The following is a 57,671-nucleotide window of genomic DNA, read 5'->3' as shown; positions in this document are numbered from 1 at the left end:
AGGGGGATGACCGTCTGTTTCATGATCATCGTGAATACACCCGGTAACTATGAAACCACCTTTGCCCCCTTGCTGCATGCCAACTGGCATGGGTTTACCCCAACCGATCTTGTTTTCCCTTCCTTCCTCTTTGCTGTAGGGAATGCCCTGAGCTTTGTGATGAACAAATGGTCGGGCATGAGCCAGCGGGAGGTACTAACGAAAATCCTTAAACGAACATTCATCATCTTCCTGCTGGGCTTCCTGATGTATTGGTTCCCCTTCGTAAAATGGGAGAATGGTGAACTGGTAGCGGCTCCCATATCAGACACCCGCATATTTGGTGTCTTGCAACGTATCGGGCTTTGTTATGGCATTGCGGCACTGATGTTCTATTACCTTAAACCCAAATGGACCTATATCCTTTCCGGGTTATTGCTCTTTGCCTATTGGGGCATGCTCTATGCCTGGGGTGATGCGGCCGACCCGCTCAGCCTGCAGGGCAATGCCGTATTGAGTCTTGACCGCGCTTTGATAGGCGAGCGACATATGTACCATGGGGAGGGAATCGCTTTTGATCCCGAAGGCTTGCTGAGCACCATCCCTGCCATTGCCAATGTGACGCTTGGGTTCTGGGCGGGAAGTTTTATCCAGCGCAAGGGAAAGACCTGGGAGACCCTGGGCCTGCTCTTGCTGACAGGCGCTTTCCTGATGTTCCTGGCCTATTGCTGGAACCCTTATTTCCCGATCAACAAGAAATTATGGACCGGCTCCTTTGTGCTGCTGACCGTAGGACTGGATTGTGTCATCCTGGCCACCATCATCTATATCATTGATTTCCGCCACCAGACGCGCTGGACCTATTTCTTTGAAGTGTTTGGCAAGAACCCGCTGTTCATTTACCTGCTGTCGGAGATCATTGCCATGCTGCTCTGGTTCTTCAAGACCAGTGATGGTACAGCCTGGTATACTGCACTCTACCAGAATGTGTTCAGTCATTTTGGTGACTACCTGGGTTCCTTCCTGTTCGCCCTAACGGTGATGCTTACCTGCTGGTTGGTGGGATGGTTCATGGACCGCAAGCGGATCTATGTCAGGGTATAACTATGTAAATCATAAACTGATCGAATATGGCTAACTCAAGGCGTTCTTTCCTGAAAAATTCCGGTGGCCTCCTGCTCGGTGCCGGTATGGTCCCCTTTGTCACCAATGACCTGATGGCGGCCATTCAGCGAAGGGTGGCGGCATCCGACCGCCTGAACTTCGGGGTGATCGGCGTGAACGGCATGGGCTGGAGCAACCTGAATGCCCTGCTGAAGATACCGGGTGCGACCTGTGTGGCGCTCTGTGACGTAGACAGCAAGCGCCTTGCGGAAAGGGCGGATGAATTGGCCAAAAAGAATATGCCGGTGAAGACCTATTCCGATTACCGGCAGTTACTCGATAACAAGGATGTGGACATCGTGATCATCGGCACCCCTGATCACTGGCATTGCCTGATGATGGTGGATGCCTGTGCAGCGGGTAAGCAGGTGTATGTTGAAAAGCCGGTGGGCAATTCCATCGCCGAATGCCGGATCATGGAAGCGGCACAGCAGCGCTACAAAAGTATTGTGCAGGTAGGCCAGTGGCAACGCAGCGCCCCGCATTTCCAGGACGCGGTTGATTTTGTCCGCTCCGGTAAACTGGGTAATATCCGCACCGTAAAATCATGGGCCTATATGGGCTGGATGAAGCCCGTGCCCATCAAGCCCGATGGCACCCCGCCCGAAGGGGTGGATTATGCGCGTTGGCTGGGACCTGCCAGCAAGCGGCCCTTCAACGCCAACCGTTTCCATTTCAATTTCCGCTGGTTCTGGGATTATGCCGGTGGCCTGATGACGGACTGGGGCGTGCATATGGTGGACTATGCCTTGTTGGGCATGAATGTGAGCTATCCCAAGCGCGTTATGTCTGCGGGTGGGAAGATGGCTTACCCGGATGATGCTTCTGAAACCCCTGATACCCTTACGGCCATCTATGAATTTGACAAGTTCAATATGGTATGGGAACATGCCACCGGTATTGACCTTGGACCCTATGGCCTGACCCATGGTACGGCCTTCATTGGCAACAATGGTACGCTGGTGTTGAACCGGGATGGCTGGTACGTGAAGCCGGAGGGCAAGAAGATGGAGGAGGTTCCCATGCAGAAGGACCAGGGCAATGCCCTTGTCAGGCATATGCAGAATTTTGTGGATGCCATCAGGGCCGGCGATCCTTCGATCCTGAAGACACCGGTCCAGCAGGCTTCGCTGACCGCGCAGGTCTGCCAGATGGGAAATATTGCCTTCCGTACCGGGCAGACCCTGGAATGGAACGCGCAAAAGGGTATATTTGGGAATAAAGCGGCCGATGCGCTGATCACCCCGGCCTACCAGAACGGGTATAAACTGCCCCAGGTCCGCTAGGTCATATTATTCCGTAACATAATATTCACGTTTATTTGCTTGCCACCCCGTGGAATTGGCGTACCTTTGCGCCCCGAATGGGAGTCTTATGCCCTGTAGTGAAGGATGGACCGGATCCGCAGGATTTTAAGTAACCATTTAATAATCAAGCAAATGGATATCAGAAACATAGCAATTATTGCACACGTTGACCATGGTAAGACTACACTGGTTGACAGGATCCTGCACACTACCAAGGTGTTCAGGGAAAACCAGGAAACAGGTGAGTTGATCATGGACAACAACGACCTGGAAAGGGAGAGGGGTATCACCATCTTCAGTAAGAACGCTGCGGTTACCTATAACGGAGTGAAGATCAATGTGATCGATACTCCGGGCCACGCCGATTTCGGTGGTGAGGTAGAACGCGTATTGAAAATGGCAGACGGGGTGATCCTGCTGGTGGATGCCTTTGAAGGACCCATGCCCCAGACCCGTTTCGTATTGCAGAAAGCCCTGCAACTGAACCTCAAGCCCATCGTAGTGATCAACAAGGTGGACAAGCCTAACTGTCGCCCTGATGAAGTACATGATGCGGTATTCGAACTTTTCTTCAACCTCGATGCCACTGAAGAGCAGCTGGACTTCCCCACTTTCTATGGAAGTGGTAAGAATGGCTGGTTCAACGATAGCCTGACCCCAAGTGAAGACATCACCCCGCTGATGGATGGTATCATTAAATATGTTCCCCTTCCCAAAGTAGAAGAAGGTCCGCTGCAAATGCAGATCACTTCACTGGATTACTCTTCTTTCCTTGGCCGTATCGCCATTGGTAAGGTAACCCGCGGAAGCATCAAGGAGAACCAGCCGATCGCATTGATGCAGGCTGACGGCACCATCAAGAAGCAGCGCGTAAAGGAATTGTACGTGTTTGAAGGAATGGGCAAGCGTAAGGTAACGGAAGTATTGGCCGGTGACCTTTGTGCAGTGGTTGGCCTGGAAGATTTCAATATCGGTGATACCATTGCCGACCAGGATAACCCTGAAGCACTGCCGGTGATCAGCGTTGACGAGCCGACCATGAACATGCTGTTCAGCATCAACAACTCTCCTTTCTTCGGCCGCGATGGTAAGTTCGTGACCTCACGCCACCTGCGCGACCGCCTGATGAAAGAAACAGAAAAGAACCTTGCACTTCGTGTGTTCGATACCGATAGTGGGGACAGCTTCCAGGTATATGGAAGGGGTATCCTCCACCTGGGTGTATTGATCGAGACCATGCGTCGCGAAGGCTATGAACTGACCGTAGGCCAGCCACAGGTAATTGTGAAGACCATTGACGGGAAGAAATGTGAGCCTTATGAGATCCTGGTAGTGGATGTGCCGCAGGAGTTCGCTTCTAAAGTTATTGACCTTTGTACCCGTCGTAAGGGCGAAATGCTCGTGATGGAAACCAAGGGTGAAATGCAACACCTGGAATTTGAGATCCCTTCACGTGGCCTGATCGGTCTGCGTACCCAGATGCTGACCGCTACTACGGGTGAAGCCGTTATGGCCCACCGTTTCAGCGAGTACAAGCCCTGGAAAGGACCCATCCCCGGTCGTAACAACGGTGTATTGATCTCCAAGAATACGGAAAAGACAACAGGTTATTCCATCGATAAGCTGCAGGACAGGGGAACCTTCTTTGTAGATCCGGGAGAAGATGTGTATGCCGGCCAGATCGTGGCGGAGAACATCAAACCGGGTGACCTGGTGGTGAACGTAACCGAAGGTAAGAAGCTCACCAACCACCGTGCAAGCGGTAGTGATGATGCTACCCGTATAGCTCCCAAGACCCTGATGACTCTGGAAGAGTGCATGGAGTATATCCAGCATGATGAGTGTATCGAGGTTACGCCGAACTTCATCCGCATGCGTAAGATCTATCTCGATGAGAACGATCGTAACCGTTTTGCGAAGATGATGAAGGCGGAGGAAGTAGGATAATTGATCATTAGTCTGTAGTCTATAGTCGAATCAGGGTCGGGTTACCGGCCCTGATTTTTTTTCCATGTTGAGGCCACCAGGCCACCAGGCCACTAGGCCACTAAGACACGAAGACTCGAAGGAGCACTAAGACGCCTTAGTGAAACTTTGAGTCTTTGTGCCTTCGTGGCCCTTCACTCATCGCGGAATAAAAATTTTACTGACAGATCATCGTGTAATAGAGGTCCTGCTTCATGTTCTTATAGCCGCTGTCGAAGAGGCGTTTCCATTCCCCGCAGAAACGGGATAATTCATCCTTACTCATGCGGCTCTTCAGTTCCTTTTCTTCTTTGGTGCCGTGCTTTTCCTGCATGGCGCGGGTAAAGGCCAGTGCCCTCAGTTTGTATACTTCGTTCTTATCCGCAGTGGTCTCCAGTGCCTTGTCGTAGTAGGTAAAGGCACCGTTAAGGTCACCCTGCTTGGCTTTCAGGTCGCCGCGGAGGATATAGAACTCGGGGTTCTGCGGGTCTGTTTCGCTGGCCTTGACCAGGTAATAGTCGGCGCTATCCTTATTGCCCATGCGGTAGGAGAGTTCCCCCAGTTTGGCATAGATGCTGGCCCGCTCGGAGATATTCTTGTTCTTTTCGGAGAGGCTGATGATCTTTTCAAAATCCGCCTTGGCGGCATCGCCGTTGCGGAGGGAGTAATTGGCATCGGCCCTTTCGAAGAAACCGGCAATATTGGTTTGCTTGGAAGCCTTGATCGCGGCATTGGCGGCAACGATCGCATCTTCATGCCTGCCCAGTCCATTCAGGGCATGGGCCATACCCACATTCCCCCTTTCCTTGGCATCGCGGGCGGTGCATTTCTTGAGGGCATCTTCAAAGGTCTTGACGGCATCCTCATACCTTCCTTCGGTATTGGCCAGGTCACCGGCTTTCATCATGTCCATGCATTTGTTCGACATGGTGATGAGGGACTGGGCCTTGGAGAGATAGGCGATGGTTACGCAGAGTAGTAGTAGGGAGATCTTTTTCATAACACTAATTGAATTCGGATAAAGCTCAGAAAGGATTCAGGAGGTGAAGTTAAAACATTTGGCAAATTGGTAATATGAAATTGTTGGCGGGACCTTTTGTTAAGGATTTCCAGATTTTGGGGGAATATTCGGGAACAGCGGGCAAAGGTTTTGGGGGATGCCCTAATTTTGTGGAAAATTCCCCCGATATGAAGCGCTGGATCTCCCTGAGCCTTTTGGTGTTTGCAATGGTTGGTGCTGTTGAGTCGCAGGCCCAGTGTTCCATTTGTACCAAGACCGCCCAGCAACTGGGAGAGAAGCCTGCCAAGGCACTTAATACGGGTATTGTTTACCTGGCAGCGGCTCCGTTGGCCATCTTCACTTTCATTGGTATCCGCTGGTACAAGGCGAATAAGGATAGCTTGTAGTTTTCAGGAAGAAGTAACGCAAAGAGCGCAGAGAATCGCGCAAAGACCGCAAAGCATTGGCTACGCCAATGTACTATCATCCTTTGCGTTCTTCGCGCTTCCTTCGCGCCCTTTGCGTTATTGTTGTTTTTCCACCCTGTTAATATTGTTTCCAATAGCACCCCTCGCTTCCAACTACCTGTTGGTCATAAGACACAACAGGGGCGACGGGAAAATGTTTGCGCCACTATAGTCTCATCTCCACACCTCGTCCGCCGAAGCTTCAGCGCAGGTGGATCACATTTCCACACCTCCACATTTTCACATCTCCACATCCTCCCCTCTTTCCTATCTTTCCAAATAAATACCAAAACATGCTGCGCTATTTATTGCTATTCATCTGTATGCCGGCCATGCTGCATGCCCAGGCTCCGGTGTCCATAGAAGAAAAGACCAAGGGTCTGGCCCGTACCGATGGATTTATCCCCTTCTACAAAGACGAAATCAACGGTAAGCTATACCTGCAGATCGAAAGGCTGAATGAAGAGATCCTCTATGTTCCCTCTTTGCCTGCAGGACTAGGCTCCAATGATATTGGCCTGGACCGTGGACTACTGGGCCAGGAAGCCGTAGTAAAATTCATCCGTTCCGGGAAGAAATTAATGATGGTCCAGCCCAACTATGGCTACCGTGCCCTCAGCAAGGACCCGGCAGAGCGCAGGGCAGTGGAGCAATCCTTTGCCCAGAGCACCCTGTGGGCCTTCACCATTGAAGCCGAAACAGCCGGCAAGGTGCTGGTGGATGCCACCGACTTTCTGCTGCGCGATGCCATGAAAGCTGCACTGCGCATCAAAGGCACCAAACAGGGAAACTTTAGCCTTGACAAGAACAGGTCCTGGATCTATTTCCAGGCATCAAAGAACTTCCCCCTGAACACAGAACTGGAAGCAACCATCACGCTCGTGAACGCTGATGGGGAAGTGGGTAATTATGTACAGGAAGTAGCACCCAGTCCTGACGCCATCAGCCTGCGGATGCACCATTCCTTTGTGCAGCTGCCCGATAACAACTACCAGCCAAGGATATTCGATCCGCGCTCCAGCTTTATCCCGGTTTCCTATTTTGATTACAGCACACCGGTATCGGAGCTGATCGTCAAGTATCTGGTCACCCGCCACCGCCTTGAGAAAAAGGATCCCAAGGCCGCGGTGAGTGAACCGGTAAAGCCGATCGTCTACTACCTCGATAATGGTACCCCCGAGCCCATCCGCAGCGCTTTGCTGGAAGGGGCATCCTGGTGGAACCAGGCCTTTGAAGCGGCCGGTTACCGGAATGCTTTCCAGGTAAGGATCCTTCCCGATAGTGCAGACCCTATGGATATCCGTTATAACATGATCAACTGGGTACACCGCAGCACCAGGGGATGGAGCTATGGCTATTCCGTGGTGGATCCCCGCACCGGTGAGATCATCAAGGGCAATGTAACGCTGGGATCCTTAAGGGTACGGCAGGATTACCTGATCGCACAGGGATTGCTGGCGCCTTTCGAGAAAGGCGTGCCGGCCGATGACAAGATGATGAAAATGGCCCTGGCCAGGTTAAGGCAGCTGTCGGCCCATGAAGTAGGCCATACACTGGGCATGATGCACAACTATGCTTCCAGCGTGAACGACCTGGCGAGCGTGATGGATTATCCCCATCCTGCCGTATCACTCGATGCCAATGGTAATATCAGCATGGAGAATGCCTATGATAATAAGATCGGCGAATGGGATAAGGTGGCGATCACCTGGGGCTACCAGGATTTCCCTGAAGGCACCAATGAACCCGAAGCCCTGAAAGGCATATTGGATGCTGCTTCCCGGAAAGGCTTACAATTCATCAGCGACCGCGATGCCCGTGCGCCAGGTGGCCTGCATCCGCAAGCGCATCTTTGGGATAATGGGGCAGATGCGGTGAAGGAATTGGAGCATGTGATGAAGGTGAGGACAAAGGCATTGCAGCAGTTCGGTGAAAAGAATATCCGGGAGGGCATGCCCATGGCCATGCTGGAAGATGTATTGGTTCCCGTTTACCTCTACCATCGCTACCAACTGGAAGCCGCAACCAAACTGGTGGGTGGTATGTATTATACCTATGCTACTCGCGGTGATGGACAACCGATAACGCGTTTCCTTCCCAAGGCGAAGCAATTGGAAGCCCTGGATGCAGTGATCAAATGCCTCCAGCCTTCTTTCCTCGTCTTGCCAGATGCCATTGTTGATATGATCCCTCCCCGTCCTGCAGGGTATGAATTCACAAGGGAGTTGTTCCGCAAGCGCACCGGGTTAGCATTTGATGCGCTGTCTCCTGCGGAGACGGCTGCTGACCTGCCATTGTCATTCCTTTTCCATCCTGAGCGCGTTAGCCGGATGGAGGAATATGCCCTCAAAGGCGGACTGGGTGCCGCTGAGATGATGGACCGCCTGGTGAAGGCCACCTTCATGGCCCCAAGGGCAAAGGGAATGGAATTGCTCGTGCAATTGCAGAATGAACAGCTCCTGCTTACTTATATACTGGCATTATCGGTGAATGAGCAGGCGAATTTCGCTGCCAGGGGTGTGGCGGTAAAGGTGCTGAACGATCTGAAAACCTATATCACCCAGCAGGATAAATTAGCTACAGACCCGACCATCAAAGCGCATTATGCATTGGCCCTGGAGCGCATGAAAGCTCCCGATAAGGCCAAGCCTTCGCAACATGCGGTCATTCCGCCGGGTGCGCCGATCGGTTGTGAGGAGTAGTGGATGACAGGGCGAAGGTTGTTACTGGAACTGCTGTACAAAACGATAAAGATTGAAAGCATGCTGTTGCTGCAAATGCTCAATGGCTTCTTTCAATCTTTTTTTATTGATATCCTTCATGCGGTTGCGCTCAATCAGGTGGTAAGCGCGTTCCGCCAATAACCAGGCTTTCTTGTCGCTGGTATGGTGAAGGGTGAGGGCCTCGTCGAGTGCCTGCCTGAGAGCATCCACACCCGTTCCATTGGCAGCAATGGTCTTGAGTATGGCCACTTCTTCCTTATGCCTGCTGAAGGTTGGGGCCAGCATGGACCGCAGGTTCCTGACAAATATATCGGCATCGGGTCGGTCGCATTTGTTCACCACAAAGAGGTCGGCGATCTCCATCAGTCCGGCCTTCATGGTCTGCACCTCATCACCCGCCTCGGGCACCAGTACCACTGCTGTTATGTCTGCCAGTCCAATGATCTCTACTTCGCTTTGGCCAACACCCACCGTTTCCACGATGATGACATCAAAAGGTGCAGCCTTGAGCAATTCGGTGATCTCAATGATATGGGGATGCAGTCCTCCCAATGATCCCCTTGTGGCGAGGGACCTGATGAATACATCGGGATGGGTGTACCATTCATTCATCCGGATGCGATCACCCAACACTGCCCCAAGGTTGAAGGGGGAGGAGGGATCCACGCAAAGCACCGCCACCCTTTTACCGGTCCTGATATAGGATCCTATGAGCGCATCTACCAGGGTGCTTTTGCCCGCACCGGGAGGACCGGTGATCCCGATCACCGGCGTATGGGTATGGGGAAGGGCAAGCATCAGCGTTTCATAGCCTGGCGCTTCATTCTCTACCAGGGAAATGGCGCGGGCTATTATCCTTGTATCTCCCTCCTGGATGCCTTTGAGTGATGCTTCCCACATAGTTGGTATCGTGTATCAGATGGTGGTTAATGAAAGGTCAGATCACCTTATAGTTCTTGAAATCGAATGGCCGGATGCCGGTGGTCTTTTCAAACCAGTACAGGATGCGGTCCTTCAGGGAAAATTTCTTCCTGGTGGTGTCCAGTTCAATAGTCCAGCTCTTGTGTTCTAGTCTCTCCTTCATCACGGACGGATGGGTGCCGGTGAACTTCACCAATGAATCGTAATCGTTCACATCAAAAAGATCGACCGGGGAAACGGGCTTGTCCTGGTATTCGGTCCAATAATTGGAAGTGGCATTGCGGATCTTCTCCTTCATCTGCTCGGGGCTTTTCACCCAACCGTAATGATAGATATAGGCATCGATCTGTTTCACCTGTACCTTATTGCCGTTCTTGCGGAAGCCCTGTGCATCGCGGTAGGAGCGGATCGACTTGTCATTACGGATGATCCTTACTTCCTTGTGGTACCATTTACGGCTGTCGCCCACATAGTCGAAAGTGCCATAGAAGTGGAGGTAGTTGAAGAGCAGCCCTTCCACCCTTTTATCATCCTTGTATTTTTTACAGGCTTCGATGATATTGGCATGGTATTGTTCGTGCACACATTCATCGGCCTGGATATAGAAGGCCCAGTCATATTCCGGCCCGACCAGGTCGAAGGCCTTGTCGGTTTCGGCAGCCAGCACCACACCGCCCTTGGAAAGGCCGGGGTCCCAGATGGAATGGTGGATCCGGATCTTGTCGGACCCGATGGACCTGACCAGTTCCTCGGTACCATCATTGCAATCGCCCACCAGCACGATCATGGTGTCCACTACGGGCAGGATGGAGCGAATGGCTTCCACGATCGGGTAGTCATTCTTAACAGCGTTCTTGATAATGGTAAATCCGGCTATCTTCATGTTCATTCGTTAAAGGTATTGCGCCACCCCCAGTGCACAACTGGTTTTCTTTTCCCGGATGGTGGCTTCCAGGATGCTGTCATTCTTGAGCAGGCTGTCGCGGTCGGCCTCTTTATGCCAGATATGGTAAACCACCCCGCGCAACTTGAAATAGGTCCGCCTGAACCCGGCATGGTAGAAGCGGAACACGAGGTCGGTATCTTCCCTTCCCCATCCCCTATAATGTTCATCATAACCATTGACGGCGATGAAATCCTTCTTCCAGTAGCTCATGTTACAGCCACGGATATTGTAGGCATTAGCTGTCCTGATAAGGGTCCCCAGGAGTTTGCCGATCACCCCCGAATGCATCCCGTTCAGTTTATTGCTGACGCCAGTGGTGAAGGGGTTCAGGCTGGTTTGTTTGGTTCGCAGCAGCTCAGCCGATAATTCCGGACTCATGAGGGTCCTGCTGCCACCAATAAAATATCCCGGTCTTGCGGCTTCCACATGGTCTTTCACGAAATCGGGATGAAGGACCAGGTCGCCATCGATCTGGATGATGTACTCAAAAGCAGCAGCGGCATTGGCCTTGTTGCGGATGGCCGCCAGGCGGAAGCCGGTATCTTCATGCCATACATGCCTGATGGGAATGGTGGTGCGGCTTTTGAAAAGTTCTACCAGGTCTTTGGTAGCGTCGGCAGAGCCATCGTCGGCAATGACAATTTCATCCGGTTGCCGCGATTGCTGCAAAACACTGAGCAGGCAGAGCTCAAGGGCTTCGGGCCAGTTATAGGTTGATATGACTAAACTGCATTTGGGTAACATGCCTGCCTGGGTTAGTGATCCGGTAAATTGAACCGATGGAACCATTCCCCCGCGGTTTCCTTAATTTTATCCGGTGGGAATGCTTTCCTTTCGGGAAGCTACAAAACTAGTGTTTTAGCGATATTGAAAGCCAATGACAAATTTCATCCCCATATTTCCTTTGGGCGTAGTAATATACCCCGGTGAGCAGCTTAACCTGCACATTTTTGAGCCCCGGTACAAGCAGATGATTACGGACTGCCATGCACAGCAAAAGCTCTTCGGGATCCCTACTGTCATGGAGAAGAAAGTGAACGAACTGGGCACCCTGATGCGGATCACGGAGATCAGCAAAGTGTACGAGAACGGAGAGATGGATATCAAGACAGAAGGGGTGAAGGTTTTTCGCATACTGGAGGTCGTGAAGTCCATCCCGGATAAATTGTACAGCGGGGCCATTGTCACCTATCCGGATAATGAGGAGGGCCGCGGCCGGCCAGACCTGATGCGGATGGTGATCACGGGGATCAGGGAATTGCACCGCCTGCTGAAACTTTCCAAGGAGTTCAAGAAGCCGGATGAACTGCTCAATGTTTATGATGTGGCCCACCATGCCGGTCTCTCGCTGGAAGAAGAGTATGAATTATTGGGCCTGATGACCGAAATGCAGCGGCAGGAATACCTGAAACGCCATCTCCAGAAGGTGATCCCGGTGATCACGGAAATGGAACAGCTGAAGGACAGGGTCAAACTCAATGGCCATTTTAAAAACCTATCTTCGCTCGACTTAGAACTTTAGGAATGGCCGTTACAACGCTTTGTTTCGACTTTGGCAATACCCGCCAGAAATATGCCCTTTTCAAGGATGATGCTTTACAGGAGGTGATCCTGCTGGAAGATACCGGTGTGGAAGCGATCGATAAAGTGATGGAGCTGCACCGTCCGGACAAGACCATTCTTTCTTCGGTGATCAACCATGACCCGGCCGTAGAAGAGCGGATGTCGGTAGGTAGCCATTTCCACAAGCTTTCGCACCTTACCCGACTGCCCTTTACCACCCCGGTAGGTAAACCCGAGACCATCGGGGCGGACCGGCTGGCACTGATAGCGGCTTCCGTATTGCTTTTCCCGAAAAAGAACAACCTGGCCATTGCCCTGGGGACCTGCATCACCTACAATTTTGTGAACAGCCAGCACGAGTTCCTGGGTGGGGGCATTTCGCCGGGAATGGACATGAGGTTCAGGAGTTTGAAGGATTATACGGCCAAACTGCCCCTGGTAAAGGAGGACTGGAATTTCCCCTTGGTAGGCTATGATACGGTCACCAATATCACCAGTGGGGTCATTTTGGGCATGGCCAAGGAGATAGATGGCTTCATTGATGCCTATAAATCAAGGTATGGGAACTTTAACGTGCTCTTAACCGGGGGTAATTCAGGCTATTTTGTGCCGCACCTAAAAAACAAGATATTTGCGGACCCTAATTTAATTTTTAAAGGACTGTATGCGATCAGTGAGTGCAATTAAACAACCCATCACCCAACTGCTGGTAACGGCATTTTTACTTTCAGGACTGGCTTCCGTTGCCCAGGAAAACTCCCCATATTCCAGGTATGGATGGGGTAACGAGGTGAACAGTACTCCGATTGCGACAAGGGGAATGGGGGGGATTTCTACCGGTTATGTAGACTATGATAAACGATACGACTTCAAGCAGGTCTATCCCCGTTCCCAGACCATCAACTTCCTGAACCCGGCCAGCTATGCCAAAATGCGCATCACTTCCTTTGATGTGGGCATCCAGGTGGCGAACCAGACCCTCAGGTCACAGACTTCTACCGATAAATACAAGGCGTCCTACGCCAATATCTCTTACGTGCAGTTGGGTATCCCTGTCAGCCGTAAGCATAATTTCGGGATGGTGTTGGGCTTGAGGCCAATGAGCCGGATCAATTACAAGGTCCTGGAGTTCGGCCGTGCGCTGAATCCCATTACCGGGGAGAATATTGATTCAACCATCACCACTTACGAAGGAAATGGCGGCTCCTACCAGGCCTATACCGGCTTTGGCAAGGCATTTGGCAACCTGAGCATCGGGGCCAATGTGGGCTATTTCTGGGGTACCAAGGATTTCGGTACCAGGAAGGACTTCATCAATGACTCCGTCCTCTACTATACCGGTAATTTCCAGAACCGCGTGAACTTTGGCGGCCTTTACCTGCAGGGAGGTATCCAGTATACCGCAAAGTTGACCAAGGACGTGTCGCTGGTATTGGGTGCTTCAGCTTCGCTCAAGCAGTCCTACAATGCCAAGGCCGATGTGATCCGCAGGACCATTGCGGATGATGGTAATGGTGGCTTCAACCCCATTGACAGTGTTTATGTAGAAGATGATATCAAGGGGAAGATCGATTACCCGGGATCCTACTCCGTTGGCTTCACCCTCCAGAAGAACGATAAATGGCTTTTCGGTGCCGATTATACCGCTACCAGTTGGGATGATTACCGTTTCTATGGTTCAAAGGATTCCGTTGCCAGTACCTGGCGCCTCAGGGCAGGAGGACAATTCGTGCCCAATGCGTTTGGTACCAATTACTGGGGAAGGATCACCTACCGCCTGGGTTTCAACTACGGAAAAGACAATATCAAGTATGATGGTACGCAGTTAGACCTTTATGGCCTTTCTGCTGGTTTTGCCTTCCCGGTGAGACCCAACAGGTTCAGTAACCAGTACACCAATATCAACCTTGCCTTTGAGTATATGAAACGCGGTAATAGTAGTACCCTGCTGAGGGAGAACTTCTTCGTGGTTTCAGTGGGCTTCACCCTGAGCGACCTTTGGTTCATCAAGCGGAAGTATGATTAAGGAATTGAACAAGTATATTCGATCCATAAAAGTGGCAGCTACCGGAATGGTATGCTGCCTTTTTTTCCTTGCTTGCGAGAATACCGAGGAGGAGATCAAGGAACTATCGAAGAACAGGGTTGCAGTGGAAGAAGGAAAGATGATCGAAAGCTACCTGAGCCAGGGCGGAAAGATGCGTGCCAGGCTGACCGCACCCGTGATGAATCGTTACCAGACCGATTCGCCTTATGTAGAATTTCCCAGGAACCTGCATGTTGATTTCTTCAATGACTCCCTGAAAGTGGAGAGCCAGCTCAATGCCAAATATGGCCGCTACAGGGAGACCGAGAACAAGGTTTACCTCCGTGACAGTGTGGTGGTCTTCAATATCAAGAAGGATACCCTGAAGTGCAAGGAGCTTTGGTGGGACCAGGCAACAGCGAAATTTTACACCGATAAACCGGTGGAGATCCACCAACCCGATAAGATCATTTTTGGCAATGGACTTGAAGCCGGCCAGGATTTCAGCTGGTGGGTCATCAAGAGTGTAACGGGGGAAGTGCTGGTGCCCAGGAATGGAATGGACAGCGGACCGGTGATCGATTCCACCAGGCCGGCACCGCCTGCAGGGGATACTAGCATTAAGCGATAAGGCAGCATATTCTTCATACCTAAATAGCAGCAAGATGGAATACCGTCGTATGGGCCGCTCAGGCCTCCAGTTAAGCGTATTGAGCTTTGGCAGCTGGGTAAGTTTCCACAAGCAGATCGATGATAGCATTGCCGATGAACTGATGGGCATTGCCTATGACAATGGGATCAATTTCTTTGATAACGCGGAAGGCTATGCGCTGGGGGAAAGCGAGAAGATGATGGGCCGTGTATTGAAGGCAAAGCATTGGGACCGGACTTCCTACACCGTTTCTTCCAAGGTTTTCTTTGGCTGGAGGGGCAAGGACAATAAGCCCAACCAGACGGGACTTAGCCGCAAGCATATTTTCGAGGCCTGCCATGAGGCTTTGGGCCGTTTGCAACTGGATTACCTCGATATCTTTTTCTGTCATCGCCCCGACCCCAATGTTCCCATTGAGGAAGTGGTATGGACCATGCATAACCTGATCCAGCAGGGCAAGGTGCTGTACTGGGGTACCAGCATGTGGAGCGGTGCGGAGATCATGGAAGCCCATCGTGTGGCCCAGCAGTATAACCTGATCGGGCCCGTGGTGGAGCAGCCGCAATACAATATGTTCGAAAGGTATAAGATGGAGATGGATTATGTGCCGGTCTACCAGAATGTAGGACTGGGTACCACCATCTGGAGCCCATTGGCAGCGGGCTTCCTGACCGGCAAATACCTGGATGGTTTCCCTGAAGGATCAAGGTTGGGATTGGAGGGTTTCGAATGGTTGAAGGAGCGCTGGATGCAGGAGGAGAAGATCGCGAAACTGAAGCAGATCGACCAGGTAGCCAAGGACCTTGGTGTGAGCCTGGCCGCACTGGCCATCGCCTGGTGCATCAGGAATCCCAATGTGACCACTGCTATCCTGGGCGCGACCCGCAGGGAACAATTGCTGGAGAACTTCAAGGCATTGGAAGTCCTGCCCTTGTTGACGGATGAAGTGATGAACAGGATCGATGGGATCCTGGGTAATAAGCCGGTCCTGAACCTGGCATAAGAACTTAATAAACCGGGTGTCCGGCAGCCTAACGGTGCCGGACACTTGCTTTTAGAGCAGGTCCTCCAGGTTGCAGCAGCTAGGGGCCGTCAGGATATTTGCTTCCGATTGCTTGAGGTAGTTCACAATAATGGCTTCCTCGGTATCGGAATTGTATTTTTTGGAGAAGGGGATCTCCGTTTCCTGGATATTATCGAAAGCCGGGTCGAGTGTCTTCTGCTTGACCAATATATTCTTCAGTGCAACCGCCTGCCTGGTCTTAACACTAACGGTGGTGGATACCCCAAAAAGCACCTGGGGTTTGGTCTCCAGCCCGATATTGAAAACATATTGCTCCATCTCCTCAAAATCGAGGTTCTGGCAATTGATATAGAGGCAGCCATCGCGGATGCCGATCACTTTCCCGCTATAGCGATGCCCTTCGGAAACCGATTTCACGATCACTTGTCCGCTCTCGTGTTCTTTCAGGATGAAAGGGGTCTTGATGATGTTCTTGCTGCCGTCCGTTTTTTGGTAATAAAGAAAATAATTGCCGAGGTAATAGCTCTTCACGATCTGGAGGGAGGACTTGCTGAAGCCCGTGCCGGTGGAGGGCAGTTTCTCCATGGCAGAGGTATAGCGGTCGCTCGTTCGCCCCGTATCCTTCAACCATAAATCCCAATCCTTGAAAGGGACCTTCAGGAAGACCAGCAAGGCGTTCACTTTAATATCCTTGGCCTCGCCTGCATTCCAATAGCTTTGAAGCGTCTTACCGCTTACCCAGCTGAAACCCCTGAATTCACTGACGTTGGCCAGCCATTTCAGGAAGTCGAAGATACTATGGCACCTCAGCCGGTACATTTCCTTCTCCAGCTTTTGTTTACCGATCAGCAGGTTCATTTCCACCAGGTCGGGATTGGCCAGTACCTCACGGGAGATCTCGCGGTTGATCACCCTGGCCACCAGGTTGAATTGCGTGCGGGTAAAGACCTTCCAGTTGTCGCGACCCTTGGTCTTAAGGGCTGCGATCACCATGGGGTGTTGCTCTACCGCCTTCTTTATTTTCTCAGAAAGATGCATGGTTATACAAAAGGGATGTTGGTTTCCCCTTCAGCGTTTTGGTTTGGGTCAAATTAGGAAAAGCTGGTCAAATTATTTGACCAAATGTTCCCCCAATATTTTACCAATCTCAAATCATTGATAATTAACGTTTTAATATTTTTTCAAAAAAACATTTGACCAAGATCTGGACTGGTTTGACTTAATCAAATTTAGTTTCCCAACGATTGATGCATTTGTGGAGCGAAAAGTTCACAAACAACCTAAACAATGCTTATGACCAAACAATTGAGAAAATTGGTTAAGCTGCTTTCACTGGCAGCGCTGATCATTTGTTGCCCCCTTATCCTTTGGGCGCAAACCACGGTCCTGAAAGGAGTAATCAAAGACCAGGACGGAAAGCCCGTATCGGGAGCCTCCATAGTGGTGAAAGGCCTGCAAACAGGTGTATCCACTGCGGAGGACGGTAGTTTCACCATCACCCTTCCTTCACCGGATGCCACTATTGAAGTGTCTTCGGTTGGGTATAAGAGTAAGAGTGTGAAGGTAGAAGGTGTTACCACTATCAGCATCACAATGGAAGAAAGCAAAAGCCAGCTGGGCGATGTAGTGGTGATTGGTTATGGTACCCAGAAAAAATCCAACCTGACTGGCGCCATCAGTTCTGTCAACAACAAGGACTTCAAGGACCAACCGGTGGTGAACCTGGCACAGAGCATCCAGGGAAAGGTTTCCGGTATGAACGTGACCACTCCATCGGGTACGCCCGGTGCCGGTTTGCTGGTTAGCATCCGTGGGGCACAGAACCCGCTCTATGTTGTGGATGGAATTCCCATGTTAAGTGAGAGCAATTCATCTTTGTCCACTTCTTTCGATACCAATGGCGACCAGGTAGGTAATGGACAGAACCTCAGTTCCATCGCGGATATCAATCCAGATGATATCGAGTCGATCGAGATCCTGAAGGATGCTGCTTCGGCTGCCATCTATGGTGCCCGTGCCGCTAACGGCGTGGTGCTGATCACCACCAAGAAGGGCAAGTCGGGCAAGACCCAGGTGAACTTCAATACCTATATGGGTTTCCAGAAAGTGGCCCGCAAGATCGATTTCATGAACTCCGACCAGTTCGTTGAGTTGGTGGAAGAAGCAAGGGCGAATGACCTTGCCCGTTACCAGGCCGACCCTACTATTTTCGGACCCGATTTTGATCCATCCGTGTTGACCGAACCGCTGAATTATGCAGCAGGTCCGGGTGCACAAAATACCGTTTGGCTGGATGAGGTGATGCGTACGGCACCTATGTCCAATTATGAACTAAGCCTTAAGGGAGGTAATGAGAAGACCCGTTTCTATTTGAGTGGTGGTTATTTCAACCAGGAAGGTATCGTGATCGAGAACTATTATAAGCGGATGAATGCGCGCCTGAACCTGGACCATTCCATCACCGATAAGTTCCTGGTGGGAACCAATATCGCTGTTTCCCGCACCAATAACAGGAGAAGCTTTAACGACAATACCTATACCGGTATCATCACCAACGCGATCGGTGCATCACCCCTGATGCCCGTGTATGATGAGAATGGTAACTATGCCAGGTTTGAAGACTACCAGGCCAACTGGTTAAGCGATAACCCGGTAAAATCTGCCAAGGAGATCCGTGGTTTCACTACCACCAACCGATTCCTTGGAACCATCTATGGTGAATACAAGATCAATCCTTACCTGCGCTTCAAGACCTCATGGAGTGCAGACTTCACCGACCTGGGTGATGAATTGTTCTTGTCGGCCCTTACCACCGATGCGGAAGCAGTGGGCGGAAAGGCCTTCAATGCCAACTTCAGGAACATGACCTGGTTGAATGAGAACACCTTCAACTACCAGCGCGCATTTGGTGACCATAACCTGGGAGCACTGGTGGGTTTCACGCAACAGGAATCCAATTCAGAACGCGCCAGTATTGCAGGCCAGGGTTTCCCGCTGGGTAGTGGACTGACCAATATTTCCAGTGCAGCCGTTATTACAGGTGCCGCACAAACGAAGAGCAGCTGGAGGTTGATGTCCTACCTGGGAAGGGTCAATTATGATTTTGATGGTCGTTTCCTTGCCAGTTTCACCTTCCGCGCAGATGGTTCCTCGCGTTTCGCTGAGGGTAACCGTTACGGATTCTTCCCTTCAGGAAGTGTAGGCTGGAACCTGGACCGTGAAGGATTCATGGCCAACAGCAAAGTATTCACAGCCTTGAAACTGCGCGCCAGCTATGGTTATACCGGTGACCAGGAGATCGGTGACTTCCAGAACATTTCATTCTGGCAGCCCGGACGCTATGATGGTACGTCCGGATTGAGGCCAAGGAACATTGCCGATCCCAACCTTACCTGGCAGAAGAACAGGTCCTTCAATATCGGTACCGATTTTGAAATGTGGGGCGGTGTGATCAGTGGTTCACTCGAATACTTCGTGGCCGACCGTACAGACCTGCTCAGCAATATCCCCATAGCCGGCACCACCGGTTTCGCCACCCTTACCACCAATGGTGGGGAAGTGCAGGACAAGGGTTGGGAATTCAATGTTACCAGCAAGAATATCTGGAAGAAGAATTTCCGCTGGACAACCAATTTCAACATCTCCTACCAGAAGAATACGATCAAGAAGCTTCCGGTTGACGGGGAACTCCTGAGTGCCTATAACGACCTCGCCCCCACGCATATCATGAAAATTGGCGAAGCCGTAGGAACCTTCTGGGGTGTGAAATACCTGGGTGTGGATGAGCAGACCGGTGACGCACAGTTCGAGGACATCAATAAGGATGGCGTGATCGATTTCAATGATGCGCAGATCATTGGTAAGGCAAGGCCTGATTTTTACGGTGGCCTCACCAACAACCTGAGGTTTGGTAACTGGGATTTCATGCTGGCCTGTACGTTCAGTATCGGTAACGATGTGTACAACCTGATCCGTCCGGTATACGAAAACCTGGGTTACAGCAACGATGGCGGATTGGACCAGGTGTTTGCCAATAACAGCACCAATGTGCTGAAGCGTTGGCGCCAGCCCGGTGACCGCACCGATGTTCCAAGGGCTTCCTTTGTGGAAAAGAACTATTTCGAAAATTCATCCATGTACCTCGAAGATGCTTCCTTCTTCCGCTTCAGGACCCTGAACCTTGGTTATACATTCAACCGCAGCAATAAAAAGTTCATCAGCAGCCTTCGCCTGTATGGACAGGTGCAAAACCTTGCTGTGATCACGAACTACAAAGGATTTGATCCTGAGGTGAGTTCTACTGGTGGTAACAATGACCGTACCGCGGGTGTGGACTATGCTGCCTATCCCCAGCCAAGGGTCATCACGTTTGGATTGAATGTAGGTTTCTAACCAAAAAAAGCTGAAAAATGAAACGATCAATAAAACATATAAGTGTATTACTGCTGGCCATCATGGGCCTGTTCTCCTGCCAGAAGCTGGATGTGGTTTCGCCCAACGATGTGGCCAGTGAGGATGTATTCAAGAATGGTGATGGATTAAGGTCGGGCCTGATCGGTCTGTACAATACCCTGCAGCAACGGGATTATTACGGCGGTTATTATCCACTGATGGCCGACCTCAACAGCGATGTGGCCAAGGCTGGTGGTTATGACAACCCGGCCCTGAATGAGATCGGTGACCATGCCATCACTCCTTCCAATGTGTTTGGCGAGCAGATGTATATCGCCATGTACAAGTGTATCAATACCGCCAACTCCATCCTGGCTGCTGTAGATGAAGTGGAAGATCCCAACCTGGACGATGTGGAAAGGGGAAGGATCAAGGGCGAGGCACTGGCCATCAGGGCGATGGTGCATTTCGACCTGCTGCGGATGTTTGGCTACCATTGGGACAAGAATTCCGAATATGGTATACCGGTAGTGACAACTGTACAGGGACCCTATGATGTGGTGGAAAGAAGTACAGTGGGTGAAACCTATACGGCTATCATCCAGGACCTGAAGGAAGCCGAGACCCTGCTAGATGGCATTGAAGTTAACCAGAAGTACATGAACGTACTGGCGGTAAAAGGCCTGCTGGCAAGGGTTTACCTCTACAGCAAGGACAATACTAACGCATTTGCCTATGCGAAGGAAGTGATCGATGAAGGCAGTTTCAGCCTGCTGGATGCGGATAATTTCACTACTATCTATTCCGGCCGCCTGAGCAGCGAAAGCATTTTCGAACTGGCCTTCGATGCGCAGAACCCAAGCTCTTTCAATGGAACAACCTATGCGCGTGAAGATGCGATCCGTTCAGAACTGCTCTTTATTGCCAGTGAAGGATTGAAGACATTCTTTGAGGACAGGGCAGGGGATAAGCGTGCCGCGTTGCTGGATTTTGAGAACAATGACGTGAGTATCCTTCCTGATGGGCGCACCCAGAAATACCGCGGTGAAGAAGCCAAGGACAACCCGGCGTATATCCTCAGGATTGCAGAACTGTACCTGATCGCTGCGGAGGCAAGGGGACGTGCGGGTGGTGGACTCGATTATATCAACGAATTAAGGGCCAATAGGGGACTCGAAGACCTGACCCTTGCAGATGTGCCCAATGCCACTGTGTTCCTGCAGGTATTGGCCGATGAGCGCCTGGCAGAACTGAATTTTGAAGGCCATCGATTCTTCGACCTGGCAAGATGGGGAAAGATCGATGAAGTGTTGGGCGTTTCTGACCAGAAAGGGGTGTTCCCCATTCCCCAGCGGGAGCTGATCGCTACTCAGGGTAAGGTGGTTCAGAATCCCGGATTTTAATTGAGTGACCTAATCAGGAAGATATGCCAAGGCATCCACTAACCATTATCCTTCAACGCGCTTTTGAATCAGCCCTGAGAAATAGCAAAGGCAGGAAACAAGGGCGTGTTAATAACGAAAGCAGGAGGAAGTTTATCCGTAATACAGCACTTGCCGCAGCAGGTACTGTACTGGTACCTCCTTTCATCCAGGCGATGCCGCTGGCAACTGCCAATAAGATCGCCATCATCGGCGGTGGCATTGCCGGCCTGAATGCCGCCTGGCAGTTGAAGAAACTAGGTATTGAAGCGACCATTTATGAGGCTTCTGACAGGACAGGGGGAAGGATGTTTACCATGACCGGCTATTTCGGGGAGGGACTGACCACTGATATTGGAGGGGAGTTTGTTGACCTGACCCATAAGGATATCATCGGATTGGTAGAAGAACTGGGACTTGACTTCTGGGACCTGCGTAAGGATACATTGGAGCCGATGGTATTCCACTTCAGTGGCCAAAGGTTGACGGAAGCTGATCTCAGCAAAGCCCTGGAGCCTTATGTGCTGCAAATGGTAAAGGATATTGAATCCCTTCCGGAGGAGCGGTCCTACGCAACAGCAGAGGCCTTTCGCCACCTCGATAACCAGTCGATCCTCACCTATATCCGTTCCATTGGAATGAGTGGTTGGATCTATGATTTTATCAATGTGGTATTGACCGGTGAGTATGGCATGGAAGCATCAGAGCAATCTGCTATCAATTTCCTGATCATGTTCACCGCGCCGGAGAATGGGGATGGGAAATACAGGATGTTTGGCGATGACCATGAAGTATTGAAGATAAAGGGGGGAAGCCAGGCACTGACCCATGCCCTGACCGCAAAGCTGTCGAAGCAGGTAAGCTATTCCCATAAGTTGGTGAAGCTGGAAGAAGGACCGAATGGACAGTACCGCCTGCATTTTGAAGGAAAGGGTAAACAGCAGCAGGTGTTGGCAGATCATGTGATACTGGCATTGCCCTTCTCCATACTTCGCAACATAGAGATGAAGGTGGAAATGCCGGAAGGCAAACGCAAATGCATCCATGAGCAAGGGTATGGCACCAGCTGCAAGTTCATCATGGGTATGAAGGCCAAACCATGGCGGGACCAGCATTTCCAGGGCTATACCTTTACAGATGGCTTCTTTGGATCAGGATGGGATAGTACCCACTTGCAAAGTCTGGATAAAGGAAGTTTCTCTGTGTTTGGCGGGGGAGCATTTGCGGAGAAAGTAAATGCGACCAGGGTAGGTCCGTTGGCAGAATCGGTATTGCAAACAGCCGACAAGGTGTTCCCGGGAATCGCAGCTGCTTACTCAGGGAATCCCATCAAGTATTGCTGGGGCAAGAACCCATTCAGTTTGGCAGGCTATAGCTCTTTTAAGGTGGGGCAGTGGAGTACACTCGCCGGATGGGAAGCGCAGCCGGTTGGAAACATCCTGTTTGCGGGTGAACATGTGAGCAGTGAATTCCAGGGCTACATGAATGGTGCCGCGCAAACCGGAAGGTTGGCAGCCTGGGCCATCGCGGAAAAAATAGGTGTGGAAAAAGCGACTATAAAAGACTAAAAAATAATGGCAGTATTTAATTCTATCAATCCTTTTGACCAGCAGCTGATCGGCACTTATGAACTCATGGGTGAGCAACAGCTGAATAAAGCGTTGGAGCTTTCCACTATGGCCTTTAAGGATTGGAAGCGAAGGACCTTTGGTGAGAGGGCATCTGTATTGATCAATGCTGCGGCCATCTTACGCAATAAAAAGTCGGAGTTGGCAACCCTGATCGTAAAGGAAATGGGTAAGGTATTGCCGGAAGCCATTGGTGAAGTGGAGAAGTGTGCGTGGGTATGCGAATATTATGCAGCACATGCGGAAGGCTTTCTTGCAGATGAATTGCTGGAGGCCGGTTACGTGAGAAGCTTTGTGAGCCATGAACCTATCGGGGCGGTACTGGCCATCATGCCCTGGAACTTCCCCTTCTGGCAGGTGTTCCGCTATGCCGCGCCAACATTGATGGCAGGCAATGTAACCCTGCTAAAGCATGCACCCAATGTATGCGGTTGCTCCCTGGCCATCGAGGGGATATTCAGGGAAGCAGGTGCACCCGAAGGTGTTTTCCAGTCCCTGATCATCGACACCCCTGAGGTAGAAAGGATCATTACTGCTGATATCGTACAGGCCGTTACCCTGACTGGCAGTGAAAGGGCCGGTAGTTCGGTGGCTGCCCTGGCAGGTAAGCATATTAAGACATCGGTCCTTGAATTGGGTGGTTCGGACGCATTGATCGTATTGCCCGATGCCAACATGCAGAAGGCGGCGGCTACCGCTTTGCAATCGCGTTTGCTGAATGCGGGACAGTCCTGCATCGGCTCCAAGCGATTCATCGTACTGAAGGATGCCCTGAATGATTTCATCCATGAATTGGAGTCAGGTATCAACGCCTATAAGTATGGTGACCCATTTGACCCAACTGTCAAGGTAGGACCAATGGCCCGGCTCGACCTGGCACAGAGCCTTGAAAAGCAACTGCAGGGTTCGGTTGCGAAGGGGGCAGGACTGGTGCACGGAGGGCAGGTCAGTGGATGCCAGTTCAGTCCTTCCTTATTGCTGAATGTGCAAAAAGGCATGCCAGCCTTCGATGAAGAAACATTTGGCCCGTTGGCCGCAGTTATCGTGGCACAGGATGAGGCAGAAGCCATCGCCCTCGCCAATGATTCCCGTTACGGATTGGGAGGCAGCATCTGGACCGGCGACCTGGAAAAGGGTGTGGCCCTTGCCAGGCAGATCGAAACAGGAGCTGTGTTCATCAACTCCCTCGTGAAAAGTGACCCTCGCCTGCCATTTGGTGGCATCAAGAAATCGGGCTATGGCAGGGAGCTGAGCAGGCAGGGTATCCTTGAATTCGTTAACCAGAAGACCATCGCCGTAGAGGCTTGATTTCGGTTATAGATAACCGGTATTAATAAAAGAATTGAAAAGCAGAAAATCATGGAAGCTACAATGAGCAAATCGCAACAAATACTGGATCGCAGAAGGCAATTCGTTCCCAATGCGATCGGGATCTTTAATCCATCAACGGCAGTGAGTGCCAAGGGCGCGGTCATTTATGATGCCGATGGCAGGGAGATGATCGACTTTGCAGGGGGTATCGGTGTGGTGAATGCAGGGCATTGCCCGGCACCGGTGGTGGACGCCATTGCTAAACAGGCGGCCAACCTGATCCATTGCAGTTTCAATGTGGCGACCTATGAACTTTATATGCAACTGGCCGAGAAACTGGCGACGCTTTTCCCGCATGGTGACCACACCAAGGTAATGCTGACCAATTCAGGTGCGGAGAGTGTGGAGAATGCCATCAAGATCGCGCGGCAGGCTACCGGCAGGCAAGCCATCGTCTGCTTTGGCGGGGCCTTCCATGGCCGTACCATGATGGCCATGACCCTGACCTCAAAGGTCGGTTATAAACTTGGATGCGGTCCCTTTGCCCCGGAAGTATACCGCATTCCATTCCCTGATTATTACCGGAATGGCAGCGGACTGAACCTGGATGAGTTTTCGGATATCCATTTGCGTGAGCTGGAAGAGTTCTTCCATACCAATGTGCCGGCTGAACAGGTGGCGGCCATCATCATCGAACCGGTGCAAGGGGAGGGTGGTTTCAATGTGGCCCCGAGGAAATACCTGCAGGGCTTGCGGGAGATCTGTGATAAGTATGGCATCCTGCTCATCCTTGATGAGGTGCAGAGTGGTTTCGGTCGTACCGGTAAATGGGCTGCCTACCAGCATTACGATATCGTTCCTGATCTATCCACCTGGGCAAAAAGCATGGGTAGCGGAATGCCTATCGGTTGCGTGATCGGTAAAGCTTCGATCATGGATGCCTGTAAGCCTTCCACCATTGGCGGCACCTATCCCGGAAACCCCGTTTGTTGTGCGGCAGCTATCGCCACCATTAAGTATATGGAGGAGATCGATATCAATGCCCTGGGAGAAAGGGTTGGGGAGATCGTACGCGACCGCTTCAATGCCATGAAACAGCGTTTCCCGGCTATTGGCGACGTGCGGGGACTGGGTGCGATGATGGCCTTCGAACTCGTTAAGAATGGCGATCCCTTCGCCCCGGATGCTGATCTCTGCAAGAAGCTGATCTCCTATTGTGCAGACCATGGACTGATCGTGATCAGCGCTGGTGTGAACGGTAATATCATCAGGGTATTGAGTCCACTGATCATCAGTGATGAATTGTTGCATAAGGGCCTTGATATCATTGAGGCCGGACTGGAATCATTGACCAAATAATGCAAGCCAATTACTAACATGAATAAGCAATACATAAATGGCCAGTGGGTAGATGCCATTGACGGCGGTACCCACGAGCTGATCAACCCCGCAACCGAAGAGCTGATCACAGTGCTGAGTTATGGTAATGGTAAGGATTGCCATGCCGCCATTGATGTCGCAGAACAGGCCTTCCACAGCTGGAGCAAGACCACACCCTATACCAGGGCTGAGATCCTGAAGAAGGCCGCCAACTATATCCGGGAGCATATCGAAACACTTGCCCGCGATATGGTGATGGAAAGCGGTAAGCCCTTGTTGGAAGCAAAGGGAGAATGGACTGTTGCTGCCAACCTGTTTGAATGGTATGCGGAAGAAGGCAAGCGAGCCTATGGAAAAGTGATCCCGACCAACCGGCTTGACAAGCGCAGTTCGGTGATCTGGCAACCAATGGGTGTCATTGGCGTGATCACGGCATGGAATTTCCCGGCCTATAATCCGGCACGTGCATGGGCTGCTGCCCTGGCAGCCGGTTGTACCGTTGTGGCCAAGCCTTCCGAAAGTACCCCACTCAGTGGTTACCATATGGTGAAGGCATTGGAGCAGGCAGGTTTGCCGGCTGGCGTACTGAATGTGCTGACCGGTGAGTCCTCCTCCATTGGGCAGGCCATGCTTGACCATCCGAAATTGAAGAAGATCAGTTTTACTGGCAGCACCAGGGTGGGTAAGATCCTGATGGATGGGGCATCACGCACCCATACCAAGCTAGCACTCGAACTGGGGGGAAATGCACCTGTGCTCATATTTGATGATGTGGATGTTGATGCGGTAGCAAAAGTTGCGGCCATTGCCCGCTTCAGGAACAATGGCCAGGTCTGCATTGCTCCGCAAAGGTTCTACGTACACGAAAGGATCTTCGACCTGTTCGCAGGGAAAGTGGCGGCTTATGTGTCCAACCTGAAAGTTGGCGGTGGCCTGGAAGAAGGCGTAAATGTTGGTCCCCTGATCACCCGGAAGCAAAGGGATAGTGTAATGGAATTGCTGGAGAAAGCTAAATCTGAAAATGCGAAGATCCTGACCGGAGGTCATGTCCCGGTGCATAAGGATAAGGGTTATTTCATCCAGCCGGCTGTTGTCGCTGGTTTGGACCAGTCCTCCTCACTCGCCCGCAATGAGATCTTCGGTCCCATCTTACCGTTATTCTCCTTCTCCGACCTGGATGATGCCATCGCGAAGGCTAATGATACTGAATATGGCCTGGCGGCTTATGTCTTCACCAACAACCTGCGTACAGCCATCCATGCATCGGAAAGGCTGGAGTTTGGAATGGTGGGCATCAATGAGTGGGCGCCGCATGGAACGGAGTCGCCGTTTGGCGGATGGAAGAGCAGTGGCCAGGGCCATGAGAGTGGAAGCGAAGGATTGTTCGAGTACATGGAAAAGAAACTGGTCAGCATCGGTGGTCTTTGATCCTGTTCTATCCAGTCAAACAAATGAATAATTACCAATCAACTGGTCAATGACCGATTACGGAATCATATCACTGGTGCCACCCCTGGTGGTGGTAGCCATCGCGCTGAAGACAAGGCTTTCTTTAGAGCCCCTGGTCATTGGATGCCTGGTGGGATTTATTATCGTGGGCAAATGGAATTTCTTCAATGCCATCATCGATGGTTTCACCAAGGTGATGAAGAATGACCTGATGGTCTGGGTGATCATGGTGTGCAGTTTATACGGCGCGCTCATCCAGTTGATGATCAGGAGCGGCGGGGTGAAGGCATTTGGCGAATACATGCTGCGCTTTGTGGGGAGCAGGAAGAAGTCATTGCTCACCACCTGGGGATTCGGGACCTTCCTGTTTGTGGATGATTACCTGAATGCACTGACTACCGGAACTACCATGAAGAAACTCACCGATCATTACCGCGTGTCGAGGGAGATGCTGGCATTTGTGGTGAGTTCAACAGCCGTTCCCATCTGCGTGATCGTACCCATCTCTACCTGGGTGATCTTTATTGCCAAACTGCTGGAAGAGAACCAACTGGTGCCGGCAGGAAAGGGGATCGCTTCCTACCTTGGCATCATACCATATATTTCCTATGGCTGGATCCAGTACCTGATGGTGCCGTTGGTCGTGATGGGAATCGTCCCGATGATCGGCAAGATGAAACAGGCCAATCATCGCGCAGCAACAACCGGCCAGCTGATCCCTGATAATTCAGAAGAATTTGCGGTAGATGTAGCTGCCTATGATGAATCGAAGCCCGGCAGCATTTGGTACCTCATCCTGCCCGTGGTGGTATTGATCGCTTCCACCGTTTACTTCGACCTGGATGCACTGAAAGGGATCATTGTTACGCTGGTGGTAACACTTATCTATTTCAGCATTAAGAAAGTGGCTTCATTCAAGATGCTTTCTGAAAGTACCATTGAAGGGATGAAGAGCATGTTGTTTGCACTGGTGCTGCTACTTTTCTCTTACTTACTGAAAGAACTCGGTGACCAGATGGGCATGACCCAGTATGTGATCCGTTCTGTTGAGCCCTTGGTCAGCAAACAATGGCTGCCGCTGGTCATTTTCCTGACACTCGGACTGATATCCTTTACAACCGGTAACAGCTGGGGCTTGTATGCCATCGCCATCCCTTTGGTGATCCCATTGGCGCATGAACTGGATTGTAATGTATGGTTATGTATTGGTGCGATCGTAAGTGCCGGTGCATTCGGGGCCCATGCCTGTTTTTATAGTGATGCTACCATCCTTGCTGCGCAGGGGGCGGAATGCAACAATTTCCAGCATGGCATCACCCAGTTACCCTTTGCCCTGATCTCATTTACCCTTACCTGCCTCGTCTATATCCTCCTGGGGTATACGATTGCTTAAACTATGATATGATGACAGTGAAGACAACTTATTACAAAGAACTCGATAATGGCCTGGTGGTGCAAAGCATGCAGCCTGAGGATGTGGTGCAATTGGAGGAATTGCAGAAGATCGTGTTCCCTACACTGGCCGATGACGAGTTGATCAAGGCGAAGCATTACCTGCGTCACCTTGAACTGTTCCCTGAAGGGCAACTGGTAGTGAAGGATGGGGATAAAGTAGTGGGCATGACCACCACCATGCGCAGCAATTTTGATTTTTCCCATTACCACCATACGTTCAAGGAAACCATTGCGGGTGGCTGGCTCACGAACCATGACCCTAATGGCGAATGGTTATATGGGTTGGATATCGGCGTACATCCCGATTACCGCGGCAAGGGCCTGGCCCGTATCCTTTACCGTGCGAGGCATGAAGTGGCCAGGTCATTGGGATTGAAAGGACAGATCACTGTGGGTATGATGAATGGTTATGGTGCCGTTGCCCACCAGATCAGTGGTGAACAATATTTCAAGGAGTTGGTGGAAGGAAAGCGGACAGATCCCACCATCACCCCGCAGATGAAGATCGGGTTTGAACCCATCGCCCTCATACCTGAATACCTGAGCGATCCTGCTTGTGGTAATTATGGGGTATTGATCAAAATAGACATCGACAAAATAATTTAACAGCAGTAAAATTTCATGCTATGGCACATATTCAGTTGAAGACAGCTATCCCGGGACCTAAAGGACAAGCCATCCTGGAAAGGAGGAAGAATGCCCTGCCATCAGGACTCGCCAAATCCACCGAAGTAGCGGTGGAGCGCGCAGAAGGCGCCCTGGTATGGGATGTGGATGGCAACCAGTTGATCGATTTCGCCGGTGGTATCGGTATGATCAATGTTGGTCATTGCAATGCGCAAGTTGTTAATGCCATCAAGGAGCAGGTTGACAAGTATATCCATACCTGTTCACTGGTAACGACCATAGAACCCTATATCGAACTCGCGGAATTATTGAATAGTGTTACCCCCGGTGATTTCCCCAAGAAGACCTTGCTGGCCAATTCCGGTTCGGAAGCAGTGGAGAATGCCGTGAATATTGCCAAGTATTACACCAAGCGCAATGCGGTATTGTGTTTCGAAGGTGCTTACCATGGCCGTACGTTGCTTACATTAAGCCTTACCAGTAAGTATGCCTTGTTCAAGAAAGGTTTTGGATCCTACGTTTCGGATATCTACCGTATTCCTGCACCCAATATGTACCGGAAGGAAGAAGGGATGAGCGAGGAGCAATACATCCAGTTCTGTATCCGTAACCTGGAGCGTGCCATGATCGCGCAGGTTGATCCTGAATCATTGGCGGCCATTATCATTGAACCCATCCAGGGTGAAGGTGGGTTCCTTCCTATCCCCACACCATTCCTGCAGAAGCTGCGTGAGCTCTGCGATAAGTATGGTATCGTTTTCATTGCCGATGAGATCCAGTGTGGTGCGGGCAGGACCGGTAAATTATTTGCCATTGAACACACAGGGGTTGTTCCGGATATTGTGGTGAGTGCGAAATCGATTGGCGCAGGAATGCCCATCAGTGCCGTAACAGGTAGGGCCGAGATGATGGATGCGCCTCACCTGGGCGGTGTAGGTGGAACCTATGGTGGCAGCCCGGTTGCTTGCGTGGCAGCGATCGAGGCCATCAAACAATTGAAGAGTGAGGCCTTCCTGAACAGGGCAATTGAAGTAGGCCAGATCATTAGCTCCACCATGAATGGGTGGAAGTCGAAGTACCGCGCCATCGGTGATGTTCGTGGGGCTGGTTCCATGCAGCTGGTAGAGTTTGTAAAGGATCGTGATACACGCGAACCGGATATGGAATTTGCCATGGAAGTGATCAAGGATGCCACCTCAAAAGGATTGATCCTTATCCGCGCCGGTCTCTATAGTAACTGTATCCGGCTGCTGCCACCTGTAGTGATCACGGATGAGCAGTTGAAAGAAGGCCTGGAAGTATTGGAAGGCGCTATCGCCAGAGCCCAGGAGAGGAGAGGGGGATGATACCCGCCTGCGCTGAAGCTACGGCGGACGAGGTGAGAGGATGAGAAGATGTGGAAATGTGGAAATGTGAAAATGTGGACATGTGGTCCTATAACCTCAGCGGGGTCTCCCGAAGGGGACCCCGATGTATAAAAGGTGAAAAATTTATGCATCCAACAGCTAAGCTCATCTTCTAACTACCTGTTCTTCATAAGACACAACGGGGGCGACAAAGGGCTATTACATATTATCACACCATAGGAGTTCTCTTCGAGGGTCCCCGATGGAACACCATCCTGCCATTCATCAGGGTCCCCTGCGGGAGACCCTGCTGAGGTGAGAATGTGGGTACACGGCAACTCCCAAAGGGGACCCCGATGTTAACTTTGGATCTGCTAACGATAAAAGTATTATTCGCTAATAATCATGTCAATTACAGTTTTCCATAATGCCAATATGCTTTCCTTCCATGAAGGATTCCAGCCGGGTGCCGATACGCTGGTCGTGGAGGGCAACAGGATCAGTGCTATTGGCAGGTTTGATGCATTGCAATCATTTGTGCAGGATGGTGCCAACCTTATTGACCTGTCGGGCAAGACCCTGATGCCGGGCATGAATGATTCGCATATCCATGTATGGAAGGTAGGTAACCTGAAGACCTTCATGCTCGATGTTCGTGCTGCGCGGAGTTTGGAGGAGATGTTGTCCATGATCAGTGACTACCATCGGGCTTTCCCTGATGTGGCCTGGATCGTAGCGAGGGGCTTCAATGAGGCCGGTTGGGCGAATGGCAGGATGCCGGAGCGGACTGACCTGGATAAGGTAGTGAAGGACAAGCCGGTTTATGTGATCCGCACCTGTGCCCATATTGCCGTGGCCAATACCAGCGCCATTGAACGTTGTGGGATATCAGCGGACACTGTTGTTCCTGAAGGTGGTGTGATGTACAAGGGCAGTGATGGCCGTCCGAATGGTATCTTTTCTGAAACTGCATTGGGATTAGTGGCGAACCAGATCCCTCCCTATACCATTGCCGAATTACAGACCATGGTGAAGGCGGCCAGGGAAGAGTTATACAGCTACGGCGTTACTGCAGTGACGGATCCGGCTGTTGATCCGTTATTGCTTGAAGCCTATTATGACCTGCATCGAAGGAATGAATTGGGCATCAGGCTGAATGCCATTCCCATCTTGTTACCGGATGGTGGGGAACAACCCTATCCCGTACCTGATTATTTCGATTCCGGTTTTTTCAAGGTCAATACCGTGAAGTTTTTCAGTGATGGTGGACTGAGTGGCAAGACCGCTGCATTGAAGGGGCATTATAAGGATTCACAGGAGCAGGGTGTGTTGCGGCTGAAGCGCGAACAGTATATCGGACTTTGTACAGCAGCCATGGAAAAGGGACTGGGACTGGCCACCCATGCCATTGGTGATGCTGCGATTGATTTCGTGGTGGACATTTACAGGCAACTGCACCAATCCTTCCCCCAATTGATCAAACGGATCGAGCACCTGGGTTTACCGGAACAGCGACACCTTGACCTGATGGCCGCTAATAATATAGCTACTTCCATGCAAACTGTTTTCCTGAGTGAATTGGGAAAGAATTTTATCAGGTACCTTGACCAACACTATCTCGATCATTGTTACCCGGTTCGGTCTGTCCTGGACAGCGGTGTATTGGTGGCACTTTCCTCGGACGCACCGGTGGTGAAGGACTTCAACCCCATGAAGGGGGTAGAGGCGGCTGTTACCCGGAAGAATAATGAAGGGGATTCGATTGCGCCGCAGGAAAGCATCAGTATTGCAGAAGCACTGAAAGCCTATACGGCTGATGCGGCCAGGATAAGTGTGGCCCCTGATTTTGGGTCACTGAAAGAAGGTCATCTCGCTGACCTGGTGGTATTGGACCGTGATCCCCTGCAACAGCAACCGGGGCAGATCACCGCGGTCAAGGTCCTCGAGACCTGGGTAGACGGCCAGAAGGTCTGGTCCAGGTAAAATAGCATCTTTGTTTGCTTGCCCATAGCGCAGCCTGACAGGGAATTTTCCCTTTGTCGGCTGCGTTTTTTATTGCTTACCCTTAGCGTTTGACAGGCCCGACACTAAGCAGTTTTTTCCGTTTCTAAATAATTATTTGATAAACAAGCACTTAATTTCTTTAACTAATCGGTAACAAAAAAATCCAATCTTAAACAATCGTTTAATTTAAACAACTGTTTAATTTTGTCCCCGGTTGCATAAAAAGCATGTTTATGGAAGGGAAAATCGAAAAGGTTGAAAAGCGTGACCAGATCCTGGAAGCGGCCGAGCAATTGTTCTTTAATAAGGGATTTGAAGGTACTTCTGTAAGGGAGGTTTGCCAACTGGCCAATGTGAACGTGGCCATGGTCAATTATTATTTCGGCAGCAAGGAGGGATTGTTTGAGAAAATGATTGAGCGCAGGGCTTCCTTCCTGAAAGGAAAGCTGCAACAATTGATGGATGACCAGTCCCTTAGTGCTGCTGAAAAAATCAACCGGATCATCGACAGCTATGTGGAAAGGCTGTTCTCACACAGGGGCTTCACGTTGACCATTATGCGTGAAATGACAGTACAGCAACGGTCCCATTTCCATGAAACCATGGCCAATATTTTCATTGGCAACATGCGCATCATCAAGCATATCGTCCAAAAAGGCATCGATGATGGCGAATTCAGGAAGGTAGATATTGAAATGACCCTCTCATCCCTCATCGGCACCATTTACCAGGTATTGATCAACGATTGCATGGTGATCAAAATGACCGATGCCCCGGCGGATTTTAAACCTTATGAAGATGATTCTTTCATGGAGCGCGTGAAGCTGCACCTGAAAGACATGATGCATGCCCATTTGCAAAACAAGAACTAAGACCTATTCAAATGTGATATATGGAACAAGAAGTAAAAAAGAAATCACCTGTCCGACTGATCATTCTAAGTGTTGTATTACTGACTGTAGGTTTCTTCGCCTACAGGAAGATCAACTTTGCCCTGACGCATGAGTCAACCGACAATGCCCAGATCGAAACGCAACTGGTGCCTGTTCTACCGAGGGTGGCAGGCTATGTAAAGACCATTGCCATCAAGGATTTTGATTCGGTAAAGGCCAACCAGTTGGTGGTAGAACTGGACGATGCAGAATTACAAACGCAGCTCCTGCAGATGCAAGCCGATTATAATGCAGCATTGGCAGATCTGGAGAATGCGAAAGCTGCCCTGAACAATGCCTTCGTTTCCCTCAGGGTAAACAAAGGCAATATAGATATCAACAGGGTAAAGCTGGAGAAAGCGCAAAAGGACTTCAGCCGCGATAAGAACCTTTATGCAGAGAATGCCATCACCCAGCGCCAGCTGGAAGACAGTCGCTTCAACTATGAGACACTGGTAAAGCAGCTGGACAATAGCAACAACGACCTGGCATCCGCAGAGAGCAGGATAGCTGTATTGCAGGCTGCAGTGAAGAAAGCCGAAGCAGGAATTGCAGTGAGAAAGGCACAGATCGAACAGCAGGAACTCAAGATCTCTTACACCAAGGTATATGCGCCGCAGGCAGGTAAGATCGGTAAGAAGAATGTTGCCGTTGGCCAGTATGTACAGGCTGGTATGCCCTTGTTCACCATCGTGAACGATACCACCTACTGGATCGTGGCGAACTTTAAGGAGAACCAGATCAGGAAACTTCATCCCGGCCAGCAGGTGGATATTACCCTGGATGCCTATGATGAACTCAAACTGAAGGGAACCATTGAAAGCCTGAGTGAGGCTACCGGGGCGCGTTTCGCCCTTCTCCCCCCTGATAATGCCAGCGGCAATTTCGTAAAGGTGACACAGCGTGTGCCGGTAAAGATCGCCATCAATGATGCGGATCAATACAAGCAGGTCCTGCGTGCCGGTTTGAGTGCTGAAGTGAGTGTTCCCTTAAAGTAAACCTATGTCAAGTCCAAAAGGATTCGCCAAGTTCATCATAGTGCTGACCACGGTGACAGCAGCTGTGATGGAGTTGATCGATACATCTATCGTTAACGTTGGCCTGAATGAAATGGCCGGCAGCCTTGGGGTGAACATTGAAGATGTGAGCTGGGTGATAACGGCCTATGCCATTGCCAACGTGATCATCATCCCCATGACCGGCTTTCTTGCCGAGTACTTTGGCAGGAAGAATTATTATATCGCCTCCATGATCATATTTACCGCAGCATCGTATATGTGTGCGGAATCAACAGGGCTCATGGAGATCACAGCATGGCGCTTTGTGCAGGGTATCGGTGGTGGCGCATTGTTGTCCACCAGCCAGGCCATCCTGTTCGATGCTTTTGCTCCTGAAGACCGCCCGATGGCCTCCGGCCTGTTCGGGATGGGATTGGTGTTGGGTCCGACCCTTGGTCCAACAGTGGGTGGTTACCTGATCGATAATTTTTCCTGGCCCATGATCTTCATGATCAATATCCCCATCGGTATCATCGCCACCTTGCTCTCCATCACCTTCATTGATAAAAAGGAAGGCGAGGGCGAGAAGAAGGAAAGCATCAAGATCGACTATATGGGGATCGCCTTGCTGATGGCGGGTATCGGATGCCTGCAGTATGTGCTGGAACGTGGTGAGTCAGAAGACTGGTTTGCCAGTGACACCATCAGGATAAGTGCCATCATTGCCATAGTAGGAGTAGTGGGTTTTATCTGGCGGGAATTGACCACACCACATCCTGTTGTCAACCTAAAGGTGATGAACAACCGAAGCTATGCCTTCACCACCCTCTTCACCTTCGTGGCCGGTCTGGGATTGTTTACATCGGTATTTGTGTACCCGGTATTGGCCCAAAGGGTATTAGGTTATACTCCCCTGGAAACAGGTCTATCCCTGCTCTTCCCCACCCTGATCGGGGTATTCATGATGCCGGTCATCGGGAAGGCCATGAGCAAGGGGGTTTCACCGATCCCATTTACGATCGTAGGATTTATCCTCTTTTCGCTTTACTCCTGGATGAGCGCTTCGGTCAGTCCGGACGCAGGCAGGTGGGATTTCTTCCCGGCCCTGATGGTACGGGCCTTTGGTATCTCCATGGCACAGCTGCCATTGATCAACCAGGCAGTAGCCGGATTGCATCCCAGCGAGTATGCGGCAGGGATATCCCTTAACAATATGATCCGCCAGATCGGTGGTGCTTTCGGGATAGCCATGGCCAATAACTATATCGCCCATAGCCATGCCCAGCACCGTTCAGACCTGGTGTCCAATTTCTATGAAGGCGCACCGGCCTACACAGAAAGGTTGAATGCGCTTACCCAGGGCATTGCAGCCAAAACAGGCGATATAAGTGGTGCCAGCCTGAAAGCGCAAAAGGTTATTGACCTGGCCGTGGATAAGCAGGCCTATTACCTCGCTTACCTCGATACGTTCCACCTGATCGGCCTGTTCTTCCTTGCTGTCTTGCCTTTGGCCTTCTTTATGAAAGTGAAGAAGAAGCAGCCGGTTGATGCCAAGGCAGTGAAGGAAGCCATGGAGGCCGCACATTAAAGACATGAATTGAAATGAATGCAATAATGAAAAGAATAGTTGTAACCATTACTGCGATCCTGTTGGTAACTGTTACCATAGCGCAGGATTCGCTGGTATTGAAGGACCAGCAATTGGCCACCCTGATCCAGCAGGCCGTAAACAATTACCCGAAGATCAGGGAAATGGAGATCCAGTTGCAATCGAATGATGTGAAGCAGGAACTGATCCGTAGCAACTGGCTGCCTACCGTGCAGGGAGATGCCATGGTGAGTTATGTGGCTCCTGTGCCCAAGGTGAATTTTGATGGGAAGAACCTGCAGTTCGCACCCAATGACAATTACAATCTGGCTGTTGGTGTAAACCAGTTGCTCTATGATTTTGGGAAGACCAGGATCCAATTGGAGCGCAGCCAGTCTGAAAAGAAATGGCAGAAGGGCGGGATCGACCTCAGCAAGAATGCGGTTGCCTACCAGGTCAGCCAGGCCTATTTTACTGTTCTCTTCCTGAATAAGGCCATTGCTGTACAGGAAGGGCAGATCAAGGCCCTGCAGGAAAATGAGAAGTTGATCCAGGCCAAGATCAGGAACGGGGATGCCCTGGAATACGACCTGCTGACCACGCAGGTGAGGATCGCCAATGCCAGGAACAGGTTGAAGGACCTGCAATCCCAGCAGGAACAACAGTATATAGCGCTGAAGTTATTGACCGGCGAGGACCAGCATGGCAAGATCAGGGATATTGTGACTACAGATTTTACCCAGATGGCCAATTCGGCAACCTGGCGCAATTACAGCCTGGAATTGAAGCAGATCAACAACCAGTTGGAACTGCTGAACATCAATAACCAGGTGATCAGGAAAGACTTTAGCCCGACAGTTTTCGGTACGGCTGCAGGTGGGGTGAAGAATGGTTTCGTTCCCGATATCAGGCAGATGCGCCTGAACGGAATGGTAGGGGTGGGGATCAGTATTCCCATCTTCAGCGCCAATAGGCCAAAGCTGGAACAGAAAATGAACCAGGTGAGTATTGATGCCACAAGGCAGTCGATCACCACGTTGGAACAGCAGGTGGAAAGGGACCTGGCAAGGGTGAATGAGGATTACCGCAACCTGGAAGAGAAACTGAGGAACCAGGAGGTTTTGGTAAGGCAGGCAGAGAAAGCCTTCCAATTGGCCCAGGTGAGGTTCAAGGAGGGGTTGATCACCAGCGTGGAATTACTCACCACCCAGGTGGCAGTAGAAGATGCACAATTAAGCATGGTGCAGTTGCAATACCAGATGCAGCTGGATAAGATAGAAAGTCATAAGATCGTTGGGATGAAGATTTGGTAAGCAGGCAGGCTTTGGAAAATAAACAACCCGGTGGATCACACCGGGTTGTTTAATGTTTTTGTACGATTCAGAACCATCAAGGTCTCGGTCATCAATAGGTACAAATTTTCTCGTCGTTCAAAGGATTTTGGATTACTACAGATACTGGATTTTAAACTCGGCGTCAGTTCGATAGATGCTGATCTTCGTGGTTTTTCGTAAGATCTGGATCTGGACTTGGTTTTTCCGCTTTCGCGGTTGGATTTTGGATTTCTGGTTGTTCTTCCCGTCTTACCGGGTCTGGACTTGGATTTCTTGGTTTCGGTTCTTCTTGCCCGTTGCCGGGTCTCAGGATATTGGATCTCTTTTGGTTTTTCTTCCCTTTCGGGATTTGGATTTAGGATTGTCCGATTTACATCGGTCTGGTCTTTCTTAGGATTTGTTCTTGGTCTTTCTTAGGATTTTTTGATCGCTATCAATCAACTGACAATACAAAAGTAGAAGGAATGCATGCCCGGAACAAGAGCACTATTGCTGAATTTTCCGTCTTCATTTTTTACTGACAGAATCGTAAGTTTACGATAGGCCTATTGGTAGAACTCACGTATCTTTCTTAAAACTTTCTTTTTACATTGGTTCTTAAACCTTTAGCAAAGAATAAACCAAGAGAAAATGATGCTATTCCAGAACAAGAATGTATTGGTAACCGGCGCCAGCAGGGGCATTGGTAAGGCCATAGCCCTGCGTTTAGCGCAGGATGGTGCCAATATTGCGATTGCTGCCAAAACGGTTGAGCCCCATCCCAAGTTGGAGGGCACCATTTATAGTGCTGCCGAAGAGATCGATAAGGCCGGTCCGGGAAAAGTACTTCCCCTCCAGGTGGATATCAGGTACGAGGACAGTATCCAGAATGCGGTAGAGGAGACCGTGAAAGCTTTTGGGGGTATTGATATCCTGATCAATAATGCCAGCGCCATCAGCCTGACGCCCACCGAGCAAACAGAGCCCAAGCGCTGGGACCTGATGCACGGTATCAATGTCAGGGGTACCTTTTTCATGTCCAGGGCCTGCATTCCCTACCTCAAACAATCGCATAACCCGCATATCCTGAATCTTTCCCCGCCCCTGAATATGGATCCACGCTGGTTTGCGCCGCACCTGGCCTATACCATGAGCAAGTATGGCATGAGCATGGTGATCCTGGGACTGGCCGAAGAATTGAAGCCCCACCGGATCGCTGCGAATGCCCTTTGGCCCAAAACGACCATTGCCACTGCCGCGGTGGAGAACCTGTTGGGAGGTGATTTCCTGATGCAACGCAGTCGTACTCCGGAGATCGTTGCGGATGCGGCCTACCATATCCTGAAGCGGCCTTCCTATGATTGTACCGGTAACTTTTTCATTGATGAGGAAGTACTGGCTGCAGAAGGGATCACGGACCTTAGCAAATATGCAGTGAATCCTTCCATGAAGCTGATGAATGATCTTTTCGTTTGATCATTTTCATTATAAAAAGAAAAAGTGATGCTGTTGGGCATCACTTTTTTTATGGAGTAAGATCAGATTCTTGATCAGCTATCAAATCGTTCCGGGCGCATTTGCGGGAAGAGCAATACATCCTGGATCGAAGGCTGGTTGGTCATCAGCATGCAGAGCCTGTCGATACCGATACCAATACCTGCGGTCGGCGGCATGCCATATTCAAGTGCGCGAAGGAAATCGTAGTCGATATACATCGCTTCGTCATCACCTCTTTCCATCAGTTTCACCTGCTCTTCGAAACGTTCACGCTGGTCAATGGGATCGTTCAATTCGGAGTAGGCATTTGCGATCTCCTTACCATTCACCATCAGTTCGAAACGCTCTACCAGTCCGGGTTTGCTGCGGTGCTTCTTGGTCAGCGGGCTCATCTCCACGGGGTAGTCGGTGATGAAGGTCGGCATGATATAGGTGTGTTCGCTGGTAGCGCCAAAGATCTCATCAATGAGTTTGCCCTTACCGATATTGGGGGCTACATCGATCTTCAGTTGCTTGCAAACATCGCGCAGGCTGGCTTCATCCATACCATTGATGTCGATGCCGGTATTTTCCTTGATGGCATCAATGATGGAGATGCGCTTGAAAGGAGCCTTGAAGCTGATGGTCTTATCACCAACAGTCACATCTGTCGTACCATGCAGGGCGATGGCTACTTTTTCGAGCAGCTGTTCCGTGGTTTCCATCATCCAGAAGTAATCCTTGTAAGCAGTGTACCATTCCAGGATGGTGAATTCCGGGTTATGGGTCCTGTCCATTCCTTCATTACGGAAATTGCGGCTGAATTCATACACCCAGTCGAACCCGCCCACGATACAGCGTTTCAGGTACAATTCGTTGGCGATGCGCAGGTAGAAGGGGACATCCAGGGCATTATGGTGGGTAATGAACGGCCTGGCCGCAGCACCACCGGGAATCGCCTGCAGTACTGGGGTATCCACTTCCAGGGCGCCCCTTTCGTTCAGGAACTCCCGGATGGTATTGATCATTTTGGTGCGCTTCACAAATGTGTCCTTCACCTGGGGGTTGATCACCAGGTCGGCATAGCGCTGGCGGTACTTGAACTCGGGGTCAGTAACCGCATCGAAGGTCTGTCCTTCAGCCTCCTTCACCACAGGCAGTGGTTTCAGGGACTTGGTGAGGAAGGTCAGCTCTTGTACATGTATGGAGATCTCGCCGGTCTTGGTGGTGAACACAAAACCCTTGATCCCGATGATATCACCGATATCAGAAAGGTGTTTCCACACTTTATCATACAGGCTCTTGTCCTCACCCGGGCAGATATCGTCCCTTCGCACATATACCTGGATCCGGCCGGTGCTGTCCTGCAGTACCGCGAAACTGGCCTTTCCCATGTCCCTGATGCTCATGATCCTTCCGGCCAGGCAAACCGCTTCGAAATCAGCCTTGTTCTCTTCCCCTTTATAATTTTCCTTAATATATGCGGCGTTGGTATTTACCGGGAACAGCGGCGCCGGATAGGGGTCGATCCCCAGTTCCTGGAGCTGTTGGAGCTTCTCCCTTCTGATAATCTCTTGCTCTGATAATTGCATGATCCAAATTTTGAAGCGCAAAAATAACGCATTTCCACCTTCACGGGTCGGACGCACGTCCGACCCGTCTCCGACCCGTCTCCGACCCGTCTCCGACCCGTCTCCGACCCGTCTCCGACCCGTCTCCGACCCGTCTCCGACCCGTCTCCGACGTGCCCCCGTCGAAACACCCGCCATTTTACGGTTGAAATAACCCCTTTTTACAATTCATTAATGGCAGGGTAATCCTGGGGTAATACTGTTGGCTGAATTTTGGCAAACCTTCTTACATGGAAAAACGCCTGATCGACGTTGCCGTGCTTTCGGACCTCCACCTTGGTACCTACGGTTGTAAGGCAAAGGAAGTGCTTCAGTATTTGAGGGGGATCCAGCCCCAGATGCTGGTGTTGAACGGCGATATCATCGATGGCTGGCAGTTCAGCAAGCATTATTTCCCGGCTGCTCACATGGCGGTGCTCAAAGAGGTGCTCAATATGATGGCCAATGGCACCAGGGTGATCTATATCACCGGTAACCATGACGAGATCCTGAGAAAATATTGTGATATCCAATTGGGGAATTTCCAGTTGACCGACAAGATGGTCATTGAGATCAACAATAAGATGACCTGGATCTTTCATGGCGATGTGTTCGATAATACCACAAAAGGCGCAGCGAAGTTCTGGGCTAAAATGGGGAGCAGTGGGTATGGTTTCCTGATCCTGCTGAACAGGTGTATCAATGCTTTGCTCAAACTCACAGGAAGGGACAGGGTTTCCCTATCGAAGCGGGTGATGGCTGGTGTGAACAGGGCAGTAACCCGGATCAACGATTTCGAGATGACGGCGGCCGAGATAGCGATCGAAAGGCAATATGATTATGTGATCTGCGGCCATATCCACCAGCCCCAGAAAAGATGGGTGGAAACCGGGAAGGGTAGGGTCATGTACCTCAATTCCGGGGATTGGGTGGAACACATGACCGCATTGGAGTACTATAAGAACGACTGGCATATCTATCAATACGATGAAAAGCAGTATTCAACGGTAAGAGAGGAGAATGAACATCCGGCGCTTACTGTAGTGACGGACCAGGTGAACTTCTATGTGAAATCATTGGCGATCTAAACAGCTCCAACATGAAAATATTCTATGCGGTACAGGCTACAGGAAATGGACATATCAGCAGGGCAGGACAACTCTTGCCTTACCTGAGGCGGTTTGGGAAAGTGGATGTGTTCCTCAGTGGGTCTAACAGCCAGTTGAACAGTGACCTGCCGGTAAAGTACCGCAGTAAGGGCCTTAGCCTTTTCTACAACAGGGCTGGCGGACTGCGGTATGGCAAGATCGCATCGCAGCTGAACCTTCCCAAATTGTATAAGGAGATCCGGGAGTTGCCGGTGGAAGCCTATGATGTGGTCATCAATGATTTTGAAGCGATCACCTCCCTCGCCTGTGCGGTAAAGAATGTGCCTTCGGTTGGTTTCGGCCACCAGGCTTCCTTTCAATCATCACGGGTACCCCGGCCTGCCAGGAAGGAATGGATCGGAGAAGGCCTGCTGAAGCATTACGCCAGGTCAAGCCAGTATGTGGGCCTGCATTTCCAGCCCTATGACGATTTCATCTTTACCCCGGTAATCAAAAAGGAAATATTAATGGCCAAGCCACAGAACAAGGGACATATCACGGTTTACCTTTCTGCTTATAGTGATGATGTTGTCCTGAAAGAACTTTCCAAACTGAAGGCTTTCCGTTTCCAGGTTTTTTCGAAGGAAAGAAAGCAGGTGGAAACCATTGGTAATGTATGCTTCATACCCATCAACCAAAGGCTTTTCAATGAAAGTATCATCAACAGTTACGGGGTGGTCACGGGTGCTGGTTTTGAAACCCCTGCTGAAGTACTGCAGCTTGGAAAGAAACTCATGGCCATCCCGATCAAAGGTCAATATGAACAGTATTGTAATGCCGCGGCCCTGGAGCCAATGGGGGTAAAGGTCCTGGCTTCAATGGACGGCCAGTTTGCAGATCACTTCTTTGAATGGATCAATAGGGAGAAGCCCAACATGATCAATTACCCAAACATCATCCCGGAAGCGCTGACCTATCTTTTTGATAATTATCCATCCAAAGGCGTTCCCCTTGATTTGCTTTACTCGGAACTGATGATCGCCTAGCGTAACCTCAGGCGGTAGGCTGTACTGATGCGGAAATAGAAATTGTCTTGTTGGGAAAGGGTTTGCCTGGTATCGCCCTTGTCTGCGGTGATGCCATACCTCAGTTTCCTCAGGACGGAATGCCCGATCTCACCGTTCAGTACCAGTTTTTTGGTTAGGTAGACATCTGCATAGAAACCGACCTGGTTCTCATCGATCCTCAGGTAGGCCCGCTGGCTGCAATCTCCACTTGCACAGGGGTCTTCCAGCCTCAGTCGGTAGGAGTTGGTAATGGCGCGGAAGTTCATACCATAATAGAATTTTCCTGTGACTTTTCTCTCCCAGGTGATGGCACCGGGCAGTGTCCCAAAAATATTATTGCGATCATTCAGTTTCCAGTCGAGGCCAAGGAGTGGTACCACAAAATGCCCAAAGAACTCTTTGTTGTAATACACGCCAAAGCGAAAGACAAGAGAAGGGTTTCGCCTGAGGTTCGCGATCAATACGCCTCCCCATTGGTCACTGATATCGGGGTCATCCTTAATAGGGGTTTGCCTGTTGTAGCGATAGAACAACAAGGCTGTCATGCCCCATTTTTCATTCAGCTTTTTCTGGATGCCAACCGGCAGCCCAAAGCCCTGTACCGTTGTTTTTTCTTTTTCTACCCCAACATCCCATTGCTCGAAGTAGGGGCTGATGACCAATACATCTGAACGATCCAGCTTTAGGGGAATAGGGAGGTTGATGTTGCCGAAGAAGTGATTCAGCTTGAGGTCCGGCTCGTCCTGGTTGATCAATCCTGTATGGGCAGGACTATTCGTATACCGCACATTGAGCAGGTCGATGTAAGGTTGTGCTTTTGTTATGATGGGACAACATCCTGCCAAAAGCAAAAGATAACTTATAGTAATCCTGGTAATGGACCTTGAATACTATAAGTTACAAATATTTTCGCATCAATTAAGGGCCAGTAAGACCTGCCAGCCTTCTGTCACCTTGCCCTGGTCCAGCAATTCCTTCGCATAGGTATGCAGTTCTTTCTCCATCTCTTCCGGGTTAATGGAATAATACTGGAAGATCTGCTTCAGGCGATCATCGTGGTAAGTAGGATCAACTGCAGGAAAATCATGTACGTTGCCCAGTTGGCCAAGGTTATTCCCGGTCAGGATGCGGCTGTTGCGGATATGTGCAGGAAGGGCATCTACACCGATCCCCAGCTTCACACTGGGTTTTTCTACCTGGAACAAACTGTGTTCATCCACCCTGCAGTACCAATCCCCTCCCAGCCTGGCGACATGATGCAGCTTCCTCTGGTCGATCATGGTGCCCTCTGCATTGAGGATACTATCGTCAACGTGCATGCGCAATACTTCACAGATCACCAGGTTGCCCGCGCCGCCTTCAGTACCCAGGGGTTTTACTTCAATAACCTTACATTCCATTTTCACCTTGCTCTCTTTCACCATCGGGGGTTGCACCATGCTGGCCTTTTCCATGGTGAACCCTGATTTATAAAACTCATTCACCTCCTTCGGAAATTCGCAACTGGAAAGGCTCATCTGTTGGACCATGCTTTCGTCCACAATGCTGATCACCACTTCCGGAACCTCCAATACATTGTCCAGCGTGTGCTTGGTGGAATTGTCCCTAACCCTTCTTGCAGGAGAGAAGACCACAATAGGCGGGGTGGAAGAGAACATATTGAAAAAGGAGAAGGGGCTAAGGTTGATGTTTCCGTCCTTGTCAACGCTAGAGGCAAAGCAGATCGGCCTTGGGGCGACTGCGTGCTGCAACCAGTTCTGTCTTTGCGGTGATGTTAAGGTGGACAGGTCTATGATCATCGGTTATACTTGAATGTTATGTGTTATTGGGCTGTTTTTTTCCTGGCGAGAATGGAGAAGTCGGTAGGTTCTGCTACAATGGTATTCTTCAGCCTTCCCAGGCCGGTGATCTCCATTTCCACTGTATCACCATCCTGCAGCCATTGTTCCTGGTAGTTAGGGTCGTTTAGCTTACCGGTTCCATTGAGTTCCAGGAAACATCCTGTTCCTACTGTTCCGCTACCGATCACATCACCGGGGTGGATGGTTACGCCATAGGAGCAGCGTTCAACGATCTCGGCAAATGTCCAGTCCATGTCCCCCACATTGCCATCACTCACCTGGACGCCGTTCACCCAGCACTGCATGCGCAGGTTCCAGTTCTTACCGGTATGTCCCTCCTTCGCGGGGATCTCATATTCTTCCAGTTCATCCAATGTCACCAGCCAGGGCCCGATCACAGTGGAGAAATCCTTGCCCTTCGCAGGTCCGAGGTTCAGCAACATCTCTTCCATCTGGAGCCTGCGGGCACTCATGTCATTCATGATCATGAGTCCGGCAATATATTCATCCGCCTCTTCTGCCGGGATATTCCTTCCTGCCTTGCTGATCACGATGGCAGCTTCCAGTTCAAAATCGAGTTTTTCAAAATGGTCCGGCATGCAGATGATATCGCCGGGACCCTGGATGGAAGTATGGTTGGTGAAATAGAAGATGGGGTATTGGTCGAACTCCGGGATCATGGGTACTCCCCTGTTCCTGCGGGCCGAAGCCACGTGCTGGCGGAAGGCATAGCCATCACGGCAGGAGGTAGGGAAGGGAACCGGTGCCAGCACATAGGCCTGGTCCATCGGGAATCCTTTATCCTTGCTGATCCTGCCTTCTTTGATCATGCGTTCACCAACCTGCGCCACCGGGAAAGAATCCTCCCAATATTGCAGGAACATATTCATATTGTTGGGAAGGTCGGGGTGCAGCACTTCCATATCATACAGGTAACCATCCACGAAAACGGCCAGTTGGTCATGCCCTTCCTTCAGGTAAGAAACGAGTTTCATATCACAAGCTTTAAGGGGGCAAAATTAACAGGAATAATTATCTTACCTGCATTAATCCCCTTTCACCATCATGAAGTCCAGGACAGTATTGGTTTTCCTCTTTAGCCTTTCCGCCTTTATTGGTGGCAGGGCACAGCCAGTGGATACGGTAAAACTGGAGCAGTTGCTGAGGGCCCATGCCTCACCCTTTCTGAAGCAGGTCCTCGACCATCCTGAGGTCTATCATTACCAGCTGATCTATACCCAGATCGACCGCGACCGGAAGAACAGGCCGGTCTTGAGGAACTATTCCTTCCGGTTAGATACATGCGATTATTTCAACCCCGCTTCCATGGCCAAATTGCCAACGGCGATTATGGCACTGGAGAAACTGAATACCCTGAGGCCTAAAGGCATTGGCCTGGATACCCCTATGCTGACCGACAGCGCATATGGTGGACAGACAAGGGTGGAAAAGGATACCAGCGCCGCCAATGGATGGCCAACTGTTGGGCATTATGTGAAGAAGATCTTCCTGGTAAGCGATAACGACGCTTACAATCGTTTATACGAGTTTGTTGGGCAGGAAATGCTCAATACCCGGTTGCGGGAAATGGGGTATAGTGGTTCGCGTATCACCAGGCGATTCGTTACCATGACGGAGGACCAGAACCGCCATACCAACCCGATCCGGTTTACGGGGGAAGATGGAAGACTGTTGTATGAACAGCCTGCAGCCTTTAACCGGCAGGCTTTTGATTTCAGCAAGCGGATACTCGTAGGTAAGGCCCATTACAACCGGAATGATTCCCTGCTCAACCAGCCGATGGATTTCACCACCCATAATTGCCTTCCCCTGCCTGATCTGCAGCGGATGATGCAGGCGGTGATCTTCCCGAATTCGGTACCGGGTAACCAGCGTTTCCAATTGGATGAGAACGACAGGAAATTCTTACTGAAGTATATGTCGAAGCTCCCTTCCGAAAGCCGCTTCCCCAATTATGATACCAGTGCCTTTTTCGATAGTTATACCAAGTTCTTCTTTTTTAAAGATGGGCGAAGGAAGCTTCCCCCTTCCATCAGGAGCTTCAATAAGACCGGCTGGTCCTATGGTTACCTGATCGATGTTTGTTATATAGTTGACTTTGCCCATAAAGTGGAGTACATGCTGAGTGGCGTGATCTATGTGAATAGCGATGAGGTGTTGAATGATGATAAGTATGAGTACGAAAGTATCGGTTATCCTTTCTTCAGGGAGGTAGGGGAGATCATCCATGCGCATGAATTGCAGCGGAAACGCAAACGCCAGCCAGACCTGTCTTCCTTTCAATTCAATTATGCAGATTGACCATGAAGTACATCATTTATTTCGCGCTCTTCCTGTTGATGGGGAATTCCCCTCAGGCCCAAAACACCCCGCAGCAATGGATCAGGATCAACCAGCTGGGTTACTTACCCAAAGGGATCAAAATTGCTGTTTGGGGAGCTAAGGAGAATGCTTCACTCAACGGATTTGAACTGGTGGATGCTGCCAGTGGGAAAGTGGTGTTCAAAGGACCGGCAGGCAAGGCCTTCGGAGCCTATGGCCCCTTCCTCCAAACCTACCGGCTTAATTTCAGCAGCTTCACTGGTACCGGTAATTACAAGCTTAGGGCAGGCAAGGCGGAATCACCGGTATTCAGGATAGATGGCAATGTATATACAGGTACCGCAGATTTCTGCCTGCGCTACATGCGCCAGCAAAGAAGCGGATTCAATCCTTTCCTGAAAGATTCCTGTCATAACTATGATGGTTACACGATGTATGGCCCCATGCCCGACAGCTCCCATATTGATGTGTCAGGGGGCTGGCATGATGCCAGTGACTACCTGCAATACGTGACCACCTCGGCCAATGCGACCTATCACCTGTTGATGGCCTACCGCGACTTCCCGACTGTTTTTGGGGATGGCCACCAGGCCAATGGACTGGCAGGTAGTAACGGGATACCGGACATCGCCGATGAAGCCAAATGGGGACTGCAGTGGCTGCGCAAGATGCATCCCAATAAGGATTGGATGTTCAACCAGCTGGCGGATGACCGGGACCATATCAGCATGCGGATTCCCGGATTGGACAGTCAATATGGTAAAGGATATGAGCGCCCTGTTTATTTTGTAACCGGGAGTCCCCAGGGGCTTGGGAAGTACAAGAACCGCAGTACCGGAAAAGCTTCCACTGCGGCTAAGTTTGCCAGTGCTTTTGCCCTGGGGGCCATGGTCTTTGACCCATTGGATGAGGCTTTTGCCCTTGACCTGGCATCGGGTGCTTCCACCGCAATGGCCATAGCCCGCAGTGCACCCGGCGTTTGCCAGACCGCCCCCAATAGGGCGCCCTATTTTTATGAAGAAGATAACTGGGTAGATGATATGGAGTTGGGCTATTCCGCAGTGGCCAGTTACATGATGTATTATGCCGGGAAATTGAGTGGTGGAATGGCTGACCAGCGCAGGATCGGCAAACCTTTCCTTGACTCTGCTGCTTTTTATGCCCGGAAGGAAACGATTACCCCCTGGCTGGGAAAGGATATGGCCAGGCATTACCAGTGGTACCCATTCATTAACCTCGGTCATCGTGAACTGGCCCTGGCAGACCCCAATGGATTAGGGAAGGAATTGATGGGCTATTATAAGCAGGGAATCGAATCGGTTTGGCAAAAGGCCAGCCAGAACGCATTCTACCGTGGGATACCCTTTATATGGTGCAGCAATAACCTGACCACCAGTTTCGCCATCCAGTGCAGTTGGTATGCTTCCCAGAGCGGTGACCAGGGCTATGCTGAATTGGCACAGGCCAATATCGATTGGTTGTTTGGATGCAATCCCTGGGGTACCAGTATGGTCTATGGCCTTCCTTACAACGGTGATACGCCCGTTGACCCGCACTCTGCCTTCACCCACCTGAAGCAATACCCGATCGACGGTGGATTGGTGGATGGGCCTGTCTATACCAGTATTTTCAAGGGACTGATCGGGCTTACCCTTTATGAGGCGGATGAATATGCCCCCTTCCAGAGTGATCTGGCGGTATATCATGATGATTACGGCGATTATAGCACCAATGAGCCTACCATGGATGGAACAGCATCATTGGTCTACCTGATGGCCCTGATGGAAGCACAGGCGCTCCGGCAGTCTGCAAAGTGAGGAGACGGGGGAAGCAGGTTGATTTCTGACAAGTTCTTTTGAAAGGCTGTTTAGGAAGATGAAGATCTGTTTATTTAACAGCTAAACACCCCTAGGCCAGCAGGGGAAATCCTTATTTTTGCCGATAATCTGTAGGAAGTATGAAGTTTGAGAAAATTCATAATAAAGGCCAGGCCCAACTTTTCAAGAACCAGTATCTCGAAATGCTGACCAAGACACATCCCCTGGTGATCTGGGGTATGTACCTGCCGGTGATCATTGGCTTGCCTTATTATGCTGCAACCCGCTTTGATGCATCTGGTATGAAAGTGGCAGGACTTTTTATTTTCGGGATGTTCTTCTGGACCTTTTTTGAATACATCATGCACCGCTGGGTATTCCATATGATTGCTGAAAGTCCGCGTGCCCAGAAGGTCGTTTATGTGATGCATGGCAACCACCACCATTACCCTAGGGATAAGGAGCGCCTGTTCATGCCTCCTGTACCGAGCCTGATCCTTGCCTCCATCATCTTCTCCATACAATACCTCATCCTGGGCAGGAACGCATTCATTTTCTTCCCCGGATTCATGTTAGGATACCTGTTGTATGGTTCCATGCACTACGCCATCCATGCCTGGAACCCTCCATTCAAATGGATGAAGCCCTTGTGGAGAAACCATCACCTGCACCACTACAAGAACGAACACCAGGGATTTGGGGTGAGCACCACCATCTGGGATCGTGTTTTTGGTACCATGTTCGACCTTACCAAGGAAAAAGAAGATAAAGAGAAGGTGAAGGAACTGATGTTCAAGTAAAGAATCGATTTCAAAGAGATAGCCGGGGTAATCCCGGAAATAAAAATGGAGATCCAGAAGATCTCCATTTTTTATGGTGGTTACCTGATCCAACCTGGCTCAAATAGTTGTCTTAATGGCAAACATTCTTACCCGTCTGCAGGAACCAAACAGCTTAAGCTGGTGCATCAGATGTTCAATCCGCCACAAGCACTGATCACCTGTCCGGTAACATAAGAACTCATGTCACTGGCAAGGAAAAGGGTAGTGTTCGCGATCTCCTCGGTGGTTCCAAAACGGCCCAGGGGGATCTTTTTCAGGAACTCTTCTGCGGCGGCTCCTTCTTTCAGGTAGTGGGTCATATCCGTTTCGATGAATCCCGGTGCAATGGCGTTGCAGCGGATATTGCGGCTTCCCAGTTCATGGGCCATGGATTTGGTGAAACCAATGATACCGGCCTTGGAAGCGGCATAACTGCTCTGACCGGCATTACCACGCACCCCAATGATGGAGCTCATGTTGATGATGCTTCCCTTGCGGGCCTTCATCATCGGGCGGATCACCTGCTTGGTCATGTTGAAGACACTTTTCAGGTTGGTGATCATCACTTCATCCCATTGCTCGGGGCTCATACGGAGGAGCAGGTTGTCCTTGGAAATACCCGCATTGTTCACACAAACATCAACTGTACCGAATTCCTTCACCACATCATTCACGAAGGCTTCGCATTCCTCGAATACGCCGGCATTACTGCGATAGGCCTTGGCCTTTACCCCAAAGGCGGCAAGTTTTTCTTCCAGTGCCTGGGCCTTGGGAGCGCTTCCCTCACTAACATAGGTAAAAGCAATGTTGGCACCCTGTTCTGCAAGTTTAAGGGCAATGCCTTCGCCGATGCCACGGGCGGCACCGGTAACAATAACTACTTTGTTTTCCAGTAATTTCATGTTGATTCAATTCTGGGGCGAATGTAGGAAGAATTGCCCATTAGGAAGAAGTCCCTCATTAATAAGGAGATAGGATGGCAGACCCGTCCCTTGCCTGTAAGTCTAGATCCATCCATTCGGGTGTTCATGTCAATATTAAACTAACGACCGTTCTTTAGGAAAGAAATTGAACGGTAAAGCCTTGTTTGTTTCACAACCATAAGCTATTTTGGCAGCCTCTATCCCATCACTAATAGTTTTAAAAGGACTGGAACCCTGCTGGTGATGATGGGAGGGGAACTGGACAAAATCATTAAACCTAAGATTTGTATGGTGACGTTGAGGCGGAAGTTTTTTGTTTTTCCGATTTATGATAATTGGTTTGGTGCGAAGAAGGGTATATGGAACAGCCTTTATTTCAATTCCTATCTACATGTCCCGGATGACCTGAAAAATCCTTTGCTGATCAGGAAGGACAACCATACAGTTGAGCTTGACCTTAGCAGGAACAACGAAGAGATTTTTGAAGGTTTTGCCAGGACAGTTAAAGCGCAGGTAAAGCAGTGTGAACGGGATGGCCTTCAATCCTATTTTGACCAGGACATTGATAAGTTCATTGCCTTCTTTAACCCCTTTGCTGAACAGAAAGGGATACCCAAGGTAACCCGCAAGATGATGGAGGAATTCGGGCCAATGCTCAGGATCAGTTATGCTGAGCAGGATGGCACTATCCTTGCCGCCCATACCCATTTGTTTGATGCGGAAGAAAAGATTGTCCGCCAAATGCATTCGGCCTCGCTGCGTTTCGACCAGGGATTTGACAAGAACAAGATCGGCAGGGCCAATAAGTTCCTCCATTACCGCGATATGCTGGCCTTTAAGGAGCAGGGTATACTATACTATGATTTCGGTGGCTATTTCAAGCAGGATACCACTGAAGAGATCACCAGCCTGCTGAACTTCAAGCTTGATTTTGGTGCTTACAAAAAACTATCCTACAACTACTTTACCTTGAGTTATCACCTGACCAGGAAAATGATGAAGTCCTTTGGTTTGATCGGTGCGAAGTACTAGTTATCCGGGGAAGTTTAAGAGTTGATCAGGGCAACTGCTCGTTGAGCTCCAGCAATTCATCCATGTATTTGCGGTCATTGCTTAGCCTGGGTACTTTGTGTTGCCCACCCAGCTTGCCTTTCCTTCGCAGCCATTCCTGGAACAGGCCTTTTTTTGCTGCATGTAGTTTAGGCATGCGAAGTGCAATGTCCTTATGCCTTTTGGCTTCGTAGTCACTGTTGATATTCTTTAGGGCGTTATCCAGTTCATAGGTGAACTGGTTGATGTCTGCAGGAGGGGTATCGAACTCCACCAGCCATTCATGTGCGCCATTGCTTTGCTGACTGAAATACACAGGCGCTGCGGTGTAATCATTGACACTGCTTCCGGTTTTCTCACAGGCCGCCGCAAGAGCCTTGTCTGCATTATCAACGATCACCTCTTCCCCAAAGGCATTGATATAATGTTTTAACCTGCCGCTGACCTTGATGCGGTAGGGACTAAGCGATGTGAACTGGACCGTGTCGCCAATGATATAGCGCCATAAGCCTCCTGTAGTACTGATGACCAGCGCATACTGCTTGCCGAGTTCTACCTTGTTCAGGCCAACGGTCTGGGGGAAGCGCTTGCCATATTCTTCCAGTGGCATGAACTCATAGAATATGCCATGCCGTGTGAAAAGCAGCATGCCATCTGCTTCCGGGCTATCCTGTGCAGCAAAGAAACCTTCGCTGGCATTGTACATCTCCAGGTAATTGATGTCCTTGCCGATCAATTGGCTGAACTGCTCCCTGTAAGGGACAAACGAAACCCCGCCATGGATATACAGTTCCAGTTGTGGCCATATTTCACTGATGCTGGATTTCCCCGTCATTTCCAGTATCCGCTTCATCAATACCATGGTCCAGGTGGGCACACCTGATATTGAGGTTACATTTTCCGGTATGGTGGAGAGGGCGAGTTGTTCGATCTTGTTCTCCCATTCATCCATCAGGGCAATGGATAATTCGGGTGTCCTGATCCAATGACCCCAGAAAGGCGAGTTTTGGAGGAGAACGGCGCTAAGGTCGCCAAAGCTGATCTCTTCACTGGCCTTGCTCACCTGGTGGCTGCCGCCGATCACCAGCCCCTTACCGGTCAGGAGCTCCGAGTCCGGATTATAGCGGTAATACAAGGTGAGGACATCCTTGGCGCCCTGGTAATGGTTCTCTTCCAGGCTTTCCTCGCTAACCGGTATGAACTTGCTTTTATCACTGGTGGTCCCGCTGCTCTTGGCAAACCAGCGTACAGGCGTGTTCCAGAGGATATTATCTTCTCCCGCCATCATCCTGTCGATATAGGGTTTGATGTCGTTGTATTCGTGTACCGGAACGGTTTGCTTGAAACTGCGGACGTTGAAGAGTTTGTTGAAGCCGTATTGCCTGCCAAATTCAGTGTATTGGGCGGAAGTCACCAATTCCTGCAGCACTTCCCTTTGGGCTGCTACCGGGTTGTTGACCCATTCATCGATTTGCCAGAGCCTGAGCCTGGCTAATCGTGATATGGCAGGCGAGATGATCTTCATACTTCGCCGGCAAAATACAGAAAATCGTTAAAATGTAGGTTGGTGCATAATTAAAAGCATCAAACATCATCCACGCTTTCATCAATGGTGGGATATTCGTCAATGCCTTTCATCACTTCATCGTAGAGGTAGTCCTTGCGTTTCAGTTCAAAATTACGGCCCAGGTAAAGCCTTCTAACCTGCTCATCTGCGGCCAATTCCTCGGCTGTACCGTGCTTGAAGATCTTGCCTTCGATCAGGAGGTAGGCCCTGTCGCAGATGGAAAGGGTTTCATTTACGTTATGGTCGGTGATCAGGATGCCGATATTCTTGTACTTAAGTCGGGCTACTACCGTTTGGATATCTTCCACCGCAATGGGGTCAACACCTGCGAACGGTTCATCGAGCAGGATGAATTTGGGGTCCACTGCCAGGGCCCTGGCGATCTCGGTACGCCTTCTCTCGCCTCCGCTGAGACTGTCGCCATTGTTCTTCCGGACATGGTGCAGGCGGAATTCATCCAGCAGGTCCTCCAGCTTTTGCTTTTGTTGCTGCCTGGTGAGGGTGGTCATTTCCAGCACCGACTTGATATTGTCTTCAACAGTCAGGGAACGGAATACAGAGGCTTCCTGCGGGAGGTAGCCGATCCCCAGCTGTGCCCTTTTGTACATCGGCAGGGCGGTAATGTCCTGTTCATTCAGGAAGACCTTTCCCTCGTCCGGCTTGATCAGGCCTACCACCATGTAGAAAGTAGTGGTCTTACCGGCACCATTGGGACCAAGCAGGCCCACGATCTCCCCTTGCTTTACATTCACCGAAACATGGTTCACCACCGTACGGTTGCGATAGGTTTTAACCAGCTCATTCGTTTGGATCACTAAACTCAATGTAGTAGGCTTTTGCGCAAAAATACCGGAATGGCCCGAATTATATTCCCGCCTCCTGCTTTTAACATCCCTTTGTTTATTGGGTGGTGGGAGCTAAGTTTGCACATAGTTCACCAATTTATAGCAAGCAAGCGATCAATATGAAGGTTATTGAACATATCAAACAGGCCAAGGGTACGCTGGTATCCTTCGAAATACTGCCACCATTGAAAGGGAAGGGCATCAATGCGATCTATGACCACCTGGATCCCTTGATGGAATTCAAGCCCTCTTTCATCAATGTGACCTATCACCGCAGTGAGACGATGTTCAAGAAACAGGCTGATGGATCCTTCGCTAAGATTGAAGTGCGCAAGCGTCCCGGTACCGTAGGGATATGTGCGGCCATTATGCAGCATTATAATGTTGACCCCGTTCCCCACCTGATCTGTGGCGGTTTCACCAAGGAAGAAACCGAGAACGCCCTGATCGACCTGGCCTTCCTGGGTATCGATAATGTGCTGGTGTTGAGGGGCGACGCTGCCAAGAATGAAACCTTCTTTGAGCCTGAGCCGGGAGGCCACCGCTACGCTATTGACCTGCTGAAACAGGTGATGGATATGAACAACGGTATTTACCTGGAAGAAGAGGTAAAGGATACGGGAAGGGCCAAGTTTTGCATTGGCGTTGCCGGTTACCCCGAGAAGCATTTTGAAGCCCCCAACAAGTCTACCGATATTGCCTACCTGAAGGCCAAGGTGGATGCAGGTGCAGAATATGTGGTGACACAAATGTTCTTCGATAACCAGAAGTATTTTGAATTCGTTGACCAATGCAGGGCAGCTGGCATCAATGTTCCGATCATCCCCGGACTGAAACCCATTACCAATAAGAAGCAGATGACCATCCTGCCCAGGATATTCCATGTTGACCTGCCAACCGATCTTTCTAACGAAATCGTGAAATGCAAGTCTGATGCGGATGTTGAGCTGGTAGGCACAGAATGGTTATTGCAGCAGAGCCGTGAGTTGAAGCAGGCTGGCGTGCCTGTGCTGCATTACTACACACTCGGAAAACCAAAGGTGATCTGGAACGTAGTAAAGGAAATCGTTTAAGACAAACCATAAAAAACGGCGGTGCCCTTCAATAGCACCGCCGCTTTGTTTTCAAGGGAATTTATTACAGGCTGATGCCGAGCGAAAGGCTCCACACCCTGTGCTTGTTGTTATCGTTGGAGGAATTGGCCGTTCCTGAATTCAGTTTTGCCAATCCATGGCCATAATTAACGGAAACGAGGAAATTGTTGAATGCAAAGCCTGCAGTGCCATTCAGGCCATAGTCCCATCTTTTCATCATGCCAAGTCCGGCCCCTTCTTCTTCGCTGGTAGTGGGATCATCATTAGTGAATTCGATCTTATCAGAACCACTGATAGAGGCACCAAAGATCTTTCCTTCGTAACTGTATTTCCCGGCAATGCCCATTGCGCCGTAAACACCACCACCGATAAAGAACTTTGACTCCTTATCCGAAAGCGGAAGGTTCACTACCAGGTTAAGGGGCATTTCGATGTAATAAGGACGGGTTGTCGATTGCAGGTAGCTGGGATCATTACTGTTCCCTATCTCGATCTTGGATCCCTTACCACTGAAGAGTAATCCCGGCTGGAAGGATAATGCGCCGGCGCCAAGGGGAAGGTCGGCCATCAATCCTGCATGGAAACTGGGCAACATATTGGCATTATCGATGCTCCCATCGCTGGACGTGGAAACATTTGCCAGGTTCAATCCGCCTTTCAGGTAGAGCTTGGAATCCTGTGCATTGGCAGTATAGCCCAATGCTGCAATGGATAGGATCATCAGGTACTTCTTCATAGTAGTTGATTTCATTGTAATGGAAATGGTTTTGTCTGGTTTTCCGGTGAGGCGATTACGGGTATAGCTTACCGATAGCCTTCACCGATTGGGCTATAGACTAAAATCAGGCCAGTTGGATGTGCAAGCTGTTAAGGCTTTGCTTAAGATAAAAGGAGAGTCAGGAGCGCCTCATTGCTTATTTTTTCGTCAATATGGATTGCAGTACAGGTTCGTTTACCTTGACGGGATAGGTCTTTTTAAGTGAACGGATCCATTCTTCTTCGAGGAAGGACTGGTAATCGTTCATTGCCAATCCTATTGCATCTACATATGTCCGGGGTTGACGGGAAGGATATACTTCCTTCGCGATGATAAAGGAGTAGTTGCCATCTGCTTCGTTCACCTTCATAGGGGATACCATTCCTCTGGCAAGGCTGCCCGCTGGTACTCCGGGTAGTTGCTGGTATTCATACCTGCCGGAATCGGCCTGGATGGTATTCTGGAATGGCGTCAATAGTTCCCTCCAGGCTTTGGGAGCCTGCTTCACCTGTTGATGATACAAAGCCAGCGCAACCGAATCAGTGGTGGAGAACAGGATACCGTCAATGCCCGGCTCCCACAGGTACTTGCCCTTGTTTTGTTCGTAATACTTCCTGAGCCCATTTGTATCGTTGGAAGCTTTATCCCAAACCTTGCGCTGCATGGCCTCGAAAAGCAGGTTGCCGTCCCTGAATTCCTTCACTTGCGCGGCAAAGGCAGGATCATATTTTTCAAGGTTGTTGGAATATTCTTCCATGACCAGCTTTCTGAGGAAGGCTTGTTTATGGTCTTCAAAATTACGGTTAGCCCTTGCCGTTGGATCCTGCTTTTGTTCAGCCAGGTAATTGATGAAGGAAACGAACTTCACCGGCGTCTTGCCGATGGTGGCCATAACGGAATTAGGGGACAGGTCACTGAAACTGGGGATGACCTTATCATCCCAAACGGCTGCAGCATAGGCATCTACATGCTGGCGCGGAAGGGGGAGTTCCTTAAAGCCCACTACCCTTGATGCCTTTCGTTCAATAGCATCCTGGGCAATGGCATAGCGGTCGGTCCCCATGAGCTTGTTGCGCATGTTCGCCATGGCCTCTTCACTTTCGTCAAGGACCGGCCGATCGCGGCGGAGTAATTTGAGGATATGGTAGCCCTGGCTGGTCTGGAAAGGCTGGCTGAGGCCATTGACCTCCTTCAGGGCAAATGCCACTTCTTCAAAACCAGCCTCATAAGTGCCCGGAATAAAGGGCTGGAGTATCCCTTCGTTATTGTAGGTGAAGTTGTCTGTACTGAACTCGCGTGCCATGACCGCAAAATCCGCCCCGTTCCTGAGGGCGGTATAAATGGAATCTGCCTTCCCCTTCAGGTAGGCCTTTTCAGCGGGACTCGCATCACCCGGTACACCCAGAAGGATCTGCGCCACCCATACTGATCCTTTCGCCGGCCGCTCTTCCAGTTTATGGAAGATATGCCATGCCCTGGGGCTTTGGAAAGGCTTGCTATAGCCCTTCAGTGGGGTGGTATAGGCCAAGGTCTCCAGTGAATAGGGCAGGGTAAAGGCGGCTATCCATCCCAGTTCCCCCTTATTTGTTTTCACAGCAGGGTCAGCTGAATATTTCAGGGCAACCTGTTCAAAGGGAATCCCTTTGCCCAGTTCATCAGCGGCTGCCAAGGCCTTTGCCCTGGCCTGTTCTGCATCCTTTTCACCGCTGTAAGGAATATAGATATGTGCCAACCTGATATCTGTCGCTGACCTTTGCAGGGCTTCCTTTGATAATGCCCTCAAAGTACTGT

At 50.4% G+C, this 57,671-nt stretch carries 46 protein-coding genes (2 of these 46 cut by a window edge); 32 read left to right on the top strand and 14 right to left on the bottom strand.

Going from position 1 to position 57,671, the window contains the following annotated elements; all coding sequences use genetic code 11:
• The 3 genes from KJS94_RS12170 to typA form a co-directional block, all read left to right on the top strand.
• Positions 1 to 1,083: the 3' portion of an acyltransferase family protein gene (locus tag KJS94_RS12170; protein ID WP_214448938.1), read on the top strand. The gene continues 45 nt to the left of window position 1, outside the view; the window shows 1,083 of its 1,128 coding nt (coding positions 46-1,128); the start codon falls outside the window, past its left edge; the stop codon is at positions 1,081 to 1,083.
• 26 nt (positions 1,084 to 1,109) lie between these two features.
• A complete protein-coding gene (locus tag KJS94_RS12165; protein ID WP_214448937.1) occupies positions 1,110 to 2,429 on the top strand; it encodes a Gfo/Idh/MocA family protein in 1,320 nt (439 codons plus the stop codon).
• A gap of 153 nt (positions 2,430 to 2,582) precedes the next feature.
• Entirely contained in the window at positions 2,583 to 4,397 is a 1,815-nt protein-coding gene (typA, locus tag KJS94_RS12160; RefSeq protein ID WP_214448936.1) for a translational GTPase TypA, read from the top strand.
• A 196-nt stretch (positions 4,398 to 4,593) separates the two neighbouring features.
• Here the strand turns inward: typA and KJS94_RS12155 are convergent, their stop codons facing one another.
• Positions 4,594 to 5,415, bottom strand: a complete 822-nt coding sequence (locus tag KJS94_RS12155) for a tetratricopeptide repeat protein (RefSeq protein WP_214448935.1) — start codon at positions 5,413 to 5,415, stop codon at positions 4,594 to 4,596.
• A 188-nt stretch (positions 5,416 to 5,603) separates the two neighbouring features.
• Here KJS94_RS12155 and KJS94_RS12150 point away from each other — a divergent pair, with 188 nt between their 5' ends.
• Both KJS94_RS12150 and KJS94_RS12145 read left to right on the top strand, forming a co-directional pair.
• Complete coding sequence (locus tag KJS94_RS12150) at positions 5,604 to 5,822, top strand: hypothetical protein (RefSeq protein WP_214448934.1); 219 nt, start codon at positions 5,604 to 5,606, stop codon at positions 5,820 to 5,822.
• A gap of 353 nt (positions 5,823 to 6,175) precedes the next feature.
• On the top strand, positions 6,176 to 8,584 hold the full coding sequence (locus KJS94_RS12145) for a zinc-dependent metalloprotease (RefSeq protein ID WP_214448933.1): 2,409 nt from the start codon (positions 6,176 to 6,178) through the stop codon (positions 8,582 to 8,584).
• A gap of 21 nt (positions 8,585 to 8,605) precedes the next feature.
• Here the strand turns inward: KJS94_RS12145 and meaB are convergent, their stop codons facing one another.
• From meaB to KJS94_RS12130, 3 genes are read right to left on the bottom strand one after another with little or no spacing between them, the layout of a single operon-like run.
• Positions 8,606 to 9,505: a methylmalonyl Co-A mutase-associated GTPase MeaB gene (gene meaB / locus KJS94_RS12140; RefSeq protein ID WP_214448932.1), complete on the bottom strand. Its 900-nt coding sequence runs from the start codon at positions 9,503 to 9,505 to the stop codon at positions 8,606 to 8,608.
• A gap of 37 nt (positions 9,506 to 9,542) precedes the next feature.
• On the bottom strand, positions 9,543 to 10,415 hold the full coding sequence (locus KJS94_RS12135; protein WP_239804154.1) for a glycosyltransferase family protein: 873 nt from the start codon (positions 10,413 to 10,415) through the stop codon (positions 9,543 to 9,545).
• Positions 10,416 to 10,418: 3 nt separating this feature from the next.
• Positions 10,419 to 11,216, bottom strand: coding sequence for a glycosyltransferase family 2 protein (locus KJS94_RS12130; RefSeq protein ID WP_214448930.1), 798 nt, complete (start codon positions 11,214 to 11,216; stop codon positions 10,419 to 10,421).
• Between the two features lie 133 nt (positions 11,217 to 11,349).
• Here KJS94_RS12130 and KJS94_RS12125 point away from each other — a divergent pair, with 133 nt between their 5' ends.
• The 5 genes from KJS94_RS12125 to KJS94_RS12105 are packed head-to-tail and all read left to right on the top strand — an operon-like array spanning position 11,350 to position 15,716.
• Entirely contained in the window at positions 11,350 to 11,994 is a 645-nt protein-coding gene (locus tag KJS94_RS12125; protein ID WP_214448929.1) for an LON peptidase substrate-binding domain-containing protein, read from the top strand.
• 2 nt (positions 11,995 to 11,996) lie between these two features.
• Complete coding sequence (locus KJS94_RS12120; RefSeq protein WP_214448928.1) at positions 11,997 to 12,722, top strand: type III pantothenate kinase; 726 nt, start codon at positions 11,997 to 11,999, stop codon at positions 12,720 to 12,722.
• Positions 12,700 to 14,061 carry a BamG family beta-barrel-assembly machinery protein gene (bamG, locus tag KJS94_RS12115; protein ID WP_214448927.1) on the top strand — a complete coding sequence of 454 codons (1,362 nt, stop codon included), beginning with the start codon at positions 12,700 to 12,702 and terminating at the stop codon, positions 14,059 to 14,061. The genes KJS94_RS12120 and bamG overlap by 23 nt, the downstream gene beginning before the upstream one ends.
• Positions 14,054 to 14,692 (top strand): LPS export ABC transporter periplasmic protein LptC, encoded by a 639-nt coding sequence (gene lptC, locus KJS94_RS12110; protein ID WP_214448926.1) that lies wholly within the window; start codon positions 14,054 to 14,056, stop codon positions 14,690 to 14,692. The genes bamG and lptC overlap by 8 nt, the downstream gene beginning before the upstream one ends.
• A 34-nt stretch (positions 14,693 to 14,726) precedes the next feature.
• On the top strand, positions 14,727 to 15,716 hold the full coding sequence (locus KJS94_RS12105; protein ID WP_214448925.1) for a potassium channel beta subunit family protein: 990 nt from the start codon (positions 14,727 to 14,729) through the stop codon (positions 15,714 to 15,716).
• 51 nt (positions 15,717 to 15,767) lie between these two features.
• Here KJS94_RS12105 and KJS94_RS12100 read toward each other — a convergent pair whose 3' ends face one another.
• Positions 15,768 to 16,775 carry a hypothetical protein gene (locus tag KJS94_RS12100; RefSeq protein WP_214448924.1) on the bottom strand — a complete coding sequence of 336 codons (1,008 nt, stop codon included), beginning with the start codon at positions 16,773 to 16,775 and terminating at the stop codon, positions 15,768 to 15,770.
• A gap of 255 nt (positions 16,776 to 17,030) precedes the next feature.
• Between KJS94_RS12100 and KJS94_RS12095 the strand changes: the two genes are divergently transcribed.
• The 15 genes from KJS94_RS12095 to KJS94_RS12025 all read left to right on the top strand — a co-directional run bounded on the left by KJS94_RS12095 (position 17,031) and on the right by KJS94_RS12025 (position 39,057).
• A complete protein-coding gene (locus KJS94_RS12095; RefSeq protein ID WP_214448923.1) occupies positions 17,031 to 20,129 on the top strand; it encodes a SusC/RagA family TonB-linked outer membrane protein in 3,099 nt (1,032 codons plus the stop codon).
• A 17-nt stretch (positions 20,130 to 20,146) separates the two neighbouring features.
• The gene (locus KJS94_RS12090) at positions 20,147 to 21,532 is read left to right on the top strand and encodes a RagB/SusD family nutrient uptake outer membrane protein (RefSeq protein WP_214448922.1); all 1,386 of its coding nucleotides are present in this window, start codon (positions 20,147 to 20,149) and stop codon (positions 21,530 to 21,532) included.
• Positions 21,533 to 21,555: 23 nt separating this feature from the next.
• Complete coding sequence (locus KJS94_RS12085) at positions 21,556 to 23,118, top strand: flavin monoamine oxidase family protein (RefSeq protein WP_214448921.1); 1,563 nt, start codon at positions 21,556 to 21,558, stop codon at positions 23,116 to 23,118.
• 6 nt (positions 23,119 to 23,124) lie between these two features.
• A complete protein-coding gene (locus tag KJS94_RS12080) occupies positions 23,125 to 24,486 on the top strand; it encodes an NAD-dependent succinate-semialdehyde dehydrogenase (protein ID WP_214448920.1) in 1,362 nt (453 codons plus the stop codon).
• A gap of 51 nt (positions 24,487 to 24,537) precedes the next feature.
• Complete coding sequence (gene gabT / locus KJS94_RS12075; RefSeq protein WP_239804153.1) at positions 24,538 to 25,848, top strand: 4-aminobutyrate--2-oxoglutarate transaminase; 1,311 nt, start codon at positions 24,538 to 24,540, stop codon at positions 25,846 to 25,848.
• An 18-nt stretch (positions 25,849 to 25,866) separates the two neighbouring features.
• Positions 25,867 to 27,297: an NAD-dependent succinate-semialdehyde dehydrogenase gene (locus KJS94_RS12070; protein WP_214448918.1), complete on the top strand. Its 1,431-nt coding sequence runs from the start codon at positions 25,867 to 25,869 to the stop codon at positions 27,295 to 27,297.
• A 49-nt stretch (positions 27,298 to 27,346) separates the two neighbouring features.
• Positions 27,347 to 28,711: a Na+/H+ antiporter NhaC family protein gene (locus KJS94_RS12065; protein ID WP_214448917.1), complete on the top strand. Its 1,365-nt coding sequence runs from the start codon at positions 27,347 to 27,349 to the stop codon at positions 28,709 to 28,711.
• Positions 28,712 to 28,719: 8 nt separating this feature from the next.
• Complete coding sequence (locus KJS94_RS12060) at positions 28,720 to 29,379, top strand: GNAT family N-acetyltransferase (RefSeq protein ID WP_214448916.1); 660 nt, start codon at positions 28,720 to 28,722, stop codon at positions 29,377 to 29,379.
• Positions 29,380 to 29,399: 20 nt separating this feature from the next.
• Complete coding sequence (gene gabT, locus KJS94_RS12055) at positions 29,400 to 30,746, top strand: 4-aminobutyrate--2-oxoglutarate transaminase (protein ID WP_214448915.1); 1,347 nt, start codon at positions 29,400 to 29,402, stop codon at positions 30,744 to 30,746.
• 405 nt (positions 30,747 to 31,151) lie between these two features.
• Complete coding sequence (locus tag KJS94_RS12050; RefSeq protein ID WP_214448914.1) at positions 31,152 to 32,729, top strand: amidohydrolase; 1,578 nt, start codon at positions 31,152 to 31,154, stop codon at positions 32,727 to 32,729.
• 254 nt (positions 32,730 to 32,983) lie between these two features.
• Positions 32,984 to 33,622, top strand: coding sequence for a TetR family transcriptional regulator (locus KJS94_RS12045; RefSeq protein WP_214448913.1), 639 nt, complete (start codon positions 32,984 to 32,986; stop codon positions 33,620 to 33,622).
• A gap of 20 nt (positions 33,623 to 33,642) precedes the next feature.
• Positions 33,643 to 34,680, top strand: a complete 1,038-nt coding sequence (locus KJS94_RS12040; RefSeq protein ID WP_214448912.1) for an HlyD family secretion protein — start codon at positions 33,643 to 33,645, stop codon at positions 34,678 to 34,680.
• 4 nt (positions 34,681 to 34,684) lie between these two features.
• A complete protein-coding gene (locus KJS94_RS12035) occupies positions 34,685 to 36,268 on the top strand; it encodes a DHA2 family efflux MFS transporter permease subunit (RefSeq protein ID WP_214448911.1) in 1,584 nt (527 codons plus the stop codon).
• A 26-nt stretch (positions 36,269 to 36,294) separates the two neighbouring features.
• Positions 36,295 to 37,581: a TolC family protein gene (locus tag KJS94_RS12030; RefSeq protein ID WP_214448910.1), complete on the top strand. Its 1,287-nt coding sequence runs from the start codon at positions 36,295 to 36,297 to the stop codon at positions 37,579 to 37,581.
• A gap of 651 nt (positions 37,582 to 38,232) precedes the next feature.
• On the top strand, positions 38,233 to 39,057 hold the full coding sequence (locus KJS94_RS12025) for an SDR family oxidoreductase (protein WP_239804152.1): 825 nt from the start codon (positions 38,233 to 38,235) through the stop codon (positions 39,055 to 39,057).
• Between the two features lie 74 nt (positions 39,058 to 39,131).
• Here the strand turns inward: KJS94_RS12025 and lysS are convergent, their stop codons facing one another.
• Entirely contained in the window at positions 39,132 to 40,649 is a 1,518-nt protein-coding gene (gene lysS, locus KJS94_RS12020; protein ID WP_214448909.1) for a lysine--tRNA ligase, read from the bottom strand.
• A 269-nt stretch (positions 40,650 to 40,918) separates the two neighbouring features.
• Here lysS and KJS94_RS12015 point away from each other — a divergent pair, with 269 nt between their 5' ends.
• Together KJS94_RS12015 and KJS94_RS12010 are read left to right on the top strand one after the other, a co-directional pair.
• Complete coding sequence (locus KJS94_RS12015) at positions 40,919 to 41,755, top strand: UDP-2,3-diacylglucosamine diphosphatase (protein ID WP_214448908.1); 837 nt, start codon at positions 40,919 to 40,921, stop codon at positions 41,753 to 41,755.
• An 11-nt stretch (positions 41,756 to 41,766) separates the two neighbouring features.
• On the top strand, positions 41,767 to 42,801 hold the full coding sequence (locus KJS94_RS12010; RefSeq protein WP_214448907.1) for a glycosyltransferase family protein: 1,035 nt from the start codon (positions 41,767 to 41,769) through the stop codon (positions 42,799 to 42,801).
• On the opposite strand, the gene KJS94_RS12005 is transcribed toward KJS94_RS12010, so the two are convergent.
• From KJS94_RS12005 to KJS94_RS11995, 3 genes are all read right to left on the bottom strand, one after another.
• Positions 42,798 to 43,667 carry a DUF6268 family outer membrane beta-barrel protein gene (locus KJS94_RS12005; RefSeq protein WP_214448906.1) on the bottom strand — a complete coding sequence of 290 codons (870 nt, stop codon included), beginning with the start codon at positions 43,665 to 43,667 and terminating at the stop codon, positions 42,798 to 42,800. The two genes, KJS94_RS12010 and KJS94_RS12005, sit on opposite strands and share 4 nt — an antisense overlap.
• Before the next feature lie 69 nt (positions 43,668 to 43,736).
• Positions 43,737 to 44,621: a flavin reductase family protein gene (locus KJS94_RS12000; RefSeq protein WP_214448905.1), complete on the bottom strand. Its 885-nt coding sequence runs from the start codon at positions 44,619 to 44,621 to the stop codon at positions 43,737 to 43,739.
• A gap of 23 nt (positions 44,622 to 44,644) precedes the next feature.
• A complete protein-coding gene (locus KJS94_RS11995) occupies positions 44,645 to 45,658 on the bottom strand; it encodes a fumarylacetoacetate hydrolase family protein (protein WP_214448904.1) in 1,014 nt (337 codons plus the stop codon).
• Positions 45,659 to 45,728: 70 nt separating this feature from the next.
• On the opposite strand from KJS94_RS11995, the gene KJS94_RS11990 reads away from it, so the two are divergent.
• The 3 genes from KJS94_RS11990 (at position 45,729) to KJS94_RS11980 (ending at position 49,623) form a co-directional block, all read left to right on the top strand.
• On the top strand, positions 45,729 to 46,985 hold the full coding sequence (locus tag KJS94_RS11990) for a serine hydrolase (protein WP_214448903.1): 1,257 nt from the start codon (positions 45,729 to 45,731) through the stop codon (positions 46,983 to 46,985).
• A gap of 2 nt (positions 46,986 to 46,987) precedes the next feature.
• Positions 46,988 to 48,823 carry a glycoside hydrolase family 9 protein gene (locus KJS94_RS11985; RefSeq protein WP_214448902.1) on the top strand — a complete coding sequence of 612 codons (1,836 nt, stop codon included), beginning with the start codon at positions 46,988 to 46,990 and terminating at the stop codon, positions 48,821 to 48,823.
• Positions 48,824 to 48,963: 140 nt separating this feature from the next.
• Positions 48,964 to 49,623 carry a sterol desaturase family protein gene (locus tag KJS94_RS11980; RefSeq protein WP_214448901.1) on the top strand — a complete coding sequence of 220 codons (660 nt, stop codon included), beginning with the start codon at positions 48,964 to 48,966 and terminating at the stop codon, positions 49,621 to 49,623.
• Between the two features lie 167 nt (positions 49,624 to 49,790).
• Here the strand turns inward: KJS94_RS11980 and fabG are convergent, their stop codons facing one another.
• Positions 49,791 to 50,546 carry a 3-oxoacyl-[acyl-carrier-protein] reductase gene (fabG, locus tag KJS94_RS11975; protein WP_214448900.1) on the bottom strand — a complete coding sequence of 252 codons (756 nt, stop codon included), beginning with the start codon at positions 50,544 to 50,546 and terminating at the stop codon, positions 49,791 to 49,793.
• A 309-nt stretch (positions 50,547 to 50,855) separates the two neighbouring features.
• On the opposite strand from fabG, the gene KJS94_RS11970 reads away from it, so the two are divergent.
• Positions 50,856 to 51,599 carry a GNAT family N-acetyltransferase gene (locus tag KJS94_RS11970; protein ID WP_214448899.1) on the top strand — a complete coding sequence of 248 codons (744 nt, stop codon included), beginning with the start codon at positions 50,856 to 50,858 and terminating at the stop codon, positions 51,597 to 51,599.
• Positions 51,600 to 51,624: 25 nt separating this feature from the next.
• Here KJS94_RS11970 and KJS94_RS11965 read toward each other — a convergent pair whose 3' ends face one another.
• The gene (locus KJS94_RS11965) at positions 51,625 to 53,142 is read right to left on the bottom strand and encodes a GH3 auxin-responsive promoter family protein (RefSeq protein ID WP_214448898.1); all 1,518 of its coding nucleotides are present in this window, start codon (positions 53,140 to 53,142) and stop codon (positions 51,625 to 51,627) included.
• A 59-nt stretch (positions 53,143 to 53,201) separates the two neighbouring features.
• On the bottom strand, positions 53,202 to 53,999 hold the full coding sequence (gene lptB / locus KJS94_RS11960) for an LPS export ABC transporter ATP-binding protein (protein WP_239804366.1): 798 nt from the start codon (positions 53,997 to 53,999) through the stop codon (positions 53,202 to 53,204).
• Positions 54,000 to 54,148: 149 nt separating this feature from the next.
• Here lptB and metF point away from each other — a divergent pair, with 149 nt between their 5' ends.
• Positions 54,149 to 55,102 (top strand): methylenetetrahydrofolate reductase [NAD(P)H], encoded by a 954-nt coding sequence (metF, locus tag KJS94_RS11955; protein ID WP_214448896.1) that lies wholly within the window; start codon positions 54,149 to 54,151, stop codon positions 55,100 to 55,102.
• A gap of 64 nt (positions 55,103 to 55,166) precedes the next feature.
• On the opposite strand, the gene KJS94_RS11950 is transcribed toward metF, so the two are convergent.
• Both KJS94_RS11950 and KJS94_RS11945 read right to left on the bottom strand, forming a co-directional pair.
• Entirely contained in the window at positions 55,167 to 55,859 is a 693-nt protein-coding gene (locus KJS94_RS11950; protein WP_214448895.1) for a porin family protein, read from the bottom strand.
• Positions 55,860 to 56,037: 178 nt separating this feature from the next.
• A protein-coding gene (locus KJS94_RS11945; RefSeq protein WP_214448894.1) for a foldase protein PrsA crosses the window boundary here: on the bottom strand, positions 56,038 to 57,671 show its 3' portion. 304 nt of this gene lie beyond the right edge of the window; 1,634 of the gene's 1,938 nt are visible here — the last part of the coding sequence; its start codon lies beyond the right edge, outside the window; it ends in the stop codon at positions 56,038 to 56,040.

Source organism: Flavihumibacter rivuli (assembly GCF_018595685.2).
GTDB classification, from domain to species: Bacteria; Bacteroidota; Bacteroidia; order Chitinophagales; family Chitinophagaceae; genus Flavihumibacter; species Flavihumibacter rivuli.
The sequence above is the reverse complement of the archived record's forward strand: the minus strand, read 5'-3'. Positions and strand labels throughout refer to the sequence as shown.

Coding starts and splice junctions, on each gene's coding strand:
- KJS94_RS12165 (WP_214448937.1), top strand. CDS start 1,110: ATGGCTAACTCAAGGCGTTCTTTCCTGAAAAATTCCGGTGGCCTCCTG.
- typA (WP_214448936.1), top strand. CDS start 2,583: ATGGATATCAGAAACATAGCAATTATTGCACACGTTGACCATGGTAAG.
- KJS94_RS12155 (WP_214448935.1), bottom strand. CDS start 5,415: ATGAAAAAGATCTCCCTACTACTACTCTGCGTAACCATCGCCTATCTC.
- KJS94_RS12150 (WP_214448934.1), top strand. CDS start 5,604: ATGAAGCGCTGGATCTCCCTGAGCCTTTTGGTGTTTGCAATGGTTGGT.
- KJS94_RS12145 (WP_214448933.1), top strand. CDS start 6,176: ATGCTGCGCTATTTATTGCTATTCATCTGTATGCCGGCCATGCTGCAT.
- meaB (WP_214448932.1), bottom strand. CDS start 9,505: ATGTGGGAAGCATCACTCAAAGGCATCCAGGAGGGAGATACAAGGATA.
- KJS94_RS12135 (WP_239804154.1), bottom strand. CDS start 10,415: ATGAACATGAAGATAGCCGGATTTACCATTATCAAGAACGCTGTTAAG.
- KJS94_RS12130 (WP_214448930.1), bottom strand. CDS start 11,216: ATGTTACCCAAATGCAGTTTAGTCATATCAACCTATAACTGGCCCGAA.
- KJS94_RS12125 (WP_214448929.1), top strand. CDS start 11,350: ATGACAAATTTCATCCCCATATTTCCTTTGGGCGTAGTAATATACCCC.
- KJS94_RS12120 (WP_214448928.1), top strand. CDS start 11,997: ATGGCCGTTACAACGCTTTGTTTCGACTTTGGCAATACCCGCCAGAAA.
- bamG (WP_214448927.1), top strand. CDS start 12,700: ATGCGATCAGTGAGTGCAATTAAACAACCCATCACCCAACTGCTGGTA.
- lptC (WP_214448926.1), top strand. CDS start 14,054: ATGATTAAGGAATTGAACAAGTATATTCGATCCATAAAAGTGGCAGCT.
- KJS94_RS12105 (WP_214448925.1), top strand. CDS start 14,727: ATGGAATACCGTCGTATGGGCCGCTCAGGCCTCCAGTTAAGCGTATTG.
- KJS94_RS12100 (WP_214448924.1), bottom strand. CDS start 16,775: ATGCATCTTTCTGAGAAAATAAAGAAGGCGGTAGAGCAACACCCCATG.
- KJS94_RS12095 (WP_214448923.1), top strand. CDS start 17,031: ATGACCAAACAATTGAGAAAATTGGTTAAGCTGCTTTCACTGGCAGCG.
- KJS94_RS12090 (WP_214448922.1), top strand. CDS start 20,147: ATGAAACGATCAATAAAACATATAAGTGTATTACTGCTGGCCATCATG.
- KJS94_RS12085 (WP_214448921.1), top strand. CDS start 21,556: ATGCCAAGGCATCCACTAACCATTATCCTTCAACGCGCTTTTGAATCA.
- KJS94_RS12080 (WP_214448920.1), top strand. CDS start 23,125: ATGGCAGTATTTAATTCTATCAATCCTTTTGACCAGCAGCTGATCGGC.
- gabT (WP_239804153.1), top strand. CDS start 24,538: ATGGAAGCTACAATGAGCAAATCGCAACAAATACTGGATCGCAGAAGG.
- KJS94_RS12070 (WP_214448918.1), top strand. CDS start 25,867: ATGAATAAGCAATACATAAATGGCCAGTGGGTAGATGCCATTGACGGC.
- KJS94_RS12065 (WP_214448917.1), top strand. CDS start 27,347: ATGACCGATTACGGAATCATATCACTGGTGCCACCCCTGGTGGTGGTA.
- KJS94_RS12060 (WP_214448916.1), top strand. CDS start 28,720: ATGATGACAGTGAAGACAACTTATTACAAAGAACTCGATAATGGCCTG.
- gabT (WP_214448915.1), top strand. CDS start 29,400: ATGGCACATATTCAGTTGAAGACAGCTATCCCGGGACCTAAAGGACAA.
- KJS94_RS12050 (WP_214448914.1), top strand. CDS start 31,152: ATGTCAATTACAGTTTTCCATAATGCCAATATGCTTTCCTTCCATGAA.
- KJS94_RS12045 (WP_214448913.1), top strand. CDS start 32,984: ATGGAAGGGAAAATCGAAAAGGTTGAAAAGCGTGACCAGATCCTGGAA.
- KJS94_RS12040 (WP_214448912.1), top strand. CDS start 33,643: ATGGAACAAGAAGTAAAAAAGAAATCACCTGTCCGACTGATCATTCTA.
- KJS94_RS12035 (WP_214448911.1), top strand. CDS start 34,685: ATGTCAAGTCCAAAAGGATTCGCCAAGTTCATCATAGTGCTGACCACG.
- KJS94_RS12030 (WP_214448910.1), top strand. CDS start 36,295: ATGAAAAGAATAGTTGTAACCATTACTGCGATCCTGTTGGTAACTGTT.
- KJS94_RS12025 (WP_239804152.1), top strand. CDS start 38,233: ATGATGCTATTCCAGAACAAGAATGTATTGGTAACCGGCGCCAGCAGG.
- lysS (WP_214448909.1), bottom strand. CDS start 40,649: ATGCAATTATCAGAGCAAGAGATTATCAGAAGGGAGAAGCTCCAACAG.
- KJS94_RS12015 (WP_214448908.1), top strand. CDS start 40,919: ATGGAAAAACGCCTGATCGACGTTGCCGTGCTTTCGGACCTCCACCTT.
- KJS94_RS12010 (WP_214448907.1), top strand. CDS start 41,767: ATGAAAATATTCTATGCGGTACAGGCTACAGGAAATGGACATATCAGC.
- KJS94_RS12000 (WP_214448905.1), bottom strand. CDS start 44,621: ATGATCATAGACCTGTCCACCTTAACATCACCGCAAAGACAGAACTGG.
- KJS94_RS11995 (WP_214448904.1), bottom strand. CDS start 45,658: ATGAAACTCGTTTCTTACCTGAAGGAAGGGCATGACCAACTGGCCGTT.
- KJS94_RS11990 (WP_214448903.1), top strand. CDS start 45,729: ATGAAGTCCAGGACAGTATTGGTTTTCCTCTTTAGCCTTTCCGCCTTT.
- KJS94_RS11985 (WP_214448902.1), top strand. CDS start 46,988: ATGAAGTACATCATTTATTTCGCGCTCTTCCTGTTGATGGGGAATTCC.
- KJS94_RS11980 (WP_214448901.1), top strand. CDS start 48,964: ATGAAGTTTGAGAAAATTCATAATAAAGGCCAGGCCCAACTTTTCAAG.
- fabG (WP_214448900.1), bottom strand. CDS start 50,546: ATGAAATTACTGGAAAACAAAGTAGTTATTGTTACCGGTGCCGCCCGT.
- KJS94_RS11970 (WP_214448899.1), top strand. CDS start 50,856: ATGGTGACGTTGAGGCGGAAGTTTTTTGTTTTTCCGATTTATGATAAT.
- KJS94_RS11965 (WP_214448898.1), bottom strand. CDS start 53,142: ATGAAGATCATCTCGCCTGCCATATCACGATTAGCCAGGCTCAGGCTC.
- metF (WP_214448896.1), top strand. CDS start 54,149: ATGAAGGTTATTGAACATATCAAACAGGCCAAGGGTACGCTGGTATCC.
- KJS94_RS11950 (WP_214448895.1), bottom strand. CDS start 55,859: ATGAAGAAGTACCTGATGATCCTATCCATTGCAGCATTGGGCTATACT.